At 72.4% G+C, this 56,814-nt stretch carries 51 protein-coding genes (2 of these 51 running past the window's edge); 29 read left to right on the top strand and 22 right to left on the bottom strand.

What is annotated here, in order from left to right:
• Together metF and ACIQWR_RS29055 are read left to right on the top strand one after the other, a co-directional pair.
• A protein-coding gene (gene metF, locus ACIQWR_RS29050) for a methylenetetrahydrofolate reductase [NAD(P)H] (RefSeq protein ID WP_404015422.1) crosses the window boundary here: on the top strand, positions 1 to 13 show its 3' portion. 902 nt of this gene lie to the left of the window's left edge; the window shows 13 of its 915 coding nt (coding positions 903-915); its start codon lies beyond the left edge, outside the window; its stop codon occupies positions 11 to 13.
• A 41-nt stretch (positions 14 to 54) separates the two neighbouring features.
• Entirely contained in the window at positions 55 to 978 is a 924-nt protein-coding gene (locus ACIQWR_RS29055) for a hypothetical protein (protein WP_404015425.1), read from the top strand.
• Between the two features lie 34 nt (positions 979 to 1,012).
• Here the strand turns inward: ACIQWR_RS29055 and ACIQWR_RS29060 are convergent, their stop codons facing one another.
• The 5 genes from ACIQWR_RS29060 to ACIQWR_RS29080 form a co-directional block, all read right to left on the bottom strand.
• Complete coding sequence (locus tag ACIQWR_RS29060; RefSeq protein ID WP_404015428.1) at positions 1,013 to 2,437, bottom strand: phytoene desaturase family protein; 1,425 nt, start codon at positions 2,435 to 2,437, stop codon at positions 1,013 to 1,015.
• 18 nt (positions 2,438 to 2,455) lie between these two features.
• The gene (locus ACIQWR_RS29065; protein ID WP_399266907.1) at positions 2,456 to 3,070 is read right to left on the bottom strand and encodes a DUF4126 domain-containing protein; all 615 of its coding nucleotides are present in this window, start codon (positions 3,068 to 3,070) and stop codon (positions 2,456 to 2,458) included.
• Positions 3,071 to 3,176: 106 nt separating this feature from the next.
• The gene (locus tag ACIQWR_RS29070; protein WP_404015431.1) at positions 3,177 to 3,587 is read right to left on the bottom strand and encodes a DUF3040 domain-containing protein; all 411 of its coding nucleotides are present in this window, start codon (positions 3,585 to 3,587) and stop codon (positions 3,177 to 3,179) included.
• Between the two features lie 262 nt (positions 3,588 to 3,849).
• Positions 3,850 to 4,608 carry a methyltransferase gene (locus ACIQWR_RS29075; protein WP_399266908.1) on the bottom strand — a complete coding sequence of 253 codons (759 nt, stop codon included), beginning with the start codon at positions 4,606 to 4,608 and terminating at the stop codon, positions 3,850 to 3,852.
• 111 nt (positions 4,609 to 4,719) lie between these two features.
• Positions 4,720 to 5,184, bottom strand: a complete 465-nt coding sequence (locus tag ACIQWR_RS29080) for an SAV_6107 family HEPN domain-containing protein (RefSeq protein ID WP_404015434.1) — start codon at positions 5,182 to 5,184, stop codon at positions 4,720 to 4,722.
• 183 nt (positions 5,185 to 5,367) lie between these two features.
• On the opposite strand from ACIQWR_RS29080, the gene ACIQWR_RS29085 reads away from it, so the two are divergent.
• From ACIQWR_RS29085 to ACIQWR_RS29095, 3 genes are read left to right on the top strand one after another with little or no spacing between them, the layout of a single operon-like run.
• The gene (locus ACIQWR_RS29085) at positions 5,368 to 6,249 is read left to right on the top strand and encodes an ATP-binding cassette domain-containing protein (protein ID WP_404015437.1); all 882 of its coding nucleotides are present in this window, start codon (positions 5,368 to 5,370) and stop codon (positions 6,247 to 6,249) included.
• Entirely contained in the window at positions 6,221 to 8,305 is a 2,085-nt protein-coding gene (locus ACIQWR_RS29090) for a YhgE/Pip family protein (protein WP_404015439.1), read from the top strand. Before ACIQWR_RS29085 ends, ACIQWR_RS29090 begins: the two co-directional genes overlap by 29 nt.
• A 29-nt stretch (positions 8,306 to 8,334) precedes the next feature.
• Positions 8,335 to 8,961: a TetR/AcrR family transcriptional regulator gene (locus tag ACIQWR_RS29095; protein WP_404015442.1), complete on the top strand. Its 627-nt coding sequence runs from the start codon at positions 8,335 to 8,337 to the stop codon at positions 8,959 to 8,961.
• Between the two features lie 648 nt (positions 8,962 to 9,609).
• Here ACIQWR_RS29095 and ACIQWR_RS29100 read toward each other — a convergent pair.
• The 4 genes from ACIQWR_RS29100 to ACIQWR_RS29115 form a co-directional block, all read right to left on the bottom strand.
• On the bottom strand, positions 9,610 to 12,006 hold the full coding sequence (locus ACIQWR_RS29100; RefSeq protein WP_404015444.1) for a transglutaminaseTgpA domain-containing protein: 2,397 nt from the start codon (positions 12,004 to 12,006) through the stop codon (positions 9,610 to 9,612).
• On the bottom strand, positions 12,003 to 13,352 hold the full coding sequence (locus ACIQWR_RS29105) for a DUF58 domain-containing protein (protein WP_404015447.1): 1,350 nt from the start codon (positions 13,350 to 13,352) through the stop codon (positions 12,003 to 12,005). The genes ACIQWR_RS29100 and ACIQWR_RS29105 overlap by 4 nt, the downstream gene beginning before the upstream one ends.
• Positions 13,352 to 14,362, bottom strand: a complete 1,011-nt coding sequence (locus ACIQWR_RS29110) for an AAA family ATPase (protein WP_404015450.1) — start codon at positions 14,360 to 14,362, stop codon at positions 13,352 to 13,354. Before ACIQWR_RS29110 ends, ACIQWR_RS29105 begins: the two co-directional genes overlap by 1 nt.
• Positions 14,363 to 14,460: 98 nt before the next feature.
• Complete coding sequence (locus tag ACIQWR_RS29115) at positions 14,461 to 15,012, bottom strand: beta-class carbonic anhydrase (RefSeq protein WP_404015453.1); 552 nt, start codon at positions 15,010 to 15,012, stop codon at positions 14,461 to 14,463.
• Positions 15,013 to 15,398: 386 nt separating this feature from the next.
• On the opposite strand from ACIQWR_RS29115, the gene rsmH reads away from it, so the two are divergent.
• The 16 genes from rsmH (at position 15,399) to ACIQWR_RS29195 (ending at position 33,425) form a co-directional block, all read left to right on the top strand.
• The gene (gene rsmH, locus ACIQWR_RS29120) at positions 15,399 to 16,328 is read left to right on the top strand and encodes a 16S rRNA (cytosine(1402)-N(4))-methyltransferase RsmH (RefSeq protein WP_399266934.1); all 930 of its coding nucleotides are present in this window, start codon (positions 15,399 to 15,401) and stop codon (positions 16,326 to 16,328) included.
• Between the two features lie 37 nt (positions 16,329 to 16,365).
• Positions 16,366 to 16,872 carry a septum formation initiator family protein gene (locus tag ACIQWR_RS29125; protein ID WP_404015456.1) on the top strand — a complete coding sequence of 169 codons (507 nt, stop codon included), beginning with the start codon at positions 16,366 to 16,368 and terminating at the stop codon, positions 16,870 to 16,872.
• A gap of 4 nt (positions 16,873 to 16,876) precedes the next feature.
• On the top strand, positions 16,877 to 18,841 hold the full coding sequence (locus tag ACIQWR_RS29130) for a peptidoglycan D,D-transpeptidase FtsI family protein (RefSeq protein ID WP_404015460.1): 1,965 nt from the start codon (positions 16,877 to 16,879) through the stop codon (positions 18,839 to 18,841).
• A gap of 37 nt (positions 18,842 to 18,878) precedes the next feature.
• On the top strand, positions 18,879 to 20,657 hold the full coding sequence (locus tag ACIQWR_RS29135; RefSeq protein WP_404015463.1) for a UDP-N-acetylmuramoyl-L-alanyl-D-glutamate--2,6-diaminopimelate ligase: 1,779 nt from the start codon (positions 18,879 to 18,881) through the stop codon (positions 20,655 to 20,657).
• Entirely contained in the window at positions 20,654 to 22,078 is a 1,425-nt protein-coding gene (gene murF, locus ACIQWR_RS29140) for a UDP-N-acetylmuramoyl-tripeptide--D-alanyl-D-alanine ligase (protein WP_404015466.1), read from the top strand. Before ACIQWR_RS29135 ends, murF begins: the two co-directional genes overlap by 4 nt.
• Positions 22,075 to 23,145 carry a phospho-N-acetylmuramoyl-pentapeptide-transferase gene (mraY, locus tag ACIQWR_RS29145; protein WP_354383903.1) on the top strand — a complete coding sequence of 357 codons (1,071 nt, stop codon included), beginning with the start codon at positions 22,075 to 22,077 and terminating at the stop codon, positions 23,143 to 23,145. The genes murF and mraY overlap by 4 nt, the downstream gene beginning before the upstream one ends.
• The gene (murD, locus tag ACIQWR_RS29150) at positions 23,127 to 24,566 is read left to right on the top strand and encodes a UDP-N-acetylmuramoyl-L-alanine--D-glutamate ligase (protein WP_404015470.1); all 1,440 of its coding nucleotides are present in this window, start codon (positions 23,127 to 23,129) and stop codon (positions 24,564 to 24,566) included. Before mraY ends, murD begins: the two co-directional genes overlap by 19 nt.
• Positions 24,567 to 24,627: 61 nt before the next feature.
• The gene (gene ftsW / locus ACIQWR_RS29155; protein WP_404015473.1) at positions 24,628 to 25,998 is read left to right on the top strand and encodes a putative lipid II flippase FtsW; all 1,371 of its coding nucleotides are present in this window, start codon (positions 24,628 to 24,630) and stop codon (positions 25,996 to 25,998) included.
• A 6-nt stretch (positions 25,999 to 26,004) separates the two neighbouring features.
• A complete protein-coding gene (gene murG, locus ACIQWR_RS29160; RefSeq protein WP_399266922.1) occupies positions 26,005 to 27,099 on the top strand; it encodes an undecaprenyldiphospho-muramoylpentapeptide beta-N-acetylglucosaminyltransferase in 1,095 nt (364 codons plus the stop codon).
• Between the two features lie 32 nt (positions 27,100 to 27,131).
• Complete coding sequence (locus ACIQWR_RS29165) at positions 27,132 to 27,992, top strand: cell division protein FtsQ/DivIB (protein WP_404015476.1); 861 nt, start codon at positions 27,132 to 27,134, stop codon at positions 27,990 to 27,992.
• Between the two features lie 277 nt (positions 27,993 to 28,269).
• A complete protein-coding gene (ftsZ, locus tag ACIQWR_RS29170; protein WP_404015479.1) occupies positions 28,270 to 29,475 on the top strand; it encodes a cell division protein FtsZ in 1,206 nt (401 codons plus the stop codon).
• Positions 29,476 to 29,492: 17 nt separating this feature from the next.
• A complete protein-coding gene (gene pgeF / locus ACIQWR_RS29175; RefSeq protein ID WP_404015619.1) occupies positions 29,493 to 30,263 on the top strand; it encodes a peptidoglycan editing factor PgeF in 771 nt (256 codons plus the stop codon).
• Positions 30,256 to 30,975 carry a YggS family pyridoxal phosphate-dependent enzyme gene (locus tag ACIQWR_RS29180; RefSeq protein WP_404015482.1) on the top strand — a complete coding sequence of 240 codons (720 nt, stop codon included), beginning with the start codon at positions 30,256 to 30,258 and terminating at the stop codon, positions 30,973 to 30,975. Before pgeF ends, ACIQWR_RS29180 begins: the two co-directional genes overlap by 8 nt.
• Before the next feature lie 163 nt (positions 30,976 to 31,138).
• The gene (locus ACIQWR_RS29185) at positions 31,139 to 31,759 is read left to right on the top strand and encodes a cell division protein SepF (RefSeq protein ID WP_330329964.1); all 621 of its coding nucleotides are present in this window, start codon (positions 31,139 to 31,141) and stop codon (positions 31,757 to 31,759) included.
• A gap of 84 nt (positions 31,760 to 31,843) precedes the next feature.
• Positions 31,844 to 32,140: a YggT family protein gene (locus ACIQWR_RS29190; RefSeq protein ID WP_351038871.1), complete on the top strand. Its 297-nt coding sequence runs from the start codon at positions 31,844 to 31,846 to the stop codon at positions 32,138 to 32,140.
• Positions 32,141 to 32,189: 49 nt separating this feature from the next.
• Positions 32,190 to 33,425, top strand: coding sequence for a DivIVA domain-containing protein (locus tag ACIQWR_RS29195; protein ID WP_404015485.1), 1,236 nt, complete (start codon positions 32,190 to 32,192; stop codon positions 33,423 to 33,425).
• Between the two features lie 484 nt (positions 33,426 to 33,909).
• On the opposite strand, the gene ileS is transcribed toward ACIQWR_RS29195, so the two are convergent.
• Complete coding sequence (gene ileS / locus ACIQWR_RS29200; protein WP_404015488.1) at positions 33,910 to 37,092, bottom strand: isoleucine--tRNA ligase; 3,183 nt, start codon at positions 37,090 to 37,092, stop codon at positions 33,910 to 33,912.
• Between the two features lie 539 nt (positions 37,093 to 37,631).
• Here ileS and ACIQWR_RS29205 point away from each other — a divergent pair.
• The 5 genes from ACIQWR_RS29205 to ACIQWR_RS29225 all read left to right on the top strand — a co-directional run bounded on the left by ACIQWR_RS29205 (position 37,632) and on the right by ACIQWR_RS29225 (position 42,530).
• A complete protein-coding gene (locus ACIQWR_RS29205) occupies positions 37,632 to 38,387 on the top strand; it encodes a TraR/DksA family transcriptional regulator (protein ID WP_404015491.1) in 756 nt (251 codons plus the stop codon).
• Between the two features lie 143 nt (positions 38,388 to 38,530).
• A complete protein-coding gene (gene lspA / locus ACIQWR_RS29210; RefSeq protein ID WP_354383914.1) occupies positions 38,531 to 39,094 on the top strand; it encodes a signal peptidase II in 564 nt (187 codons plus the stop codon).
• A gap of 95 nt (positions 39,095 to 39,189) precedes the next feature.
• The gene (locus ACIQWR_RS29215) at positions 39,190 to 40,131 is read left to right on the top strand and encodes an RluA family pseudouridine synthase (protein ID WP_404015494.1); all 942 of its coding nucleotides are present in this window, start codon (positions 39,190 to 39,192) and stop codon (positions 40,129 to 40,131) included.
• A gap of 2 nt (positions 40,132 to 40,133) precedes the next feature.
• A complete protein-coding gene (locus ACIQWR_RS29220) occupies positions 40,134 to 40,631 on the top strand; it encodes a GNAT family N-acetyltransferase (RefSeq protein WP_404015496.1) in 498 nt (165 codons plus the stop codon).
• Between the two features lie 306 nt (positions 40,632 to 40,937).
• Complete coding sequence (locus ACIQWR_RS29225) at positions 40,938 to 42,530, top strand: Na+/H+ antiporter (protein ID WP_404015499.1); 1,593 nt, start codon at positions 40,938 to 40,940, stop codon at positions 42,528 to 42,530.
• Positions 42,531 to 42,533: 3 nt separating this feature from the next.
• On the opposite strand, the gene ACIQWR_RS29230 is transcribed toward ACIQWR_RS29225, so the two are convergent.
• Together ACIQWR_RS29230 and ACIQWR_RS29235 are read right to left on the bottom strand one after the other, a co-directional pair.
• Positions 42,534 to 43,541 carry an SDR family NAD(P)-dependent oxidoreductase gene (locus tag ACIQWR_RS29230; protein WP_404015502.1) on the bottom strand — a complete coding sequence of 336 codons (1,008 nt, stop codon included), beginning with the start codon at positions 43,539 to 43,541 and terminating at the stop codon, positions 42,534 to 42,536.
• Entirely contained in the window at positions 43,538 to 44,725 is a 1,188-nt protein-coding gene (locus tag ACIQWR_RS29235) for a UDP-N-acetylglucosamine--N-acetylmuramyl-(pentapeptide) pyrophosphoryl-undecaprenol N-acetylglucosamine transferase (protein ID WP_404015505.1), read from the bottom strand. The genes ACIQWR_RS29230 and ACIQWR_RS29235 overlap by 4 nt, the downstream gene beginning before the upstream one ends.
• A 73-nt stretch (positions 44,726 to 44,798) precedes the next feature.
• On the opposite strand from ACIQWR_RS29235, the gene ACIQWR_RS29240 reads away from it, so the two are divergent.
• Entirely contained in the window at positions 44,799 to 45,527 is a 729-nt protein-coding gene (locus tag ACIQWR_RS29240) for a response regulator transcription factor (RefSeq protein ID WP_404015508.1), read from the top strand.
• A gap of 122 nt (positions 45,528 to 45,649) precedes the next feature.
• Positions 45,650 to 47,059, top strand: a complete 1,410-nt coding sequence (locus ACIQWR_RS29245; protein ID WP_404015622.1) for a sensor histidine kinase — start codon at positions 45,650 to 45,652, stop codon at positions 47,057 to 47,059.
• Here ACIQWR_RS29245 and ACIQWR_RS29250 read toward each other — a convergent pair.
• The gene (locus ACIQWR_RS29250) at positions 46,991 to 48,073 is read right to left on the bottom strand and encodes a mechanosensitive ion channel family protein (RefSeq protein WP_404015511.1); all 1,083 of its coding nucleotides are present in this window, start codon (positions 48,071 to 48,073) and stop codon (positions 46,991 to 46,993) included. The genes ACIQWR_RS29245 and ACIQWR_RS29250 overlap by 69 nt on opposite strands.
• A 68-nt stretch (positions 48,074 to 48,141) precedes the next feature.
• Here ACIQWR_RS29250 and ACIQWR_RS29255 point away from each other — a divergent pair, with 68 nt between their 5' ends.
• Positions 48,142 to 48,711: a dienelactone hydrolase family protein gene (locus tag ACIQWR_RS29255; RefSeq protein WP_404015514.1), complete on the top strand. Its 570-nt coding sequence runs from the start codon at positions 48,142 to 48,144 to the stop codon at positions 48,709 to 48,711.
• 10 nt (positions 48,712 to 48,721) lie between these two features.
• On the opposite strand, the gene ACIQWR_RS29260 is transcribed toward ACIQWR_RS29255, so the two are convergent.
• From ACIQWR_RS29260 to ACIQWR_RS29300, 9 genes are all read right to left on the bottom strand, one after another.
• Positions 48,722 to 49,375, bottom strand: coding sequence for a contact-dependent growth inhibition system immunity protein (locus tag ACIQWR_RS29260; RefSeq protein WP_404015517.1), 654 nt, complete (start codon positions 49,373 to 49,375; stop codon positions 48,722 to 48,724).
• A 10-nt stretch (positions 49,376 to 49,385) separates the two neighbouring features.
• Entirely contained in the window at positions 49,386 to 49,721 is a 336-nt protein-coding gene (locus ACIQWR_RS29265) for an RNase A-like domain-containing protein (protein WP_404015520.1), read from the bottom strand.
• A 1-nt stretch (position 49,722) separates the two neighbouring features.
• A complete protein-coding gene (locus ACIQWR_RS29270; protein WP_399259365.1) occupies positions 49,723 to 50,022 on the bottom strand; it encodes a WXG100 family type VII secretion target in 300 nt (99 codons plus the stop codon).
• Between the two features lie 40 nt (positions 50,023 to 50,062).
• Positions 50,063 to 50,455 (bottom strand): WXG100 family type VII secretion target, encoded by a 393-nt coding sequence (locus ACIQWR_RS29275; protein WP_404015523.1) that lies wholly within the window; start codon positions 50,453 to 50,455, stop codon positions 50,063 to 50,065.
• Between the two features lie 33 nt (positions 50,456 to 50,488).
• Positions 50,489 to 51,148 (bottom strand): hypothetical protein, encoded by a 660-nt coding sequence (locus ACIQWR_RS29280; protein ID WP_404015526.1) that lies wholly within the window; start codon positions 51,146 to 51,148, stop codon positions 50,489 to 50,491.
• 10 nt (positions 51,149 to 51,158) lie between these two features.
• On the bottom strand, positions 51,159 to 53,072 hold the full coding sequence (locus ACIQWR_RS29285; RefSeq protein WP_404015528.1) for an RNase A-like domain-containing protein: 1,914 nt from the start codon (positions 53,070 to 53,072) through the stop codon (positions 51,159 to 51,161).
• 211 nt (positions 53,073 to 53,283) lie between these two features.
• Entirely contained in the window at positions 53,284 to 54,264 is a 981-nt protein-coding gene (locus ACIQWR_RS29290; protein ID WP_404015625.1) for a zinc metalloprotease, read from the bottom strand.
• Between the two features lie 220 nt (positions 54,265 to 54,484).
• Positions 54,485 to 56,146 (bottom strand): alkaline phosphatase D family protein, encoded by a 1,662-nt coding sequence (locus tag ACIQWR_RS29295; protein ID WP_404015530.1) that lies wholly within the window; start codon positions 56,144 to 56,146, stop codon positions 54,485 to 54,487.
• A 127-nt stretch (positions 56,147 to 56,273) separates the two neighbouring features.
• A protein-coding gene (locus tag ACIQWR_RS29300) for a DsbA family protein (RefSeq protein WP_404015532.1) crosses the window boundary here: on the bottom strand, positions 56,274 to 56,814 show its 3' portion. Its footprint extends 254 nt past the window's final position; the window shows 541 of its 795 coding nt (coding positions 255-795); the start codon falls outside the window, past its right edge; it ends in the stop codon at positions 56,274 to 56,276.

Genomic DNA, 56,814 nt, shown 5'->3' on the forward strand with positions numbered 1-56,814 from the left:
TCAGCGGGCCTGAACGGCCGTACCCGTGGGCGGCCTACCCGAGAGGGGCCTTGCATGGGAATGACGGTCCTCTACATCGCGTTCGGCTTCGTCGCGCTGTGGCTGCTTGCTGAGGTACTGCTCCAGTACAAGGCCAGGCTGCGCTGGAGGCTGCTCGCCTTCACCGGCTTCGTGGGCGTGGTCGTCGGCGTCGTGCTGCCGTCGGTGCTGGTCATCGCGGCCGGCGCGACCGCCTTCGCGGCCGGACAGACCCTGGTGACGCTCTCCTTCCGCAAGGGCTTCGTGGCCGGTTGGGCACTGCGCCGGGGCGGCGCGCCCGTCAAGGCCGCCAGCAAGCGGCGGCGCGGGGCGAACGGCGCGGACGGCGAGCCGGCGCTGCGGGTGAGCTCCCTGGAGTACGGGGCGCAGGGCGCGGCCGCCGGGCAGGGCGCGGACGGCTCCGCGGACCCGGCTCCCGCGGGCCCGCTCACGGACGAGGTGGGGACGTACGGCGCCGGCGAGGCCCAGCCGACCCAGGCCTTCGCCTCCCCCTTCGCGGCGGCGGAGCAGGACGCGCACCAGTACGCGGCCTACTACGACCCCCAGTTCCCGCAGGCACAGCCGCAGCCCCAGCCGCAGTCCCAGGGCGACGGGTACGACTACAACAGCGGCTATCCGGTGGCGGGGGAGCAGCAGGTGTACGCCGCCTACTCCGACCCGTACATCGGCACGGGCGGGAGCGCCCAGCCCGCGGGGTACGGGGACTACGCGCCGTACGTCGACCCGTACGCGGCCCAGAACCAGGCGGCGCAGCAGCAGTACTCCATGGACACCCCGCCCGGCGGCGTGTGGGTGCCGCAGCAGCGCTACACGGAGCAGGACGCCCAGCAGCAGCAACAACAGCAGCCGCAGCAGGGCGACCCGGCGGACCCGCAGCAGCCCTACCCGTACCCGTACCCGCAGCAGGGCGCGGGCGGCTACGAGCCGTACCGCTACTGACGCGGAACCAGCGGAACCAGCGCTACCGGCGGTACTAGCGGGAGCCGCGGAAGTCGGCGCCCTCCACGATCAGGCCCGCCACCAGGGCCCCCGTCATCCCGGCGTGCGCCAGTCCGCCGCCGGGGTGGGCCCAGCCGCCCGCCAGGTACAGGCCCGGCAGGGCGGTGCCGTTCGCGGGGTAGAGCATCCGGCCGGCCGCGCCCGCGAGGGCGGGCGGCGGCACCGCGCCGTCCACCGCGCCCGTGTCCCGGGCGACGTCCGCCGGGGTGCGGCCCTCCTGCCACAGCAGCCGTTCCCGCAGCCCCGGTACCGCCCGCGCGGCCGCCGCCAGCAGTTCCGCCGCCGGGATCCCTGCGGCGGAACAGGCGACGCTCACGGTGACCGCCTCGTGGTCCGCGTCGGGTCGGGTGGCCGGGTCGTCGGGGCGCAGCACCGTGACGGGCCGGGCGTCCGGGGAGTGCACCACGGTGCGGTGGACGGCGTCGGCGGGCCGGGGGCCGCGCAGCGCGAGGAAGAGGGTGCTCCGGCTGAGGGCGTCGGTGCGCGGGGGCACGGCGTCCGCGGGCCAGGGCAGGGCGCCCGGCAGCAGCGGGGCGAGGAGCCGGCGGGGATCGACCGCGCAGACCACCGTGTCGGCCTCGGCCCGGGTCCCGTCGGCCAGCAGCACCCCGGCCGCCCGGCCGTCCCGCTCCAGCACCTCCTGGACCGGGGTGTCGAAGCAGAAGTCGACCTTCCGCTCGCGGCAGCGCTCGTACACGGCGGTGGCCAGCTCGCGCAGGCCGCCGCGGACGTACCAGCTGCCGAAGGTCTGCTCCATGTACGGGAGCGCCACGGCGGCGGCGGGGGCGGTGCGCGGGTCGATCCCGTGCCCGAGGACCATGGCCTCCAGCAGGGCCGCCAGCGGCCCGCCCAGCTCCCGCCCGGCCATCTCGGCCAGGGTCGGCGGGCGGCGGCGCAGCAGCCCGCTGCCGCGCAGCGCCGGGTAGGGGTCGCGGCCCAGCACCTGCCAGTCGGGCCACAGGGGCTCTTCCAGCAGTGGCCGGCGGGTGGCGTCCCAGGCGTCGCGGGCCCGGCCGAGGACCCCGCTCCAGCGGTCGCCCGAGCCCGCGCCGAAGGTCGCGTCGAGGACGGCGGCGACGCCGCCGCGCGAGGCGTTCGGCAGGGTGAGCGCGGTCCCGTCGGCCAGCAGGTGGCGGGCGGCCGGATCCACCTGGGTCAGCTCGACGCACTCCTCCAGCGGGCGCTTGCCCGTCTTGACGAAGAGGTCACGGTAGACGGCCGGCAGGTGCAGCAGCCCCGGTCCGGTGTCGAAGGAGAAGCCGGCGCGCTCGAAGCGCCCCAGCGCCCCGCCGTAGGTCGCCGAGCGCTCGTACACCGTCACCCGGTGGCCTGCCACGGCCAGCCGGGCGGCCGTCGCCATCGCGCCCATCCCGGCGCCGATCACCGCAATTCGTGCCATGCGTCCGACCCTACCGAGTCACCCCGGCGGTCCCGTCGGCGCCTGTGCCAGCCGCTTCTCCTCGCGGCGCTGGGCCCGGCGGCGCAGGAAGCGGCGGATCCGGGACCACAGGTAGAGCAGCAGCACGAGGCCGATCAGCAGCAGCACCCCCGCGATGACGGCGGCGGCCTGCGGATTGAACATGGCGAAGGTGACGATCCCGCCGACCCCGAGGTCCTCGGCCGTGCTCATCGCGATGTTGGTGAAGGGCTCGGGCGAGGTGTTGATCGCCATGCGCGTGCCGGCCTTGACGAAGTGGCTGGCCAGCGCCGTGGAGCCGCCGACGGCCCCGGCGGCGATGTCGGAGAGCGAACCGCTCTGCCCGGCGAGCAGCGCCCCGACGACCGCCCCGGAGACGGGTCGGATGACGGTGTGCACGGTGTCCCAGAGCGAGTCCACGTACGGGATCTTGTCGGCGACGGACTCGCAGAGGAACAGGATGCCCGCGATCACGAGGACGTCGGTGCGCTGGAGCGATGCGGGCACCTCGTCGGTGAGCCCGGTCGCGCCGAAGATGCCGAGCAGCAGGACCACGGCGTAGGCGTTGATCCCGCTGGCCCAGCCGCTGGTGAAGACCAGGGGGAGGACACTCACCCGGTCATCATGCAGCACGCCGCCCGGTCGGGCGGGGAAACCCGCAGACGAGTGAGGGGACGTGCGCCGGCCGGCGTACGTCCCCTCACCCCAGGTCTTGCGGGACCTACCGGTCCTGCTGGCCCTGCTCGTCGCGGCGGCGCTGCCAGCGCTGCTCGATCCGGTTCATCATGGTGCGGCGCTGCCGGTTCTGGCCGTGGCCACGCTCACCGGCACTGCCGGTCACGGGCTGCTCGCCAGGTTTGGGTGCTTTGCGCCATCCGGTGACCGCGAGAACCGCACAGCCCAGCATGACGAGGAATCCCACCACACTGACCCAGATCAGGTTCTGAGCGACCATTCCGGTCATGAGGAGCGCGATACCCACCAGAAAGCCTGCGACTGCCTGGTAGACCCGTCGCCGGGTGTACGTACGCAGCCCGCTTCCCTCAAGCGCTGTCGCGAACTTGGGATCTTCGGCGTACAGCGCTCGCTCCATCTGCTCGAGCATTCGCTGCTCGTGCTCCGAGAGCGGCACGGGAGTCCTCCTCATCCGTCGGTCGCGCGGGGTAGCGACCGGGGGTCCCCTCCAGGATAGGCAGGGAATCGCCCCCGTGAAACCCGCCCCTCTACGCCATTTCGCCAAACCGTACCGTCGTAAGGCCGGTCGTTGAGGCGCTTATTCCCCAACGGTCCGTCCACCATGCCCGCCGGTGTCCCCCGATCATACGGGGCCGACCGGCTGAACGGGGTGTTCTGGGCGCTACTCCGTATCCGACAGCGCCGCAGATCAGCCCAGATCAGGCCCGCTTCTCGCCCAGGACGTGCAGCTGCGTGGCGACCGCGTGGAAGGCGGGCAGCTCGGCCGCGGCTTCCTCCAGGCGCAGCAGTGCCTCGACCGCTCCCGGCTCGGTGTCCACCAGGACTCCGGGGACGAGGTCGGCGAAGATCCGGACCCCGTGCACGGAGCCGACTTCGAGGCCGGCTCCACCGACCAGCTCGCTGAGCTGTTCGGCGGTGAAGCGGCGCGGCACCGGGTCCCCGGAGCCCCAGCGGCCCGCCGGGTCGGTCAGGGCCGTGCGGGCCTCGGTGAAGTGGCCCGCCAGCGCGCGGGCCAGGACGGCCCCGCCCACGCCGGCGCCGAGCAGGCTGAGGACGCCGCCGGGGCGCAGCGCGGCGACCGCGTTGGCCACGCCCTCGGCCGGGTCGTCGACGTACTCCAGCACGCCGTGGCACAGCACCACGTCGTAGGCGTCGCGGTCGACCACGTCGAGCAGGCCCTGGGCGTCGCCCTGGACCCCGCGCACCAGGTCGGCGACCCCGGCCTCGCCGACCCGGCGCTCCAGCCCGAACAGGGCGTTGGGGCTGGGGTCGACCACGGTGACGCGGTGGCCGAGCCGGGCCACCGGGACGGCGAACTTGCCGGTGCCGCCGCCGGTGTCCAGTACGTCCAGCACGTCCCGCCCGGTCGCCTTGACCCGGCGCTCCAGGGCGTCCTTGAGGACCTCCCACACCACGGCGGTGCGAAGGGAGGCGCGGGGGCGGGAAGTGTCCGACACGGCTGATGGCTCCTCGGCGCGGAAAGGGATGAGCGGTCAGTGACCCACCCTATTGCCTTCGCCGCGCGTTGCCCTCGCCGGTCGGCCGGGTCATCCCAGCTGGGGCGCGTCCTAGGGGCGGTCCGGCCGGGGTGTCGGGAGCAGCGGTTGCAGTCCCAGCATCCGGTCCACCAGGCGCAGGAACATCGCGGTGGCACGCACCAGGTCGTCCGCGTCGCGGTTGCTCGCGGCATCCGCTATGCCCGCCTCGGCCCGGGCCCGGCGGGCTGCGCCCGAGGCGAAGAGGGCGCTCCACTCGGTCAGTTCCGGAGCGACCTGGGGGAGCACCTCCCAGGCGCTGCGTATCCGGGGTCGACGGCGCGGGTGCACGGGCTCGGGCCGCCCGCGCGCGGCCAGCACGGCCGCGGCGGCGCGCAGGGCGGCGAGGTGGGCGGTGGCGTACCGCTCGTTGGGGGCGGGCAGCAGGGCCGCCTCCGCGAGTCCGCGCCGGGCCTTGTCGAGCAGCTCGGCGGCGGCTGGAGGGGCGGTCGATGAGCGCAGGACGGGGTGGACAGGGGACGGGGACGGTGTGGCCATGACGAACCTCCTGTCGTTGCGTGGTGCGTGCTTCTGCTCCCCATCGTGAGGGCACCCACTGACAATCGCCCTGACCAGCAGTTTTCCCGGCAAGCGCGGCATAACACCCCCCAGACGTGCGGGGGATGGGCGGATGCTGCTAGTTTTTGAACTGACCAGTCAGTTCAAAAAAAGGGGGAGGGTGTGGACAGCCCGCACGGAGCGGCCGTCAAGGCCGAGGACTTCGGACTCAAGGGGCCGCGCGGTTGGGTCTTCCGAGGCGTGTCGCTGAACGCCCCGGCCGGCTCGCTGATCGCCGTCGAGGGGCCCTCCGGCAGCGGCCGGACCTGCCTGCTCCTCGCACTGACCGGCCGGATGAAGCCCACCGAGGGATCCGCCGAGATCGCCCGCCACCGGCTGCCGAAGAAGATGGCCGCGGTCCGCCGCATCACCGCCCTCGGCCCGGTCCCCGGGGTCACCGACCTCGACCCCGCGCTCACCGTGGCCGAGCAGCTGCGCGAGGGCGCGCTGCTCCAGCGCCGCTACGACGGCCCGTTCCGCGCCCTGCTGCGCTCCCGCGCCGAGCGTGCCTCGGGCACCCGGGCCCGGATCGACGCCGCGCTGGCCGCCGTCGGGCTCCGCCTGGACACCCTGCCCAAGGGCCCGCGCACTTCGGTCCGCGACCTGGAGCGGCTGGAGGCGCTGCGCCTCTCGGTGGCCATCGCCCTGCTCGGCGGTCCCCGCCTGCTGGCCGTCGACGACACCGACCTCAAGCTCTCCGACGCCGAGCGCGCCGAGGCCTGGACGCTGCTGCGGCACATCGCCGACTCCGGCACCACGGTCATCGCGGTGTGCAGCGAGGCGCCCGCCGACGCGGTGGTCCTGCGCACGGGCGCCAAGAACGCCGCGGTGGAGAGCGGCGCGGTGGAGAACGCCGCGATGGAGAGCGGCGCGGTGGAGAGCGGCGAAGCGGAGAACGACGCCGCGGAGAACGAAGCGAAGAACGACGAAGCGAAGAACGACGACACGAAGAACGACGACACGAAGGGGACGGACGATGCGATCGCCGAAGCTCGCCGCGCTTGAGCTGAAGCGGTTCGGCCGGGGGAAGCTGCCGGCCGCCGCGCTCGTGGCCCTGCTCCTGCTCCCGCTGCTCTACGGCGCCCTGTACCTCTGCTCGTTCTGGGACCCGTACAGCCGCCTCGACAAGATCCCGGTCGCGCTCGTCAACGCCGACAAGGGCGCCGACGCCGCCGGCAAGCACATCGACGCGGGCGCGGAGATCACCAAGAAGCTGCGCGAGAGCAAGACCTTCCAGTGGCACGAGGTCGACTCCGGCGAGGCGGCCAAGGGCCTGGAGAAGGGGAAGTACTACCTCTCCCTCACCATGCCCGCCGACTTCAGCAAGAAGATCGCCTCCAGCTCCGGCGAGGACCCCACCACCAGCGCCCTCCAGGTCCGCACCAACGACGCGAACAACTACATCGTCGGGTCGATCTCGCGCACCGTCTTCGCCGAGGTCCGCTCCGCCGCGTCCACCAACGCCTCCCGCGGGTTCCTCGACAAGATCTTCGTCTCCTTCTCCGACCTGCACGACAAGACGGCCGAGGCCGCCGACGGCGCCGCCAAGCTCAAGGACGGCGCGGGCAAGGCCAAGCAGGGCGCCGAGGACCTCGCCAACGGTCTCGACACCGCCAAGGAGAAGACCGGCGAGCTGGCGGGCGGGATCAAGAAGCTCGACACCGCCGCCGGAAAGCTGGAGACCGGCACGAAGGACATCGCCTCCGGCACCCAGGCCCTCGCCGACAAGGTGCACGGCGCCGCCGACAAGGCGCGCCCGCTGATCAAGGACCCCAAGCAGCTGTCGGACACCGCCGAACTGGTCGCCGACACCGCGCACACGGTCAACAACCACCTGGACGCCTTCGCCAAGAAGGCGCCGGACGCCGCCCGCATCAGCCAGCGGGTCTCCACCGGCGCGGCCTCGGTCTACACCGACGTGTGCACCAAGGCGACCGGCCCGCAGCCGGCCTCCTGCCCGCAGCTCAAGAAGCTCAAGGACGATGCGGCCGAGGCGGCCGAACTGAGCTCCGACGTCAACACCCTGGTCAAGGACGCCAACGGCGACCTCGGCAAGCTCAAGGGCCAGCTGACCACCCTGGAGAAGCAGGCCCGCGACCTGGCCGCCAAGGCCCCGGCGCTCTCCTCCGACCTCGACGCGGCCGTCGCCAAGGTCGACGCCCTCAACACCGGGGCCCACAAGGTCGCCACCGGCACGGCCCAGCTGCACACCGGTCTCGGCACCGCCGCCACCGGCTCCTCCGGCCTGGAGAGCGGCGTCGGCAAGCTCGGCGACGGCGCGCACAGCCTCGACGGCGGCATGTTCAAGCTCGTCGACGGCACGGGCGACCTCGCCACCGGCCTCAGCGACGGCGTGAGCAAGATCCCCGACTACGACCAGCCGCAGCGCGACGCGCGCACCGAGGTCATGGCCGACCCGGTCAAGCTCGCCAACCAGTCCCTGCACAAGGCGCCCAACTACGGCACCGGCTTCGCCCCGTACTTCATCCCGCTCTCCCTCTGGGTCGGCGCGATGGTCGCCTACATGCTGATCGCCCCGCTCAACAAGCGGGCCCTGGCCGCGGGCGCCTCGCCCTGGCGGATCGCCTTCGCGGGCTGGCTGCCGGTGGCCGGGATCGGTGTCCTGCAGGTGGGCGCGCTGATGTCCGTACTGCACTGGGGCCTCGGCCTGGAGATGGCCCGACCGGCCCTCACCCTCGGCTTCCTCGCCGTGGTGACCGCCTGCTTCGCGGCGATCGTGCAGTGGCTGAACGCCAAGTTCGGGGCGGCCGGGCGGATCCTCGTCCTCGTCGTACTGATGCTCCAGCTGACCTCGGCGGGCGGCACCTACCCCGTCCAGACCAGCCCCGGCTTCTTCGGCGCGATCCACCCCTACCTGCCGATGTCCTACGTCGTCGAGGGCCTGCGCCGCCTGATCACCGGCGGTGACCTCGCTCCGGTGTGGACGGGGTTCGCCGTCCTGGCCGCCTTCACCGCCGGAGCCCTCGCCCTCACCGCGCTCGCCGCCCGCGGCAAGCAGGTGTGGACGATGGACCGGCTCCACCCCGACCTGAGCCTTTAGGGAGCCGGAGACCTGTGAGAATCAGCGCCATGGACAGCAGCAGCACCGGTACTGGCACCGGTCGACGCCAGGCCACGCGGCAGAAGCTCTACGAAGCGGCCGTCACCCTCATCGCCGAACAGGGCTTCTCCGCGACCACGGTCGACGAGATCGCCGAGCGGGCCGGGGTGGCGAAGGGCACCGTCTACTACAACTTCGCGAGCAAGACCGACCTCTTCGAGGAGCTCCTCAAGCACGGGGTGGGGCTGCTGACCGTCTCCCTGCGGACCGCCGCCGAGGAGACCGAGGCGCGCGGCGGCACCCGGGTCGAGGCGCTCGACCAGATGATCCGGGCCGGCCTCGTCTTCATCGACCGCTACCCGGCCTTCACCCAGCTGTACGTCGCCGAACTCTGGCGGACCAACCGCGCCTGGCAGTCCACCCTCATGGTGGTCCGCCGGGAGGCGGTGGCCGTGGTCGAGAACGTGCTGCGGGAAGGGGTCGAGCGGGGGGAGCTGAGCGCCGAGATCGACGTGCCGCTGACGGCGGCGGCGCTCGTCGGGATGGTGCTGGTGGCCGCGCTGGACTGGCAGTCCTTCCAGAGCGAGCGGTCGATCGACGACGTGCACTCGGCGCTGTCGTTGCTGCTGCGGGGGCGGGTCAGCGGGAGCCGGTGACCCGGTCGGCGGTGTCCGCCGTGCCGGGTGGTCGCATAGAACTGAGTATCCGTACCTAGGCGTGGAAATGAGTACGCGCACGGATGGGCCCCCACCTGCGGTGACCGCAGAATGGGGGCGACGGACGGGCCTCGGCCCGCACCGCGGACACGGGGCCGCGGAGCGGGCCGGGATGCCTGCCGCCGGGTGCGGGGCGGGGGGCTCAGCAGTCGGAACGGGACGCCGGTGCGTTCCGGCTCGGGGGGATCGAGCCGGAAGGCACCTGCGTTCTGCGTTTCCCTGCCGGGGGCGCGTGGCCAGCCTGCCCGGCGTGTGCGTGCCGGTCGGTGTGCCTCCGGCGGGTCCTCAATCGCCGGACGGGCTGAATTTTCGGCCCGGCTTGGCATGGCTGTGCCTCCGGCGGGTGCCCTCAATCGCCGGGCGGGCTGGATTCAGCCTGCCCGGCGTTTGAGGGCACCTCGCCGGAGGCGTCCCCCGGGGCCGGGTGGGAGTTCAGCCTGCCCGGCGTTTGAGGGCACCTCGCCGGAGGCGTCCCCGGGGCCGGGTGGGAATTCAGCCTGCCCGGCGTTTGAGGGCACCCCCCGGGCGGGGCGGAAATCCAGCCCGCCCGGCGTTTGAGGGCACGCATCCGGAGGCGCCCCCGCGGGGTCAGGTGCGGCGGGGGCGTAGGCGTTGGGTCAGGGTGGTGGCGCGCGCGGTCAGGGTGGACCAGCGGGCCGAGGCCGCCCAGGCCACGCGGGCCGCCGAGCGGGGGGCCAGCAGGGCCCGTAGCCGGGCGGGCCGGGAGAGCGCGGCCAGCAGGGCCCGGCGGACCGCCAGGACGTCCGAGGCCGACCCGCCCCCCGCGGGGGCCACCGCGTCCGGGCGCGCGTACAGCTCCCGCTCCACCGCACCCGCGACCCGCCGCACGGCCTCGGCGGCATCCGCCTCCAGCCGTCCGCCCGCCACGATCCGGGCCGCCGCGGCCCGTGGGGAGAGCGCCTCGTCGGGGGCGATGCCGACGTCCCAGGCCGCGTCCCCGAGCTCCCGCCACGCTTCTAGCGGATCCCCGGAGCGCAGCCGCCGCCCCCGTACCCGGCCCCGCCACAGCAGCGGCACCAGGGGAACGGCCAGCAGCAGGACGGCCAGGGCCGACCAGGCGAGTACCGCGCCGACCGGGACGCCGCCACCGCCGCCGCCCGCGCCCGCGCTCGCCGCCGCGTTCCCGCAGTCGCCGAGCTGCTTCTGCTTCGGCGTGCAGTCCTCGGACTGCGAGGGGGCGGGCGTCGGGGCGGAGGCCGATGCCGAGGGCAGCGCCGCCGAGGCGGACGGCTGCGAGACCGGGGTCTCCGGCCGGGTGTACGCGGGCGCCGTGCCCCGCTGCGGGGTCGGCTCGAAGCGGGTCCAGCCCACGCCCTCGAAGTACAGCTCGGGCCAGGCGTGCGCGTCCCGCATCGTCACGACCACGCTGCCGTCACCCTGCTTGGTGCCGGGCGCGAAGCCCACGGCGACCCGGGCCGGGATCCCGAGGGAGCGGGCCATCGTCGCCATCGAGAAGGAGAAGTGGATGCAGAAGCCGCGCTTGTCCGCGAGGAACTTCGAGATGGCCTGCGAACCGCTGCCCGAGGCGACCTTGGTGTCGTAGGTGAACCCGCCGTTGACGGCGAAGTAGTCCTGGAGCTTCACGGCCTTCGCGTAGTCGCCGCGCGCGCCCTGGGTGACCTTGCGGGCCGTCTCGGAGACCACCGACGGCAGGTTGTCCGGCAGCCGCGTGTTCTCGCCGAGGACCTCGGGCGCGGCGGGCGGGGCCGCCGCGAGCTGCTCGGCCGTCGGCCGCAGCTCGACGCTGCGCACGGTGTACTGCGCGCCCTGGGCGTTCTGGTACTTGTCCTTGCCCAGCTGCTCGCCGACCAGGGTCCGCCCGACCGGTTCGAAGCGCCAGCGGCCGCGGACGTCCACGCCGGTCGCCGGGTAGGGCATCGGCAGGTAGCGCTGCGCGTAGGTGCCCGACGCCGAGATGCTGGTGCGGATCTCGGCGGAGGTGGCCAGGAGGTCCCGGGCCAGCCCCGGCGGGTTCGGCAGCTGCGACGGGAGGTCGCTCAGCGGGCGCGCGGAGGCCTCCCACTTGACGCCGTCGAACTGGTCGAGGGAGAGGATCCGCAGGTATTGGTCGGAGAGCTGCTTGCCGTCCGTGCGGTACTTGAGCACCTCGCGGTTGTCCTGCGTGTTGAGGCTGTCCTGGAGGGCCACCAGCGGGTTGACCGCCTGCCCGACCCCGGTGCCCACGCCTCCGCCGCCCCCGCCGCCCCGCGCGTCCAGCAGTCCGCTGCTGAGCGCGGGCAGGGCCGCCGGGACCGCGAGCGCGAGCCCGAGGGCGAGCGCGCCGATGCGCCGCCCGGTCCGTACGGGGGCGAGCGGGCGGTTCCCGGCGCCCAGGCCGGTCTGCGACGGGCGCCCGCCCGGCGCGGCGCCGCCGAAGACCCGGCCCCACTGGGCCAGCCGGTCCCGGCTCTCGGCCAGCAGCATCAGCAGGTAGCCGCAGCCGGCCAGCACGAACCACAGCCAGGACGCGCCGCCGCCACCGCTCAGCCCGGCGGCCACCGAGTACAGCGCGAGCAGCGGCAGCCCGGCCGCCGCGGCGGCCCGTACGGTCACCGCCAGCATGTCCACGAGCAGCCCGATCACCAGCACGCCGGTGATCAGCAGCAGCCGGATGCCGTCGGTCAGCGGTGCGGGCATCGCGAACTCGCCGACGTCCCGCACCCCCTGCCCGTACAGTCCGCCGAAGTCCGTCACCAGGTACGCCAGCGGGCCCGAGCCGGTGGAGGCTCCCCGTCCGGCGAAGAGCAGCATGAGCAGCAGCAGCGACACCAGCAGCTGCGCGGCCACCGTCAGCGGGCGCGCCAGGGGCACCCGCCGGGCCGCCGCGCCCACCCCGCTCTGCACGGCGGCCAGCGCGGCGGCCTGGAAGATCCAGGTCGCCGGATGCACCAGCGGCAGCAGGGCGCCCGAGGTGAGCAGGGTCGCCAGCAGCGCGAACAGGGTCAGTCTCGCCCGGCCGCTCATGGCCTGCCTCCGGAAGTGTTCGCGTCGTGGCCCTGGCCGGTGGCCGCCTGCCGCCACAGGTCGGCGAAGGCCGTCCCGGGAGGTACGGCGACCGCGGTCCAGCCCGCGTCGCGCAGTTGTCGCAGTCGTTCGGCCAGGGGGGCGGGCGGCCCGGCGGCGGCCGCCGCGGGGTCGGCCCAGGCGTCGGTGTCCACCACGAAGGCGATCGCGCCGCCGGTGCGGCCGCGCATCTTCGCCGCCATCGCGGTCTGTACGTCGTCCAGCTCGCCCAGGAAGGCGATGAGCAGCCCGTCCTGGCCGCCGCGCACCGCGTCGTGGGCGCGCGAGAGCCCGGCGCCGTCGGAGTGCCCGACGATCGCGAGGGTGTCCATCATCAGCCCGGCCGCCGTGGCGGACTCGTGGCCGCCGGAAGAGAAGCCGCCGGCGCCCTCGCTGGGCACCGCGTTCCCGGTGTCGGTCAGCAGCCGCACGGAGAAGCCCCGCTCCAGCAGGTGGACCAGGGTGGAGGCGGCGCCGGAGACGGCCCATTCGAAGGCCGAGTCGGGGCCCGCGCCCTCGTAGGCCAGGCGCCGGGTGTCCAGCAGCACGGTGGCCCGGCTGCGCTGCGGCTGCTCCTCGCGGCGCACCATCAGCTCGCCGTAGCGGGCGGTGGAGCGCCAGTGGACGCGGCGCAGGTCGTCGCCGTGCCGGTAGCCGCGCGGGATCACGTCGTCGTCCCCGGCGAGCGCGAGCGCGCGCAGGCTGCCGTCGCCGTAGCCGGAGGACTCCCCGGCCAGGCGCACGGGCGGCAGCGGCTCGGTGCGCGGGACCACGGTGAGGGTGTCGAAGGTGCTGAACGAGCGGGTCAGCTCGACCAGCCCGAAGGGGTCGGCCAGGCGCAGCTGGAGCGGGCCGAGCGGATAGCGCCCGCGCAGGTCGGAGCGGACCCGGTAGGACACCTCGCGGCGGCCGCCCGGCTCGACCCGGTCCAGCACGAAGCGGGGCCGGGGCCCGAGCACGTACGGCACCCGGTCCTGGAGCATGAGCAGGCCGGTGGGCAGCCGGGAGACGTTGTCCATCCGCAGCTGCACCCGGGCCTCGGCGCCCGCGGGCACCCGCACCGGGGTCAGCCGGCGGCTGCCGGAGACCCGGTAGCGGGTGCGGTGCAGGGCGAAGACGCAGATCAGCGGGAGGACGGCGAGGAGCAGCCCGACGCGCAGCAGCTCGGACTGGCCCAGGACGTAGGCGCATATGGCGGCGGCGACGCCCGCGGCCAGGAAGGACCGGCCGCGCGTGGTGAGGCCGGAGAGCGCCGCGAGCACTCCGGCGCCCTCGCCGCCGGCACCGCCAGGGGTACCGGCGCCCATCAGAAGCCCCGGACGCCCGCGCCGGGCGGCTGCTCGCCGCGTGCGCCGGCGGCCGGGACCGGGGTGCGCTGGATGATCTCGGCGATCACCTGTTCGGAGGTGCGGCGGCTGAGCTGGGCCTGCGCGGTGGGCAGCAGGCGGTGCGCGAGCACCGGGGCGGCCAGGCCCTGGACGTCGTCGGGCAGCACGTAGTCGCGGCCGGTCAGGGCGGCGGAGGCCTTGACCGCGCGGAGCAGGTGCAGGGTGGCCCGGGGCGAGGCGCCCAGGCGCAGCTCGGGGTGGCTGCGGGTCGCGGAGACGAGGTCCACGATGTAGCGCCGGACGGGCGCGGCGACGTACACCTCGCGGACGGCCTCGATCAGCTTGAGGATGTCGTGGGCGTGGGCGACGGCGGTGAGGTCGTCGAGCGGGGAGAGCCCGCCGTGCACGTCGAGCATCTCCAGCTCGGCCTCGGGGCTGGGGTAGCCGACGGAGACGCGGGCCATGAAGCGGTCGCGCTGGGCCTCGGGGAGGGGGTAGGTGCCCTCCATCTCCACCGGGTTCTGGGTGGCGACGACCATGAACGGCGCGGGCAGCCGGTAGGTCTGCCCGTCGCTGGTGACCTGGCGCTCCTCCATGGATTCCAGCAGCGCCGACTGGGTCTTGGGCGAGGCCCGGTTGATCTCGTCGCCGATCACGATCTGGGCGAAGATCGCGCCGGGCTTGAACTCGAACTCGTGGCGCTGCTGGTCGTAGATGCTCACGCCGGTGATGTCGGAGGGCAGCAGGTCCGGAGTGAACTGGATCCGCTGCACCGAGCAGTCGATCGACTTGGCCAGCGTCTTGGCCAGCATGGTCTTGCCGACGCCGGGCACGTCCTCGATGAGGAGGTGCCCTTCGGCGAGCAGGACCGTCAGCGCGAGGCGGACGACCTCGGGCTTGCCCTCGATCACGCTCTCGACCGAGCGGCGGATCCGCTCCGCCGTCGTGGTCAGATCAGCGAGGTTCGCTCGGTCGTCATACGTGGTCACCTGGTTCTCCTGTGCCCTTTCACCGGGCCGACGCCCATTGCGCATGTCCGGCCCACCCCGAAAGACACATTGTTGACGGCGTTACGGCCCGGTGTCACTCAGGAGAGGGGACTGATCTCGCGCAGCAGCCCGGTGTGCACGTCGAAGACGAAGCCGCGCACGTCGTCGCGGTGCGGCAGGAACGGGTTGGTCCGCACGCGCTGCATGGACTGGCGGACGTCCTGGTCCACGTCCCGGAAGGCCTCGACGGCCCAGGCGGGGCGCTGGCCGACCTCGTCCTCCAGCTCGTGCCGGAAGTCCTCGGTCAGGCTCTCCAGGCCGCAGCCGGTGTGGTGGATGAGTATCACGCTGCGGGTGCCGAGCGCCCGCTGGCTGATGGTGAGCGAGCGGATGGTGTCGTCGGTGACCACGCCGCCCGCGTTGCGGATGGTGTGGCAGTCGCCGAGGTGGAGGCCCAGGGCGGCGTGCAGGTCGAGGCGGGCGTCCATGCAGGCCACGACGGCCACCTTCTGGACCGGCCGGGCGTCCATGCCCGGGTCGGTGAACTGCGCGGCGTAGCGGGCGTTCGCGTGCACCAGACGGTCGGTGATCGACTCGCCCTCGGTGTTCTGGGGCGCGGACTCGGCAGGCAGGTGTGCGGAGGTCGTCATGTCTACGACGGTAATGGTCACCGCTGGTGTAGGCAGGGAGAGAGGATGGACAAAGAACGTCAATGGACCTTGTTGTGAGCTAACCCACAAGGGTGGGGCGGGCGCGGCCGTCCGGGTGATTCGCACCATTTGCCGGTTCATCGGGAGAGCGGCGCACGGCGCGCGGGGCGGTTCGTTGACCGCGGCGACCGTTGGACTAAAGTGGCGCGAACCGGCCGGGGCCCGGCCCTCACCGGCCCCCCGGCCCCCGAACGAAACTCCGCGTGCGCGGCGCGTACGCACGGCCCGGCCTCCTCCGGCTCACCGGCCGGCCCGGTGGTGCGTACGCCTGCCGCGCCGTTACCTGAGAGGGCGCTTTGACTAGCGAGTCCCGACACGTCCCGGTGATGCTCCAGCGGTGCCTGGACCTGTTGGCCCCGGCGCTGGAGAGGCCCGGGGCCGTCGTCGTCGACTGCACCCTCGGCCTCGGCGGCCACAGCGAGGCCCTGCTGACCCGGTTCCCCGAAGCGCGCCTGATCGCGCTCGACCGCGACAAGGAAGCACTACGGCTCTCCGGCGAGCGGCTCGCGCCGTTCGGCGACCGCGCGACCCTGGTGCACGCGATCTACGCCGACCTGGCCGAGGTGCTCGACGGCCTCGGCACGCCCACCGTCCAGGGCATCCTCTTCGACCTCGGTGTCTCCTCCATGCAGCTGGACGAGGCCGACCGCGGCTTCGCCTACGCGCAGGACGCGCCGCTGGACATGCGGATGGACCAGACGACGGGCATGAGCGCCGCCGAGGTCCTCAACACCTACCCGCCGGGCGAGCTGGTGCGGATCCTGCGCCAGTACGGCGAGGAGAAGCAGGCCAAGCGGATCGTCTCCGCGGTGGTGCGCGAGCGCGACAAGGAACCCTTCAGCAACAGCGCGCGGCTGGTCGAGCTGATCCGCGACGCGCTGCCCCAGGCCGCCAAGCGGACCGGCGGCAACCCCGCCAAGCGGACCTTCCAGGCCCTGCGCATCGAGGTCAACGGCGAGCTGTCGGGCCTGGAGCGGGCGATCCCGGCGGCCGTGGAGCGCATCGCCGTCGGCGGTCGCATCGCGGTGCTCTCCTACCACTCGCTGGAGGACCGGCTGGTCAAGCAGGTCTTCGCGGCCGGCGCCGCGAACACCGCGCCGCCCGGACTGCCCGTGGTGCCGGAGAAGTACCAGCCGAAGCTGAAGCTGCTCACCCGCGGCGCGGAACTGCCGACGGAGGAGGAGATCGCGGAGAACCGCCGCGCGGCCCCGGCCCGCTGCCGCGGCGTCGAGCGGATCCGGGCGGAACACCTGTGACCGCGGGCGGGCGGCGGGCGCACCGGGAGGAGATCGGGTGAGCAAGGCCGGGCGGACGCCCTTCGTGCTGCTGGTCGTCGTACTGCTCGCGGGCGGGCTGATCAGCCTGCTGCTGCTCAACTCGGCGCTCAACCAGGGTTCCTTCCAGCTGAGCAAGCTGAAGAAGGAGACCACCTCGCTCACCGACGAGCAGCAGGCCCTCCAGCGCGACGTGGACGCCCAGTCGGCGCCCGACGCGCTGGAGCGCCGGGCCCGCGAGCTGGGGCTGGTACCCGGCGGCAGCCCCGTCTTCCTCGGCCCCGACGGCAAGGTCAGCGGCACGCCGACCGCCGCCGAGGTGCCGCCGCCGCCCTCCCCGCCGCCCGCGGCCGCCTCGGGCGCGCCGCAGTCCGCGCCCCCGTCCGGCGCGCCGTCCACCCCGCCGTCCACCCAGCAGTCCGCAGCGCCGGCCGCCGGCGCCTCGGGCGCCCCGCCCGCCGCGGCGCCGGGCGCCGTCCCGCCCCCGCCCTCCACGGGCAAGCCCACCCCGAACCCCGGCAGGTGAACGAGTGAGCCCCAAGGAACCTCCACGGCGCCGGGTCCCCGGGCCGCCCCGGCCCCGTACGACCGCGCGCCCCGCCGGTCGGCCGGCTTCGCGGCCCGCCACCCGCCGCCCGGCCGCGCCCCGCGCGCCGCACACGATCAGGCTCGGCGCCCCCAAGCCGCGGCTGCGGCTGGTCGGCGTCGGGCTGACGCTGGTCATGGTCGCCTTCGTGATCCGGCTGCTCCAGGTCCAGGCGGTCGACGCCTCCTCCTTCTCCGCCGAGGCGTCCAAGAACCGCTTCGCCAGCTACACCCTGGCCGCCGAGCGCGGGAACATCACCGACCGCAAGGGCGTGGCCCTGGCCACCAGCGTCGACGCGCACGACATCACCGCCGACCCCTCGATGTTCACCCCGCAGGAGAGCAAGGCCCCGGACGCGCCCGCGCAGGCGGCGGCCCTCCTCGCCCCGATCCTCGGCAAGGACGTCAAGGAGCTGACCGACCGGCTCGCGACGAAGAACTCCCGCTACGTCGTCCTCGCCCGCCGCCAGACCCCCCAGGTCTGGAACCAGATCAAGGACCTCAAGCGGGTCTTCGCCGAGAAGGCCGCGGCCGACAAGAAGAACAACGGCCCCGGTGCGAACGTCCTCGCGGGCGTCTTCCAGGAGCCCAGCAGCAAGCGGGTGTACCCCAACGGGGACCTGGCCGCCGGGATACTGGGTTACGTCAACGCCGAGGGCAAGGGCGCGGGCGGGCTGGAGTCCTCCCTCGACAAGAAGCTCTCCGGCAAGGACGGCGAACTGACCTACGCCCAGTCCGGCGGGCGCCGCGTCCCCACCGCCGGATCCAGCGAGAAGCCCGCCGTGCCCGGCGAGGACGTCGAGCTGACCATCGACCGCGACATCCAGTGGGCGGCCCAGAGCGCCATCGCCGAGCAGGTCCAGAAGTCCGAGGCCGACCGCGGGTACGTCATCGTCCAGGACACCCGCACCGGCGAGGTGCTGGCCATGGCCAACGCCCCCGGCTTCGACCCCAACGACCTCGGCAAGGCCCGTTCCGCCGCCATGGGCAACGCGGCCCTCCAGGACGTCTACGAGCCCGGATCCACCGCCAAGGTGATCTCGATGGCGGCCGTCCTGGAGGAGAAGAAGGCCACGCCCACCACGCACGTCACGGTCCCCAACCGGCTGCACCGCGGCGACCGGCTCTTCAAGGACGACATCGACCACCCGACCTGGAACCTGACCCTCAACGGGGTCCTCGCCAAGTCCAGCAACATCGGCACCATCCTGGCCACCGGCCAGCTCGGCGCCAACCAGGCCGAGGCCAACAAGGTGCTGTACTCCTACCTCGACAAGTTCGGCATCGGATCGCCCACCGGCCTCGGCTACCCGGGCGAGTCCCGCGGCATCCTGGCCAAGCCCGGGGCCTGGTCCACCTCCCAGCAGTACACGATCCCCTTCGGCCAGGGCCTCTCGCTCAACGCCATGCAGGCGGCCTCCGTGTACTCGACGATCGCCAACGGCGGTGTCCGGATCACGCCCACCCTGGTCCGCGGCACCAAGGGCCCCGACGGCCGGTTCACCCAGGCCGCCGCGCCCGCCAAGGAACGCGTGGTGAGCGCCGAAACCGCCAAGACCCTCGCCGAAATGCTCGAATCGGTCGTCGACGACCAGGAGGGCACCGGCACCAAGGCCCGCATCCCGGGCTACCGGGTCGGCGGCAAGACCGGAACGTCCAACCGGGTGGATCCGGCCACGGGCCGCTACAAGGGCTACACCGCGTCGTTCGCAGGTTTCGCCCCCGCGGACGATCCGCGCATCACCGTGTACTGCGCCATCCAGAACCCCACCAAGGGCAGCTACTTCGGCGGACAGATCTGCGGGCCCATCTACAAGAAGGTCATGGAGTTCGCCCTCAAGACCCTCCAAGTCGCCCCCAGCGGCACCGCCCCCGCCGGGCTGCCGGTCACCTTCGAACCCGGCCAGTGAGCAGACCACCGCGCCACCAGACCGTGAGGCACCATCAGTGACAACGATCACCCCGAAACCCGGGAACCGGCCCGTCGCGAACCCCACGACCGGGCCCTCGCTTCGCAACGGGCCCGCCGCGCCCGGTACGCTCACCGCCGTGCCCCACGCTGATCAGCCCAGAACCACCCAGAAAGACGCCCCGGCAGCGCTGCCCGGCGCGCCCCGGCCGCTGGCCGTCCGACCGACCCCGCTCGGCGATCTGGCCGCGCTGCTCGGCATCGAGACGCCCGTGCCCGCCGAGGCGCCGGAAAGCCCCGGACGTCACGGCCAGCACGGCCGTCCCACGGGCATCACCGGCATCACGCACGATTCGCGTGCGGTGCGCCCCGGCGATGTCTACGCGGCCCTGCCCGGAGCGCGCCTGCACGGCGCCGACTTCGCGCCACAGGCCGCCGATCTGGGCGCGGCCGCGGTCCTGACGGACCCGGCGGGCGCCGCCCGCGCCGCCGCCACCGGACTGCCGGTCCTCCTGGTCGAGAACCCGCGCGACCGGATGGGCGAGCTGGCCTCCGCGATCTACGGACGGCCCGGCGAGGACCTGCTCCAGATCGGCATCACCGGCACCTCCGGCAAGACCACCACCGCCTACCTCATCGAGGGCGGGCTGCGGCGGGCCGGACGGACGACCGGACTCATCGGCACCGTCGAGATGCGGATCGGCGACACGGCGATCAAGTCGGAGCGCACCACCCCCGAGGCCCCCGACCTGCAGGCGCTCTTCGCGGTCATGCGCGAACGCGGTGTCCGGGCCGTGGCCATGGAGGTCTCCAGCCACGCGCTGGTGCTCGGCCGGGTGGACGGCTGCGTCTTCGACGTCGCCGTCTTCAACAACCTGAGCCCCGAGCACATGGAGTTCCACTCCGACATGGAGGACTACTTCCAGGCCAAGGCGAGCCTCTTCACCGAGCGCCGCGCCCGCCTGGGCGTGGTGAACCTCGACGACGAGTACGGCCGCCGCCTCGCGAAGGAGGCGCCGATCCCGCTGCTCACCTTCTCGGCCACGGGCGACGCGGCCGCCGACTGGCGCGCCGAGGACGTGGTCTCGGGCCCCGTCGGCTCCACCCTGACCCTGGTCGGTCCGGACGGGGAGCGGATCTCGGCCACCGCCCCGCTGCCCGGCCCGTTCAACGTGGCCAACACGGTCGCCGCGATCGTCACGCTGGCCGCCGCCGGGATCGACCCGCAGACCGCCGCCGACGGCGTCGCCGCCGTCCCCGGCGTCCCGGGCCGCCTGGAGCGCGTGGACGCGGGCCAGCCGTACCTCGCCGTCGTCGACTACGCGCACAAGACCGACGCCGTCGAATCGGTGCTCCGGGCGCTGCGCGAGGTCACCGAGGGCAAGCTGCACGTCGTCCTCGGCTGCGGCGGCGACCGCGACACCACCAAGCGCGCCCCGATGGGCGCCGCGGCGGCCCGCTACGCCGACACCGCGCTGCTGACCTCCGACAACCCGCGCTCCGAGGACCCGCTCGCGATCCTCGCCGCGATGTTCGACGGGGCGGTCTCCGTGCCGGCCGCCGAGCGCGCCACCGTCCTCGTCGACGCCGACCGGGCGGCGGCCATCGCCGCCGCCGTCGCGCGCGCCGAACCGGGCGACACCGTCCTCGTCGCGGGCAAGGGCCACGAACAGGGCCAGGACACCGGGGGCGTCGTACGGCCCTTCGACGACCGCGCGGTGCTCCGCGCCGCCATCGAGGCGCGCCGCGGCGCACCGCACGGCGCCACCGCGCCGGACCAGAACCCGCCCGCCCGACAGGCCGAGGTGAACCAGTGATCGACCTCTCCCTCGCCGAGATCGCCGGCATCACCGGCGGGCTTGCGCACGACATACCGGATCCGTCCGTACGCATCACCGGGCCGGTGGTCATCGACTCCCGCCAGGTCGAGCCGGGCAGCCTGTTCGCGGCCTTCGACGGCGAGCACGTCGACGGCCACGACTACGCCGAGCGCGCGGTCGCCGCGGGCGCGGCGGCCGTCCTCGCGGCCCGGCCCGTCGGCGTACCCGCGATCGTCGTGCCCGACGTCGAGAAGGCGCTCGGCGCCCTCGCCGGGGCCGTCGTCGAGCGCCTGGGCACCGACGTGGTGGCCCTGACCGGCTCCGCCGGCAAGACCTCCACCAAGGACCTCATCGCCCAGGTGCTCCAGCACCACGCGCCCACCGTGTGGACCCCGGGCTCCCTCAACAACGAGATCGGCCTGCCGCTCACCGCCCTCAAGGCCACCGCCGACACCCGGCACCTGGTCCTGGAGATGGGCGCGCGCGGCATCGGCCACATCGCCTACCTCACCGGCCTCACCCCGCCGCGGATCGGCCTGGTGCTCAACGTCGGCACCGCCCACATCGGCGAGTTCGGCGGCCGCGAGCAGATCGCGCAGGCCAAGGGCGAGCTGGTCGAGTCCCTGCCGGACGAGGCCGCGGGCGGCGTCGCCGTCCTCAACGCCGACGACCCCCTCGTGCGCGCCATGACGGCCCGTACGAAGGCCCGTACGGTCCTCTTCGGCGAGGCCGAGGACGCCGACGTACGCGCCACCGAGGTGCGGATGACGCCGGCGGGACAGCCCTCCTTCACACTCCACACACCCACCGGGTGCGGCGAAGTGACCTTGCGGCTGTACGGTGAGCACCACGTGTCGAACGCGCTCGCCGCGGCCGCCGTCGCCCATGTGCTGGGCATGTCCGTCGCCGAGATCGCCACCGCGCTCTCCGGGGCGGGCACGCTGTCCCGGTGGCGGATGGAGGTCACCGAGCGGGCGGACGGCGTGACAGTCGTCAACGACGCCTACAACGCGAATCCGGAGTCCATGCGGGCCGCCCTGCGCGCACTTGCCGCGATGGGCGGCGGCGCACGGGCGAACGGGGGCCGCACGTGGGCGGTGCTCGGTCCCATGGCCGAGCTGGGCGACGAGTCGCTCGCCGAGCACGACGCGATCGGACGGCTCGCCGTCCGGCTCAACGTGAGCAAGCTCGTCGCAGTCGGGGGCAGGGAAGCGTCCTGGCTGCAATTGGGCGCATATAACGAGGGTTCGTGGGGTGAGGAGTCGGTGCTCGTGTCCGACGCGCAGGCGGCGGTCGACCTGTTGCGCAGTGAACTGCGCCCGGGAGACGTCGTGCTGGTGAAGGCGTCCAGGTCCATCGGACTGGAGCGGGTCGCGCTGGCGCTCCTTGAGCGCGAGGGCGAGGTCACCGGCCGATGAGGCAGATCCTGTTCGCGGGAGTCATCGGACTCTTCCTGACTCTCGTCGGCACTCCGCTGCTGATCAAGGGGCTGGCCCGCAAGGGTTACGGCCAGTTCATCCGCGACGACGGGCCGCGCGGCCACGCCGGGAAGAAGGGCACGCCCACCATGGGCGGCATCTCCTTCATCCTGGCCACGCTGGTCGCGTACGCCCTGACGAAGGTGATCACGTCCAGCCAGCCGACCTTCTCCGGTCTGCTGGTGCTCTTCCTGATGGCGGGAATGGGCGTGGTCGGCTTCCTGGACGACTACATCAAGATCGTCAAGCAGCGTTCGCTGGGTCTGCGGGCCAAGGCCAAGATGGCCGGCCAGCTGATCGTCGGCATCGCCTTCGCGGTGCTCGCCCTCCAGTTCGCGGACGGACGCGGGCTCACCCCCGCCTCCAAGCGGCTCTCCTTCGTGACCGACTTCGGCTGGTCCATCGGGCCGGTGCTGTTCGTGGTCTGGGCGCTGTTCATGATCCTGGCGATGTCCAACGGCGTGAACCTCACCGACGGCCTCGACGGACTGGCCACCGGCGCGGCCGTGATGGTCTTCGGTGCCTACACCTTCATCGGCGTCTGGCAGTACCAGGAGTCCTGCGCCAACGCGCAGACCCTGCCGAACCCGTCCGCCTGCTTCGAGGTCCGTGACCCGCTCGACCTCGCGGTCGTCGCCTCGGCCCTCATGGGCGCCTGCTTCGGCTTCCTGTGGTGGAACACCTCGCCCGCCAAGATCTTCATGGGCGACACCGGTTCGCTGGCGCTGGGCGGCGCGCTCGCCGGCCTCGCGATCTGCTCCCGCACGGAGTTCCTGATCGCCCTGCTCGGCGGCCTCTTCGTCCTGATCACCATGTCCGTGGTCATCCAGGTCGGCTCCTTCAAGATGACCGGCAAGCGGGTCTTCCGGATGGCGCCGCTCCAACACCACTTCGAACTCAAGGGGTGGTCCGAAGTCCTTGTCGTGGTCCGCTTCTGGATCATCCAGGGCGTGTGCGTGATCGTCGGACTCGGACTCTTCTACGCGGGATGGGCAGCGGACAAGTGACCGCCTGGAACGGCAAGAACATCACCGTCGCCGGCCTCGGCGTGAGCGGCATCAGCGCCGCCCGCGCCCTGGCCGGCCTCGGCGCGTCCGTCACCGTGGTGGACGGCGGCGACAGCGAGGGCCACCGGGCCCGCGCGGCGGAGTTGGAGGCGGCGGGCATCTCCGTGCGCCTGGCCGACGCGCAGACCCTCCCCGAGGGCACCGAGCTCGTCGTCACCTCGCCCGGCTGGCAGCCCGGCAGCCCGCTCTTCGCGGCCGCCGCGGCGGCCGGGGTCGAGGTCGTCGGCGACGTCGAGATCGCCTGGCAGCTGCGCGGCGAGAACGCCCCGCCCTGGCTCGCGATCACCGGCACGAACGGCAAGACCACCACCACCCAGATGCTCGCGTCGATCCTGCGCGCCGCCGGTCTGCGGACCGCCGCCGTCGGCAACATCGGCACCCCGATCATCGACGTGGTCACCGGCGCGGACCCGGAGTACCGCGACCTCGACGTGCTCGCCGTCGAGCTCTCCAGCTACCAGCTGCACTGGGCGCCCTCCGTACGGGCCCACTCGGCGGCCGTGCTGAACCTGGCGCCCGACCACCTCGACTGGCACGGCACCATGGAGGCGTACGCCGCCGACAAGGGCCGCATCTACGAGGGCAACACCGTCGCCTGCGTCTACAACGTCGCCGACAAGGCCACCGAGGACCTCGTCGTCGAAGCCGACGTCGAAGAGGGCTGCCGCGCCATCGGCTTCACCCTCGGCGCCCCCGGCCCCTCCATGCTCGGCGTCGTCGACGGCATCCTGATCGACCGCGCCTTCGTCGAGAACCGGCAGAAGAACGCCCAGGAGCTGGCCGAGGTCTCCGACGTGGACCCGCCGGCCCCGCACAACATCGCCAACGCCCTCGCCGCCGCCGCCCTGGCCCGCGCCTTCGGCGTGCCGCCGCGGGCCGTCCGCGACGGCCTGCGCGACTTCCGCCCCGACGCGCACCGGATCGCGCACGTCGACGTCGTCGACGGGGTCACCTACATCGACGACTCCAAGGCGACCAACACGCACGCCGCCGAGGCCTCCCTGGCGGCCTACGAGCCGGTCGTGTGGATCGCGGGCGGCCTCGCCAAGGGCGCCACCTTCGACGAGCTCGTGATCCGCTCCGTGAAGCGGCTGCGCGGCGCCGTCCTGATCGGCGCCGACCGGGCCCTGATCCGCGACGCGCTGGCGCGACACGCCCCCGAGGTCCCGGTCGTCGAGCTGGAACGGACCGACACTGGGGCGATGCTCGCGGCGGTCCGGGAAGCGGCGCGGCTGGCCGAGCCGGGCGACACGGTCCTGCTGGCACCCGCCTGCGCCTCGATGGACATGTTCGCGAACTACAACAAGCGCGGGGACGCGTTCGCCGACGCCGTCCGCGAACTCGCCGCGGCGGGCGCCTAGCGACGCAGGGGTCGGACCCCTCCGGTCGGCTGCTCGTACGAGTGGAGGGGAAGATCACACCATGCCGGCCAAGCAACTGCTCCCCGGGCGGCGGCCGTCCGCCCCGAAGCCGAAGACGCAGGGCCGTAGACGGCCCGTGCCGAGCGCCCCGAAGCGGAGCCCCGGGCGCGGCTCGCTGGACGGGCTGCGGCGCACGCAGCGGCAGGTGCGCCGGGCCTGGGACCGTCCGCTCACCGCGTATTACCTGATCTTCGGCAGCGCCCTGCTGATCACCGTGCTCGGGCTGGTGATGGTCTACTCGGCCTCCATGATCAAGGGCCTCCAGCTCGGCCTGGGCGCCTCGTACTTCTTCAAGAAGCAGTTCCTGGCCGCCTCCATCGGCGCCGTCCTGCTGCTGGCCGCCTCCCGGATGCCCGTCAAGCTGCACCGGGCGCTGTCCTACCCCGTCCTCGCCGGAACGCTCTTCCTGATGGCCCTGGTCCAGGTTCCGGGGATGGGGGTGTCGATCAACGGGAACCAGAATTGGATCTCCATTGGCGGCCCGTTCATGCTCCAGCCCAGTGAGTTCGGCAAGCTGGCACTGATCCTGTGGGGCGCCGACCTGCTGGCCCGCAAGGGCGACAAGGGGCTGCTGAGCCAGTGGAAGCACCTCCTGGTGCCGCTGGTGCCGGTGACCTTCCTGTTGCTCGGGCTGATCATGCTCGGCGGCGACATGGGCACCGCGATGATCCTGGGCGCCATCCTCTTCGGCCTGTTGTGGTTGGCCGGGGCCCCGACCAGGATGTTCGTGGGCGTGCTCGCCTTCGCGGGTGTGATCGTCGCCGTACTGATCCGGACCAGCCCGCACCGGATGGACCGCCTCGCGTGCCTGGGGGCGACAGATCCGGGCAAGAACGACCTCTGCTGGCAAGCCGTGCACGGAATCTATGCCTTGGCGTCCGGCGGATGGTTCGGTTCCGGGCTCGGTGCGAGCGTGGAAAAATGGGGCCAACTGCCAGAAGCCCACACGGACTTCATCTTTGCCATCACCGGTGAGGAACTGGGACTGGCGGGGACGCTGTCGGTACTCGCCCTGTTCGCGGCCCTAGGCTATGCGGGTATCCGCGTGGCCGGACGTACGGAGGACTCCTTCGTCAGGTTTGCCGCGGGAGGCGTGACCACCTGGATCACGGCGCAAGCCGTGATCAACATCGGTGCGGTGCTCGGTCTGCTGCCGATCGCCGGGGTCCCGCTCCCGCTGTTCTCCTACGGGGGGTCCGCCCTGCTGCCGACGATGTTCGCCGTGGGACTGCTCGTCGCGTTCGCGCGGGAGGAGCCCGGGGCGCGCGCGGCGCTCGCGATGCGACAGCCGAAGTTCGGCTGGAAGCGGGCCGGGCTGAGATGGAAATCGATGAGACGGCGCGTCAAGAAGCGTCCGTCCGGAGAGCGGTGAATTTCGGTGCATGTCGTACTCGCCGGTGGGGGGACCGCCGGCCACATCGAGCCGGCGCTCGCCCTCGCGGACGCCCTGCGCAGGCAGGACCCCTCCGTGGGCATCACCGCCCTCGGAACGGAACGGGGCCTTGAGACCCGCCTGGTGCCGGAGCGCGGCTACGAGCTGGGACTGATCCCCGCCGTACCGCTGCCCCGCAAGCCCACCCCGGAGCTGATCACCGTCCCGGGACGGCTGCGCGGGACCATCAAGGCCGCCGAGCAGATCCTGGAGCGCACCAAGGCCGACTGTGTCGTCGGCTTCGGCGGCTACGTGGCCCTGCCCGGCTACCTGGCGGCCAAGCGGCTCGGGGTGCCGATCATCGTCCACGAGGCCAATGCCCGGCCGGGCCTCGCCAACAAGATCGGTTCGCGCTACGCGGCCGCCGTCGCGGTCTCCACGCCCGACAGCAAGCTGCGCGGCGCCCGCTACGTGGGCATCCCGCTGCGGCGCTCCATCTCGACCCTGGACCGCGCCATGGTCCGGCCCGAAGCGCGGGCCGCCTTCGGGCTCGACCCCAACCTGCCGACGCTGCTGGTCTCCGGCGGCTCGCAGGGCGCGCGCCGGCTCAACGAGGTCGTCCAGGCGGTCGCGCCGACCCTCCAGCGCTCCGGCATCCAGATCCTGCACGCGGTCGGCCCGAAGAACGAAGTGCCGCGTGTCGACAACATGCCCGGTATGCCGCCCTACGTGCCGGTACCGTACGTGGACCGGATGGATCTCGCGTACGCCGCCGCCGACATGATGCTGTGCCGCGCGGGTGCGATGACCGTCGCCGAACTGTCCGCCGTCGGGCTGCCCGCCGCCTACGTCCCGTTGCCGATCGGCAACGGTGAACAGCGGCTCAACGCCCAGCCGGTGGTCAAGGCCGGTGGCGGCCTGCTCGTCGACGACGCGGAACTGACGCCCGAGTGGATCCTCAGCCAGGTCCTCCCGGTACTGGCCGATCCGCACCGTCTGTACGAGATGTCGCGCGCCGCGGCGGAGTTCGGCCGCCGGGACGCCGATGATCTGTTGGTCGGCATGGTCTACGAGGCGATCGCCGCACACCGAGCCCGCTGAGCCGGGAAGGCACCGACGCAGGAGGCACCGCAGTGGCCGGAGCGACGACCGCACGCAAGGGCGTCAAGTCCCCGAAGCCGGCCAAGGCGCCCAGGCCTCCCAAACCGCCCAAGCCCGGCAAGACGGCGAAGGCGGCGCGGAGATCGCCCTTCCGGGGCCCCGGCGGCCCCCGGTCCGCACCGGGGCGCCTGCGCCGGGGCCCGGTGCTGCTCGCGGCCGCCCTCGCCGCCGTCCTGCTCGGCGCGGGCGGTACGTGGGTCCTGTACGGGTCCAGCTGGCTGCGGGTCGAGCAGGTCACGGCGGGCGGCACCGAGGTGCTCACTCCCGCACAGGTGCTCGCCGCCGCGGCCGTTCCGGTCGGGGCGCCGCTCGTCGGCGTGGACACCGACGAGATCGAGAGCCGGGTCCGGGCCAAGCTGCCGCGGGTCGACACCGTGACGGCCACCCGGTCGTGGCCGCACGGAATCGGACTGAAAGTGACGGAGCGCAAACCCGTCCTGCTCATCAAAAAGGGCGCGGACTTCGTGGAAGTGGACGCTTCGGGTGTGCGATTCGACACGGTGGCGAAAGCACCCGCGGGCGTTCCGGTCCTCGAACTGTCCGCCGGACAGTCGCCGAGCGCGCGCCGCTTCGACGAGGAACGGCTGCTGCGCGAGGCGGTGGCCGTCGCGGGCGACCTCCCCAAGGCCGTGGCCAGGGAGACCTTGCTGGTCAAGGTCGGATCGTACGATTCGGTCGTCCTGGAGCTGACCCGGGGGCGCGAGGTCGTCTGGGGGAGCGGCGAACAGGGTGAGGCGAAGGGCCGCGCGCTGACCGCGCTGCTCAAGGCCGTGCCCAAGGCTGACCACTTCGACGTGAGCGCGCCCACGGCGCCTGCGGTGTCCGGGAGTTGACGTCGAGTCGAACAGCGACGCACCCTGGTTGGCCAGCGATATGGGTGATCACATAGGGTGAAAAGAAAAACGGGAGGTTCGGCGTGTTCGTTGAACGCGCACCACTTGTCGACTTAGTGTCCTGTTCGGAGAGTCCAGGGAACAGACACACTCTTAACCCTAAACTTCAGGGTTAGGGTTCGGGTCGGCGTGTTGGACCGTCCCACTTTCGGCATCAGTCGTCGCACCGCAGGCCCGCGAGGCGGCGACACGTAACTCGAGGCGAGAGGCCTTCGACGTGGCAGCACCGCAGAACTACCTCGCAGTCATCAAGGTCATCGGTGTCGGCGGCGGTGGTGTCAATGCCATCAACCGAATGATCGAGGTCGGTCTCAAGGGCGTCGAGTTCATCGCCATCAACACCGACGCCCAGGCGCTGTTGATGAGCGACGCCGACGTCAAGCTCGACGTCGGCCGCGAACTCACCCGGGGCCTCGGCGCCGGAGCCAACCCGGCCGTCGGCCGCAAGGCGGCAGAGGACCACCGCGAGGAGATCGAGGAGGTCCTCAAGGGGGCCGACATGGTCTTCGTCACCGCCGGCGAAGGCGGTGGCACCGGTACCGGTGGCGCCCCCGTGGTCGCCAACATCGCGCGCTCGCTGGGCGCGCTGACGATCGGTGTGGTCACCCGGCCCTTCACCTTCGAAGGACGCCGGCGCGCCAACCAGGCGGAGGACGGCATCGCCGAACTCCGCGAAGAGGTCGACACCCTCATCGTCATCCCCAACGACCGGCTGCTGTCCATCTCGGACCGCCAGGTCAGCGTCCTCGACGCCTTCAAGTCGGCGGACCAGGTCCTGCTGTCGGGCGTCCAGGGCATCACCGATCTCATCACCACCCCGGGTCTGATCAACCTCGACTTCGCGGACGTCAAGTCCGTGATGTCCGAGGCGGGCTCGGCCCTCATGGGCATCGGCTCCGCCCGCGGCGACGACCGCGCCGTGGCCGCCGCCGAGATGGCGATCTCCTCGCCGCTGCTGGAAGCGTCCATCGACGGAGCCCGCGGCGTGCTGCTCTCCATCTCCGGTGGATCCGACCTCGGTCTCTTCGAGATCAACGAGGCGGCCCAGCTGGTCAGCGAGGCCGCGCACCCCGAGGCGAACATCATCTTCGGTGCCGTCATCGACGACGCGCTCGGCGACGAGGTGCGGGTCACCGTCATCGCGGCCGGGTTCGACGGTGGACAGCCCCCGGCCCGCCGGGACAACGTCATCGGCGCCGCGTCCACCAAGCGCGAGGAGCCGGCCCCGCCGGTCCGTGCCGCGGAGCCGGTCCGTCCGGCCTTCGGCGGACTCGGTTCGGTCACCTCGCGCGAGGACGTGCAGGTGCCGGTCGAGCCGGCGCCGGTCGAGACCACGATCCCCGTGGCCCCGCAGGTCCCGACGGCCCGTCCGTACCAGGACAGCCCGGCCGAAGAGCTGGACGTCCCGGATTTCTTGAAGTGACGATAGAGCAGCACAACGTGAGCGGCGCCCACTTCGCTTTCACCGACAGGTGGGGCGGGGGGAGCGCCGTTCCGTATGAGGAGCTCAACCTCGGCGGGGCGGTGGGGGACGACCCCGAGGTCGTACGGGCCAACCGGGCGAGCGCCGCGCGGACCCTGGGCCTCGACCCGGACCGGGTGGTCTGGATGAACCAGGTGCACGGGCGGGACGTCGCCGTGGTCGACGGTCCGTGGGCCGGGAACGGTGCCGGTGGCGGTGCCGGTGGCCAGGAGGTTCCGGCCGTGGACGCGGTGGTGACCACCCGTCGGGGGCTCGCCCTCGCGGTCCTCACCGCTGACTGCACCCCCGTCCTGTTGGCCGACCCCGTCGCCGGGGTGGTGGCCGCCGCCCATGCCGGGCGGCCCGGACTGGTCGCCGGGGTGGTGCCCGCCGCGGTGGCGGCGATGGTCTCGCTCGGCGCCGAACCCGGGCGGATGGTGGTCCGTACCGGACCCGCCGTCTGCGGTCGGTGCTACGAAGTGCCCGCCGCCATGCGGGACGAGGTCGCCGCGGTCGTGCCGGCGGCCTTCGCCGAAACCAGCTGGGGGACCCCCGCCGTCGACGTGGTCGCCGGGGTGCACGCCCAGCTCGCCGAGGCGGGGGTGGTGGACGCCCGGCGTTCCCCGGTCTGCACACTGGAGTCCGGGGACCACTTCTCTTACCGCCGCGACCGGGTGACCGGGCGGCTCGCCGGATACGTCTGGTTGGGGTCCCCCCGGACGGAACGTGGGGGATCGACGGATGACTGACCGTGGCGCGGAGCTGGCCGCCAACCTGAAGCAGGTGGAGGAACGCATCTCCACCGCGTGCGCGGCGGCCGGGCGGGAGCGGGACGAGGTGACCCTCATCGTGGTCACCAAGACGTATCCCGCGAGCGACGTACGACTGCTGGCGGACCTGGGGGTCCGTCATGTGGCGGAGAATCGCGACCAGGACGCCGCCCCCAAGGCCGTGGCCTGCGCGGATCTGCCGCTCAACTGGCACTTCGTCGGTCAGTTGCAGACCAACAAAGTCCGTTCGGTGGCGGGATACGCGCACGTCGTGCAGTCCGTCGACCGGGCCCGGCTGGTGCCGGCGCTCTCGGCGGCCGCGGTGAAGACCGGACGCGAACTCGGCTGCCTCGTACAGATCGCGCTCGACGCCGAGTCGGGCGAGCGCGGGGAGCGCGGCGGCGCCGCGCCGGACCTGTTGCCGGAACTGGCGGCGCTCGTCGCGGCGGCGCCCGGACTGCGGATCGACGGCCTCATGACGGTCGCGCCGCTGGCCGGTCCCTACGCGGGCCGCGAACAGGCCGCCTTCGAGCGGTTGCTGGAATTGTCATCCCAGCTGCGCGCGGACCATCCGGCTGCCACGATGGTCTCGGCCGGGATGAGCGCCGACCTGGAACAGGCCGTCATGGCCGGTGCGACACATGTACGCGTCGGCACTGCGGTACTCGGTGCGAGGCCCCGGCTCGGGTAACGTCGCGAAGAAAGTCGGACCACAGCAGAAAATATGGTCATTTCCGCTGATGAGCGGACAGACCACGTGGATCGCAGGCAGTTGGTGACTTTGGTGACAATGCGACACGACACCTGCGACACCTGCGACAGGGCGATCCACCACAGAGCGGAGGACTCAGAGAATGGCCGGCGCGATGCGCAAGATGGCGGTCTACCTCGGCCTCGTGGAGGACGACCGGTACGACAACCCGGGGTACGACCCCGACGACGAGTTCGAACCCGAGCCGGAACCGGAACGAGCCCGCGACAGGGACCGCCGGCAGCAGGCCGTATCGCACCAACCGCCCGTACAGGACGAACCGGTACGAGTCGTACAGCCGCCGGCGCAGCGCGAACCCATCGCAATCCCGGTAGAAAACGGACGATCGCCGCGTATCGCACCCGTGGCATCTATCACACCTGAACGCCCCACCATGGAGAAGAACGCCCCCGTGATCATGCCCAAGGTCGTCTCCGAGCGGGAGCCCTACCGCATCACCACGCTGCACCCCCGGACGTACAACGAGGCCCGTACCATCGGGGAACACTTCCGCGAGGGCACCCCCGTGATCATGAATCTCACGGAGATGGACGACACCGATGCGAAGCGCCTGGTCGACTTCGCGGCCGGTCTCGTGTTCGGTCTGCACGGCAGTATTGAACGCGTGACACAGAAGGTGTTCCTGCTGTCGCCTGCTAACGTCGATGTCACGGCGGAGGACAAGGCCCGCATCGCGGAGGGCGGGTTCTTCAACCAAAGCTAGACCGACGAGTTAAGACACGGGACCGTAGGCGACGACCCGGCCGGCAGGCCGGACAGCGACAGCAAGGGGAGAGGGAAGCGCGGGATGGGCGTGGCTCTGGAGGTTGTCTACATCGCGCTGATGTGCTTCCTCATCGTGCTGATCTTCCGACTGGTCATGGACTACGTCTTCCAGTTCGCCCCTTCATGGGCCCCTGGCAAGGCGATGGTGGTCGTTCTGGAGGCCACCTACACCGTCACCGATCCACCGCTCAAGCTTCTTCGGCGGTTCATCCCGCCGTTGCGTCTCGGGGGCGTGGCACTCGACCTGTCCTTCTTCGTTCTGATGATCATCGTTTACATCCTCATCAGTTTCGTGAGCACCGCTGCGAGAAGCGTGTGAACGATACGGTCTTGCCGACTGCCGACGACTACGTAGAGGTGAAGAAGAGATGCCGCTGACCCCCGAGGACGTGCGGAACAAGCAGTTCACGACCGTTCGCCTCCGAGAAGGCTACGACGAGGACGAGGTTGACGCCTTCCTCGACGAAGTCGAAGGCGAACTGACGCGCCTGCTCCGTGAGAACGAGGATCTGCGCGCCAAGCTGGCGGCCGCGACGCGTGCCGCCGCGCAGAACCAGCAGCAGCAGGGCATGCGCAAGCCGGAGCCGCAGGACCAGCGAGGCCCGGGCGCCCCGGTTCCCGCGGCCATATCCGGCCCGCCGCAGCAGCAGCAGCCCCAGCAGATGGGTCCGCCCCAGCTGCAGGGTGGGCAGCCGCAGCTGCCGGCCGGCCCCGGTGGTCACGGACCGCAGGGTCCGGGCCCGATGGGTGGCCCCATGCAGCAGCACCCCATGGCCGGACAGCAGTCCATGGGCGGCCAGAACCAGCTCGGCCAGCCGATGCAGCAGCAGCAGATGCAGCAGCAGATGGGCCAGCCGATGGGCCAGCAGATGCAGCCCATGCAGCAGCAGCAGATGGGCCAGCCGATGGGGCAGCAGATGCAGCCCATGGGCCAGCAGATGCAGCCGATGCACCAGCAGCAGCCGCAGCTCCCGCAGCAGGGCCCCGGTGGCGACAGCGCCGCCCGCGTCCTGTCCCTGGCGCAGCAGACCGCCGACCAGGCGATCGCGGAGGCCCGTTCCGAGGCCAACAAGATCGTCGGCGAGGCCCGTTCGCGCGCCGAGGGCCTGGAGCGGGACGCCCGTGCCAAGGCCGACGCGCTGGAGCGGGACGCGCAGGAGAAGCACCGCGTCGCGATGGGCTCCCTGGAGTCCGCCCGCGCCACGCTGGAGCGCAAGGTCGAGGACCTGCGGGGCTTCGAGCGCGAGTACCGCACGCGTCTGAAGTCCTACCTGGAGAGCCAGCTGCGTCAGCTGGAGACCCAGGCCGACGACTCCCTCGCGCCGCCGCGCACGCCGGCCACCGCCTCGCTGCCGCCGTCGCCGGCGCCGTCGATGGCCCCGGCCGGAGCGATGGGTCACTCCATGGGTGGTCCGTCCCCCATGGGCGGTCCCTCCCCGATGGGTGGTCCGTCCCCGATGGGCGGCCCCTCCTACGGTGGCCAGCAGCAGATGTCTCCCGCGATGACGCAGCCGATGGCTCCGGTGCGGCCGGTTGCGCCGCAGCCGATGCAGCAGGCGCCGTCGCCGATGCGGGGCTTCCTGATCGACGAGGACGACAACTAGGCGCGCCTCACCCGTCGGCAGACGGTCGGGCCGGGCCCCGGGTTCCTTCTGGAACCCGGGGCCCGGCCCGTTTGCGTTGCCCGATGGGTGGCGCCCGCCGATGGCTCCGGTGCCTCCGGCGGCGCCTCAATCGCCGGCGGGGCTGAGGTTGGCCGGGGCCGGCCGCCCGGGCACATCCAGCCTGGCTCGGTGGCGAGGCCGCCTGTGCACATCCGGTCTGGCTCGGTGGCGAGGCCGCCTGGGCATATCCAGCCCGCCCGGCGTTTGAGGGCCCGCCGGAGGCGTCAGTGGATCGCGCCGGTGGGGGGGGGTGCCTCCGGCGGCGCCTCAAACGCCGGCGGGGCTGGAAGTGGCGGGACGGCCGGCTGGGGAGATTCAGCCTGCCCGGCGTTTGAGGGCCCCCCGGAGGGATGGGTAGCCGGGCCTGGGTACGGGTGTGGCCCGGGCCTCCTGGGTGAAGGGCCGGGCCACGGTGGGGTGGGGGTTATGCCTTGCGGAGGCGGAAGGTCAGGGACAGGGGCTCGTCCTCGAACGGGTCGCCGTACGCGGCGTCCGCCTCGCCGGAGGCGTAGTCCGTCGAGAGGACCTCGTCCGCGATGAGACCGGCGTGGTCCGTCAGGGCCGTCACGACCTCCGGGTCCGTGGAGGACCAGCGCAGGGCGATCCGGTCGGCCACGTCGAGGCCGGAGTTCTTCCGGGCCTCCTGGATCAGCCGGATCGCGTCACGGGCCAGGCCCGCCAACCGCAGCTCCGGCGTGATCTCCAGGTCGAGGGCCACCGTCGCGCCCGAGTCGGAGGCCACCGACCAGCCCTCGCGCGGGGTCTCCGTGATGATGACCTCCTCCGGGGTGAGCGCCACCGTCTCGCCGTTCACCTCGACCTCGGCCGTACCGGACCGCAGCGCCAGCGACAGCGCCGCCGCATCGGCCGCCGCCACCGCCTTCGCGACGTCCTGCACGCCCTTGCCGAAGCGCTTGCCCAGCGCCCGGAAGTTCGCCTTCGCCGTCGTGTCCACCAGGGACCCGCCGACCTCCGACAGGGAGGCCAGCGAGGAGACGTTCAGCTCCTCCGTGATCTGCGAGTGCAGCTCCGGCGAGAGCGCGTCGAAGCCGACGACGCCGACCAGCGCGCGCGACAGCGGCTGGCGGGTCTTGACGCCCGACTCGGCGCGGGTCGCCCGGCCCAGCTCGACGAGCCGGCGCACCAGCAGCATCTGCCGCGAGAGTGAGGCGTCGACCTGCGCGGCGTCCGACTCCGGCCAGCTGGAGAGGTGCACCGACTGCGGGGCGTCCGGGGTCACCGGCACGATCATGTCCTGCCACACCCGCTCCGTGATGAAGGGGGTGAGCGGGGCCATCAGCCGGGTGACCGTCTCGATCACGTCGTGCAGGGTGCGCAGCGCGGCCGCGTCGCCCTGCCAGAACCGGCGGCGCGAGCGGCGCACGTACCAGTTGGAGAGGTCGTCCACGAAGGAGGAGAGCAGCTTGCCCGCCCGCTGCGTGTCGTACGCCTCCAGCGCCTCGGTGACCTCGCGGGTCAGCGTGTGCAGCTCGGAGAGCAGCCAGCGGTCCAGCACCGTGCGGTCGGCCGGGGCCGGGTCCGCGGCGCTGGGCGCCCAGTTCGACGTACGGGCGTACAGGGCCTGGAAGGCCACCGTGTTCCAGTACGTGAGGAGGGTCTTGCGCACGACCTCCTGGATCGTGCCGTGGCCGACGCGGCGCGCCGCCCACGGGGAGCCGCCCGCCGCCATGAACCAGCGCACGGCGTCGGCGCCGTGCTGGTCCATGAGCGGGATGGGCTGGAGGATGTTGCCCAGGTGCTTGGACATCTTGCGGCCGTCCTCGGCCAGGATGTGGCCCAGGCAGACGACGTTCTCGTACGAGGACTTGTCGAAGACCAGGGTGCCGACCGCCATCAGGGTGTAGAACCACCCGCGGGTCTGGTCGATCGCCTCCGAGATGAACTGCGCCGGGTAGCGCTTCTCGAAGATCTCCTTGTTCTTGTACGGGTAGCCCCACTGCGCGAACGGCATCGAACCCGAGTCGTACCAGGCGTCGATGACCTCGGGCACGCGGACGGCGGTGAGGGTGCAGCCCTCCGCGGTGCAGGGGAAGGTGACGTCGTCGATGTACGGGCGGTGCGGGTCCAGGTCGGAGAGGTCCGTGCCCGTCAGCTCGCTCAGCTCCGCGCGGGAGCCGATGCAGGTGAGGTGGTCCTCCTCGCAGCGCCAGATCGGCAGCGGGGTGCCCCAGTAGCGGTTGCGCGAGAGCGCCCAGTCGATGTTGTTGTTCAGCCAGTCGCCGAAGCGGCCCTGCTTGACCGAGTCCGGGTACCAGTTCGTCTTCTCGTTCTCCCGCAGCATCGCGTCCTTGACGGCGGTGGTGCGGACGTACCAGGACGGCTGCGCGTAGTAGAGGAGCGCGGTGTGGCAGCGCCAGCAGTGCGGGTAGCTGTGCTCGTAGGCGATGTGCTTGAAGAGCAGGCCGCGCGCGTCGAGGTCGGCGGTCAGCTTCTCGTCGGCCTTCTTGAAGAAGACGCCGCCGACCAGCGGGACGTCCTCCTCGAAGGTGCCGTCGGGACGGACCGGGTTCACGACCGGCAGGCCGTACGAGCGGCAGACCGCGAGGTCGTCGGCGCCGAAGGCGGGGGACTGGTGGACCAGACCGGTGCCGTCCTCGGTCGTGACGTACTCGGCGTTCACGACGTAGTGGGCGACGGGCCCGGGGCTTCCTCCATCGGTTCCCTCGCTGACGCTCGGGAACTCGACCAGGTCGAAGGGGCGCTGGTAGGTCCAGCGCTCCATCTCCTTGCCGGTGAAGGACTCGCCGGTGGTGACCCAGTCCTCGCCCAGCGCCTTCTCCAGCAGCGGTTCGGCGACGACGAGCCGCTCGTCGCCGTTGGAGGCGACGACGTAGGTGACCTCGGGGTGCGCGGCCACGGCGGTGTTCGACACCAGGGTCCACGGGGTGGTCGTCCACACCAGGAGGGCTGCCTGACCGGCGAGCGGACCGCTGGTCAGCGGGAAGCGGACGAAGACGGAGGGGTCGACGACCGTCTCGTAGCCCTGGGCCAGCTCGTGGTCGGAGAGGCCGGTGCCGCAGCGGGGGCACCAGGGGGCGACCCGGTGGTCCTGGGTCAGCAGGCCCTTGTTGAAGATCTCCTTGAGCGACCACCACACGGACTCGATGTACTCGGGGTCCATGGTCACGTAGGCGTCGTCGAGGTCGACCCAGTAGCCCATGCGGGTCGTGAGCTCGGCGAAGGCGTCGGTGTGGCGGGTCACCGAGTCACGACACTTGTCGTTGAACTCGGCGATGCCGTAGGCCTCGATGTCCTTCTTGCCGTTGAAGCCCAGTTCCTTCTCGACGGCAAGTTCGACGGGCAGGCCGTGGCAGTCCCAGCCCGCCTTGCGCGCCACGTGGTAGCCGCGCATCGTGCGGAAGCGGGGGAAGACGTCTTTGAAGACGCGGGCCTCGATGTGGTGCGCGCCGGGCATGCCGTTGGCGGTGGGCGGGCCCTCGTAGAAGACCCATTCGGGGCGGCCCTCGGACTGCGCCAGGGTCTTGGCGAAGGTGTCGTTCTCGCGCCAGAAGTCCAGGACGGCGTGTTCCAGGGCGGGCAGGTCGACCTGAGCGGGCACCTGGCGGTATTGCGGCGGGGTGGTCATGAGGCGTCTTCCTCCGGCGGCGTGAGATCTCCGTCGGAGGGACGAGAGCAGTGCTCCCGCGGTACCACCCTCCTTGGCCCTCGGACGGATCCGACGACCCCCTCATTGGGGTGCGAGCCGGGTCTAGTCGCCCTGCCGGCGCCCGGGGGCACCTGCGGACTTTCTTCCGGCGGCTCCGGGGTGATCCTTCGCATCGCGCTCGCCCCCGGGCTCTCACCGTCCCCGGGTCGCTCCTGGCTGCGTCCGACGCTACTCGTCCCCATCCATGCCTTTCGCTGGGCTCAGTGTACGGGCCGGGGGGCCGCTCGGCAGACCGGTTTCCGGGGGGCGCGAGGGGGGCGTGGAATTGACCCGAACGGGCTGACGCGCCCGCCCGGGCTCCGGCGCGCCGGTAGGACCGGATTATCGGGCCCGGAGCTGGGCACAACGGATGCAGTCGGCCTCGGCCGACGCGTGCCCCGTTGCCGCGGAGCCGAAGTCGATTTATCGTCCCACCACGATTCGCGTGCAATATCACAGTATGTGAAGGGGTCGCGGCCATGGTGGCGAAGAAGACCGCCGCGAAGAAGACGGCGTCAGTGAACGAGGCGTCCGCGGAACCGGTGCAGCCGATGGATTCGGTGCAGCCGGTGAAGAGGGCCGCGAAGAAGGTCGCGGCCGCCAGGAGCACGGCCGGAACCGGTACGAGCGGGACCAGCACCGCCAAGAAGAGCACCGCCAGGACCAGCACCGCCAGGACGTCCGCGAAGAAGGCCTCGGCCGCACCGGCCGCGGAAGAGACGGGAGCCGGGAAAGTGGTTGCCAAGAAGAGCACGGGCACGGCCAGGAAGACGGCCACGGCCGCGACGAGCGGCCTGCCCAAGACGCGCGCCGCGGCCACCGCGACCGCGACCGAGCCGGGCGGCCTCGCCGTACGGCCGGGCGAGGAACCGTGGACCCCGCAGGAGGCCGCGGAGGCCCGTACGGAGCTGACCTCGGAGGTGCTGCGGTTGCGCGGCGAGCTGGCCGCCTCCGAGCAGGCCATCTCGGGCCTGATGCGGGACTCCGGCGACGGCGCGGGCGACGATCAGGCCGACACGGGGACCAAGAACATCACCCGCGAGTCGGAGATGGCCCTCGCCGCCAACGCGCACGACATGCTGGAGCAGACCGAGCGGGCCCTGGAGCGCCTCGAAGCGGGCACCTACGGGCTCTGCGAGAACTGCGGGAAGGCCATCGGCAAGGCCAGGATGCAGGCGTTCCCGCGGGCCACGCTGTGCGTCGAGTGCAAGCAGAAGCAGGAGCGCCGTCACTAGTGCTGTGACCGGCCCGCGGGCGGCCCTCGTGATCGGGGCGGCCTGGGGCGGCGCGGGAAGGGGAGCCTGACGTACCCTCTTGTTCTGTTCAGGGTCCCCGGGAGCCTGGCAGCTTCCTGGTCGAGCTAGTTCGAGGGACTCACGTGACAGAGGCGGAGCGCATCATCGGTACGCCCGAGGTCGGGGACGACACTCCCCAGCCGGAGTCCGAGCAGCCCAAGGGGCACCGCCGGATCGCGGCGCTGCTCATCGTGGCGGTGTTCGCGTACCTCCTCGACCTCGGCAGCAAGATGCTGGTGGTCGCGAAGCTGGAGCACCAGGCGCCGATCCGGCTGGTCGGCGACCTGCTCAAGCTCGACGCGATCCGCAACCCCGGCGCGGCCTTCGGCTTCGGCGAGGCCTTCACGATCATCTTCACCTGCATCGCGGCCGGTGTGATCGTCGTGATCGTGCGCCTGGCCCGCAAGCTGTACAGCCTGCCCTGGGCCATCGCCCTCGGCCTGCTGCTGGGCGGCGCGCTCGGCAACCTCACCGACCGGATCTTCCGGTCCCCGGGGGTCTTCCGGGGCGCCGTCGTCGACTTCATCGCGCCCGCGCACTTCGCCGTCTTCAACCTCGCCGACTCGGCGATCGTGTGCGGCGGGATCCTGATCGTGCTGCTGTCCTTCAAGGGCCTGGACCCGGACGGCACCGTCCACAAGGACTGACCGGGGACTGACCGGGGGCCGACCGGGGCGTGGCGGGGGCCGCCCCGAGCATGATCGCGGAACGGGTGTGCGGTCTCGTCCGGCATACTCGACGGGTGAGTACGATTCCCGAGATCCGAACCCTGCCCGTGCCCGATGGCCTCGAAGGCGAGCGCATCGACGCCGCCATCGCCCGTATGTTCGGGTTCTCCCGGACGAAGGCGGCCGAGCTTGCCTCGGCCGGGAAGGTGTCGGTCGACGGCAGCGTCGTCGGGAAGTCCGAGCGGGTGCACGGTGGCGCCTGGCTCGAAGTCGAGATGCCCGCCCCGCCGCGCCCGGTCGAGCTGGTGGCCGAGCCCGTCGAGGGCATGGAGATCGTCCACGACGACGACGACATCGTGGTCGTCATGAAGCCCGTGGGCGTCGCCGCCCACCCCAGCCCCGGCTGGACCGGCACCACCGTCATCGGCGGCCTCGCCGCGGCCGGGTACCGGATCTCCACCTCCGGCGCCTCCGAGCGCCAGGGCGTGGTGCACCGCCTCGACGTCGGCACCTCCGGCCTGATGGCCGTCGCCAAGTCCGAGCGCGCCTACACCTCCCTCAAGCAGCAGTTCCGCGAGCGCGTCGTGGACAAGCGCTACCACGCGCTGGTCCAGGGCCACCCGGACCCGATGAGCGGCACCATCGACGCCCCCATCGGCCGGCACCCGTCCTCGGACTGGAAGTGGGCCGTGACCCAGGAGGGCAAGCCCTCGGTCACCCACTACGACCTCATCGAGGCGTTCCGGGCGGCCTCGCTGCTGGACATCAAGCTGGAGACCGGCCGTACGCACCAGATCCGCGTGCACATGTCGGCGCACCGGCACCCCTGCGTGGGCGACCTCACCTACGGCGCCGACCCGACCCTCTCCAAGCGGCTGGGGCTGACCCGGCAGTGGCTGCACGCGGTGCGGCTCGGCTTCGAGCACCCGGCGGACGGCCAGTGGGTCGAGTTCGAGAGCACCTACCCGGCCGACCTGCAGCACGCGCTGGACGTGATCCGCGCCGAGAGCGAGTGAGCGTGGCGGGGGTCGGGTCCGGGGCCGGGTCCGCCGGGGTCGCGGGGTACGAGGTTCGGGTCGTGGCGTCGGAGGCCGATCGCGCGGCCTGCTTCGCGGTGCGGACCGAGGTCTTCGTGATCGAACAGTGCGTGCCGGAGTCGCTGGAGTACGACGCCTACGACGCGGGTGCGGTGCACGTCCTGGCGGTGGGGCCGCAGGGTCCGCTGGGCACCGGGCGGCTGCTGCACGGCGCGGCCGCGGTCGGCAAGACCGGCTCCCCGGACGTGGGCTCGCTCGGCCGGCTGGCCGTGACGAAGGCCGCGCGCGGGCTCGGCGTCGGCGCGGCGCTGGTGCGGGCCATCGAGGCGGAGGCGCTGCGGCTGGGGCTCGGCGCGGTGGATCTCGGGGCGCAGACGCATGCGCTCGGGTTCTACGAGCGGCTCGGGTACGTCGCGTACGGGCCGGAGTTCGACGATGCGGGGATGCCGCACAGGTCGATGCGGCGGGCGCTGCGCTAGCCGTTCCGGTCGTCGCCCTCAATCGCCGGGCGGGCTGGTCTTGCCCCCCGGCGCCGCCGGTCTCGCCTCAAACGCCGGCGGGGCTTGATCGTGCCCTCGAACGCCGGGCGGGCTGAGATCAGCCTCGCCGGGCGGACCGGGCCGACATCCAGCCTCGCCGGCGTTTGAGGCGCCGCCGGAGGCGTGGCGGGCCGGGGTGGAATTCAGCCCCGCCGGCGATTGAGGCGTCGGGGACGTAACCGGGACCACAGGTTCGGGTCCGCATGCCTGAGGGCGTCGCGGGGGGTGATGCGGCAGGGTGAGGGAGTGGACCAGCTCGCCCTTCTCTTCGTGCTCCTGCTCGGGGCCGTCGTCTCCGTGCCGCTCGGCGATCGGCTCGGGCTGCCCGCGCCGGTGCTGATGACCATCGGCGGGGTGGTGCTGGCGCTCGTGCCGGCCGTGCCGAACGTCGACATCCCACCCGAGTACATCCTGCCGCTCGTGTTGCCCCCGCTGCTCTACGCCTCGGTGCAGCGGACCTCCTGGCGGCAGTTCGCGGCCAACATCCGGCCCATCTTCCTGCTCGCGGTGGCGCTGGTCTTCGTGACCACCGCCGCCGTGGCCGCCGTCGCGCACGCCGTCGTGCCCGGGCTGCCGATCGCCGCCGCCGTCGCGCTCGGCGCGCTCGTGGCCCCGCCCGACCCGGTCGCGGCCACCGCCGTCGCCGGCGCGCTGGGGCTGCCCCGCCGGATGGTGTCGATCCTGGAGGGCGAGGGGCTCTTCAACGACGTGACCGCCATCGTGCTCTACCACGTGGCCATCGCCGCGGCCGTCGGCGGCAGTTTCTCCTGGCCGGCCGCGCTCGGCGAGTTCGTGCTGTCCGCGGTCGTCGCCGTCGCCGTCGGGCTGGCGCTGGGCTGGGCCGCCAACCGGCTCATGGGGCGGCTCGGCGACGCCACGCTCCAGATCGGGCTCACCCTGTTGGTGCCGTTCGTCGCCTACGTGGTCGCCGAGGAGTTCCAGGGTTCGGGCGTGCTGGCCGTGCTGACCACCGCGCTGTTCCTGGCCGAGTACGCCACGGACGCCGACGACGTGCTCGGCCGGCTCGCCGGGCACACCTTCTGGGAAGTCGTCGACATGCTGGTCACCGGCGTGGCCTTCGGGCTGATCGGCCTGGAGCTGCACCACGTCTTCGGTACGGCGTCGGGCCGCGAGTGGGCGATGGTCGGCTGGGCGGCGGCCGTCATCGCGGTCGTGGTCGGGGTCCGACTGCTGTGGCTGATGCCCGCGTCCTGGCTGGCGCAGAAGCTGCACGACCGGCGCGACGTCGACGAGGAGATCCCGCTGACCTGGCGGGAGAGCGTGGTCATGTGGTGGGCCGGGATGCGCGGGGTGGCCTCGGTGGCGCTGGCCCTGGCCATCCCGTACAAGACCGACGACGGCGGCCCCTTCCCGGCCCGCGACGAGATCGTCTTCATCGCCTTCGCCGTGATCATGGTGACGTTGGTGCTCCAGGGGCTGACCCTGCCGTGGCTGGTGCGCCGCCTGGGGGTGGAGGCGGACGTGGACGCGGAGCGGGACTACGAGCGCGCCCTCGCCATCCGCGCCGCGAAGGCCGCCAAGCGGCGGCTGAAGGAGATCGAGCAGATGGAGGAGCTGCCGGACGAGCTGGTCGAACAACTGCACCGGCGGGCCTACGACGTCGGCGCCAGGATCAGCCCCGACATGGTCGACGAGGAACGGCGCGAGGCGTACGCGAAGCGGGTGGAGCGGATCCGGGACATCCAGCGCATCCAGCGGGAGATGATGTCCGCCGCCCGCCACGAGGTGCTCGCGGCGCGCAGTGAACCCGGCGCCGATCCGGAGATCGTCGACCGGGTCCTGCGCCACCTGGACGTGCGCAGCCTGCGCAACCCGTGAGGCCTACACCTGGTAGCGGTCCGGGGCGAAGAGGTGCAGGTGGTCCGCGATCCAGTCCGAGGTCAGGGCCAGGCCCTGGGTGAGGGAGACCTGCGGCTGCCACCGCGCCCACTCGCGGGCCCGGGAGTTGTCCGACAGCAGCCGCTGGACCTCGCTGCCCGACGGGCGCAGGCGCGCGGGGTCGACCACGACCTCCGCGTCCCGCCCCGAGGCCGTGATCAGGGCCGCGGCGAGCTCCCCGATGGAGATCTCCTGCCCGGAGCCGAGGTTGACCACCTCGCCCAGCGCCCGGTCGCACTCCGCGACCGCGAGGAACCCCTCGGCCGTGTCCGTCACGTAGGTGAAGTCCCGCGTCGGGGTCAGCGAGCCGAGGCGGACCTCCCGGGAGCCGGAGTGCAGCTGCGCCAGGATCGCCGGGATCACGGCCCGCGCCGACTGCCGTGCGCCGTAGGTGTTGAAGGGGCGCACCACCGTCACGGGCAGTTCGAAGGCGTGGTGGAAGGAGAGCGCCATCATGTCGGCGCCGATCTTCGACGCGGAGTACGGCGACTGCGGCTGGAGCGGGTGGGCCTCGGAGATCGGCGCGGTCAGCGCGGTCCCGTACACCTCGCTGGTCGAGGTGTGCACCAGGCGGCGCACCTCGTGCCGGCGGCAGGCCTCGGCGACGTTCTCGGTGCCGGTCACGTTCGTCTGGACGTAGGCGCCCGGCGAGACGTAGCTGTACGGGATCCCGATCAGGGCGGCCAGGTGGAAGACGGTGTCGCAGCCGGCCACCGCGTCGCTGACCCGTCCCGCGTCGCGGACGTCGCCCGCCCACATCTCCACCGGCCCGTCCGGATCGGCGAGGTAGCGCGCCAGGTGGCCCTTGTCGGCGTACGGCTTGTAGTGGACGAAGGCCCGCACCCGGGCGCCCCGCGCCACCAGCAGGTCCACCAGCGTGGAGCCGATGAAGCCCTCCGCTCCGGTGACCAGTACGGTCCGGCCGGTCCAGTTCATGCGCTCGGTCGTCATGCGTGCTCCAAGGGGGAGTGGGTGGAAGAGGGGGAGGGCAGGGGGAGGCCGGAGACGCGCAGGACCTCGGCGGCCAGGAGTTCGGCGGCCCGGGCGTGCGGACCGGGTGCGGCGGCGCCGGCCATGGCGGCCAGCCGGACCGGATCGCCGAGCAGCGGCCCGACCAGCGAGGCCAGCCGCTCCGCCGTGGTGTCGGCGTCGGCCAGCAGCAGGCCGGCGCCCGCGTCCGACAGCACCCGGGCGTTGTGCGTCTGGTGGTCGCCGGGAGCGTGCGGGTAGGGCACGAGCACGGCCGGCACCCCGGTCGCGGCCAGTTCCGCGACGGTCGCCGAACCGGCCCGGCACACCACCAGGTCCGCCGCCGCGTAGACCAGGTCCATCCGGTCCAGGTACGGAACGGCCCGTGCGATCCGGTGCCCGCCGGTCGCCGCCAGCTCCGCGAGCGTCCCGGGCAGCGTCTTCGGCCCGGTCTTGACCAGCAGCTGCACGTCGTCCCGGTCCTGCCAGAGCCCGGCCAGCGCCGTCGCGGCCCCGGTCAGGCGTACGGCGCCCAGGCTGCCCCCGTTGAAGACCACGAGCCGGCGCCCGGCGGGCACCCGCAGGGCCCGCCGCGCCTCGAACCGCAGCGCGTCGCGCGCCGGGCGGTCCAGCCGCGCCAGGGCGGCCAGCGCCGCGGAGATCGGCATTCCGGTGGTCAGCGCCCGGGCGCCGCCCGACAGGTGGGCGCGGCTGCGGTCGAAGGCGACCGCGATGTGCGGGGTGAGCCGGGCCGCGAACTGGTTGGCCCGGCCCGGCACCGCATTGGATTCGTGGATCACGGCGGGCAGCCCGGCCATCCTGGCCCCCAGCACGGCGGGCGCGCTCGGGTAGCCGCCCATCCCGACGACCACCTGCGCGCCCTGGGCGCGGATGACCGTACGGGCCTGGCCCGCCGAGCGCAGCAGGGCCGCGGGCAGCAGGTAGCGCTTCGCGCCGAGCGAGGGGTCGAAGGGGATCATGTCTACGGTGTGCAGCCGGTAGCCCGCGCCGGGGATCAGCTCGGTCTCCAGACCGCGCTCGGTCCCGATGAACGAGATGACCGCCCCGGGGACGGCGGCGCGCAGCGCCTCGGCGAGCGCGAGCCCCGGGTAGATGTGGCCGCCGGTGCCGCCCGCACCGATCACGACGGAGAGTGGTGTGGTCATGGCCGCACACTCCCGGTGCGCCCTAAGAACGTTCTAAGAGGTTCGCGCCGGCGTCTTTGGCACTCTTTGTCCTATGAGTGGTCAGGCGGGCGGTCAGGTGGGCGGTCAGGCGGGTGGCGTGCAGCGGATCCTGGTGGTGGACGACGAGCCGGAGGTACGGGCCGCCGTCGAGGACGGGCTCGCGGTCGAGGGGTACGAGGTGCGCGGGGCCGCCGACGGGCTGGCCGCGCTGACCGAGGTCGGGAGCTGGCAGCCCGACGCGCTCGTGCTGGACGTGATGATGCCGGTGCTCGACGGGCTCGGGGTGTGCCGTCAGCTGCGGGCCCTGGGCGACCGCACGCCCGTACTCGTACTGACCGCGCTCGGCTCGGTCAGCGAGCGGGTCGACGGGCTGGAGGCGGGAGCGGACGACTACCTGGTCAAGCCCTTCGCCCTGGACGAGCTGGTGGCCCGGGTCCGGGCGCTGCTGCGGCGGGCCGCGCCGGATCCGGGCGGCGGGCCCGCCGAGCTGGGCTTCGCCGACCTCGTCCTCGACCCGGCGACCCGGACCGGGCGCCGGGGCGGGCGGAACGTGGAGTTCAGCCGGACCGAGGCGGCCCTGCTCGAACTGCTGCTGCGCCACCCCGGGCAGGTGCTGCCGCGCGAGCTGATCCTGGAGCTGGTGTGGGGGCGCGACTTCGGCCCCGACTCCAACTCCCTCGCCGTGTACGTCGGATACCTGCGCCGCAAGCTCGAAGCGGCGGGCGAACCCCGGCTGGTCCACACCGTGCACGGGGTCGGCTACCGGTTGGACACGGCGTGAGCGGGCAGCGGTCCGGTCCGGGGGCCGACCCCGACCGCGGGCCCGACCCCTACCGCGGGCCCGGGCAGCGGTCCGGGCGCGGCAGGCGCGGGCGCGTCGCGCCCTGGCGGCGGCGCCGCCCGCTGCGCACCCGCCTCGCGCTCGCCGTCACCGCCGCCGTGGCCCTCGTCGCGCTCGGGGTCTGCGGGGCCGCCTTCGTCGTCGTGCGCGAGGCGCTCTACCACCAGCTCGACCTGACGCTGACCCAGTCGGCCACGCTCGTCCAGCAGGGCGCGCAGGAGAAGAGGCCGGGGAACGTCGCCGGGGAGTGCCGGTTCCTCGCGGCGCCCGCCTGCGCGCAGATCGTGCCGAAGGATCCGGGCCGGGACCCGGCGAAGAGGTACCTGCTGCCGGTCGACCCCGCCACCCGCAAGGTCGCCGCGGGCGCGCGGGCCGGCTACTACACGGACATCTACTTCGCCGGATACCCCATGCGCATGCTGACCACCAGGTTCTCGGACGGGCAGGCGCTCCAAGTGGCCCTGCGCGCCGACACCGTGGAGCGGGGCATCACGGACGCCTCCCACCTGCTGCTCCTGACGGGCGCGGCCGGGGTGGTGCTCGCCGCCGGGCTCGGATACTGGGTCTCGCGCACCGGGCTCGCACCGGTCAGCCGGCTGACCGCGACCGCGGAGCGGATCGCGGCGACCCGGGACGCGCGGCACCGGATCGAACTGCCGCCGCCCGGGCGGGAGGACGAGATCACCCGGCTCGCGCACAGCTTCAACACCATGCTGGGCGAGCTGGAGGATTCCGTCAGTGCCCAGCGCAGGCTGGTCGCCGACGCCTCGCACGAGCTGCGCACCCCGCTCACCGCGCTGCGGACCAACGCCGAACTGCTGGCCCGCGCCGAGCGGCTCACCCCCGAGCAGCGGGCCCGGGCGAGCGGGGCGCTCGGGCGCCAGCTGCGGGAGGTGACCGGGCTGGTCAACGACCTGATCGAGCTGGCCCGGGACGAGGAGCCGCAGCCGCTGGTGGAACAGGTGCGGCTCGCCGCGCTGCTGGAGCACGGGGTGGCGGCGGCCCGTACGCACTGGCCCGCCGTGCCCTTCGCCCTGCGGGTGGCCGCGGACCTGCGCACGGCCGGGGAGGAGGCCGGGGGCACGGTGCCCGGCGTCCCGGCCCGGCTCAGCAGGCTGCTGGCCAACCTGCTCGACAACGCGGCCAAGTTCAGCCCGGCGGGGCTGCCGGTGGAGGTCGAGCTGACCGCTCCCGGCGGGCGTCCGGAGCTGACCGTGCGCGACCACGGCCCGGGCATCGCGGACGAGGACCTCCCGTACGTCTTCGACCGCTTCTACCGCGCCAACGCCTCCCGCGCCCTCCCCGGCTCGGGCCTCGGCCTCGCCATGGCCCGCCAGATCGCGCGGGCGCACGGGGCGGAGCTCACGGCGGAACGGGCCCCGGGGGGCGGGGCGCTGTTCCGGCTAGCCTTCGGTTCCGGTTCCGGTTCCGGTACCGGAACCGGCGGCGGTGGGGGCTTCGGTGGCCGGTGAGGTGGCGATGCGGGGGAGGGCGTAGGGGTGCTCCGCGGCCAGCCAGGCGATCAGCTCCTCCCGGACCGCGCAGCGCAGGGTCCAGATGTCGTCCGCGTTCTTCGCCGTGACCACGGCCCGGACCTGGATGGTGTGCGGGGTGGTGTCCGTGACCACCAGACCGCTGGAGCGGCCGTCCCACTCGGGGTGCTCCTTGAGGACGTCCTGGAGCTTCTCCCGCATCAGGGCGACCGGAGCCCGGTGGTCCAGGTGCAGGAAGACGGTCCCGGTCATCTCCGCACCGCCGCGCGACCAGTTCTCGTACGGCTTCCCGGTGAAGTACGACACCGGCATCGTGATCCGCCGCTCGTCCCAGGTCCGTACGACCAGGAACGTCAGGGTGATCTCCTCGACCTTCCCCCACTCCTTGTCCACGACGACGGTGTCCCCGATCCGGACGGTGTCCCCGAAGGCGATCTGGAGTCCGGCGAAGAGGTTCCCGAGCGTGGACTGCGCGGCGATGCCCGCCACGATGCCGACGACGCCGGCCGAGGCCAGCATCGAGGCGCCGACCGCCTGCATCCGCGGGAAGGTCAGCAGCATCGCGGCCAGGGCCAGCACCACGACCATCGCCGCCACGGCCCGCTGGATGAGGGTGACCTGCGTACGGACGCGGCGGACCCGGGCCTCGTCGGTGGCCCCGGCGGCGTAGCGGGCGTACACCGTCTCCACGGCCGCGGTCGCGATCCGGATCGCCAGCCAGGCCGCCGCCCCGATCAGTACGAGGTCCAGGGCGCGCCCGATGGCCGGCCATTGGTCCTTCAGCACCTTGGCCTGCGGGAACGAGGCCCGCAGCAGGGCCGCGCACAGCAGCAGGAGGAACGGCGGCCGGCAGCGCCGCAGCAGCCCCCACAGCGGGGTCTCGCGGTGCCGGGCGTCGGCCCGGCGCAGCAGGAGGTCGAGCAGCCACCCGGCGAGCAGGGTGAGCACGACCGAGCCGCCGACGACGATCAGCGGGCGCAGTACGGTCTCCATGTCCCGACCGTAGCCCAGGCACCGCGCCCGTCGTGGGCGGGAGCCCGCGGAGCTGGCACGATTGCCCCATGAACATCATGCTTTTCCACTCGACGTACGGACTGCGGCCCGCGGTGCACGCCGCCGCCGAGCGGCTGCGCGCCGCCGGGCACGAGGTGCAGGTCCCCGACCTCTTCGAGGGGCGTACGTTCGAGACGGTCGAGGAGGGCATGGCCCACCAGGAGGAGATCGGCCGCGACGAGCTGCTCAAGCGCGCGGTCCTGGCGGCGGCCCCCTTCTCGGACGGCGGTCTGGTGTACGCGGGCTTCTCCTTCGGCGGCTCGGTCGCCCAGCACCTCGCCTTCGCCGACGACAAGGCGCGCGGCCTGCTCCTGCTGCACGGCACCTCGGACATCGCGGACGACGCGGCGGTCGACGAGCTGCCGGTGCAGCTGCACATCGCGGACCCGGACCCCTTCGAGCCGCACGACTGGCTGACCGCCTGGTACCTGCGGATGCAGCGCGCCGGCGCGGACGTCGAGGTCCACCGCTACCCGGGCGCGGGCCACCTCTTCACGGACGAGGACCTGCCGGACTACGACGCGGAGGCCGCCGAGCAGACCTGGCGGGTGGCCCTGGCCTTCCTCGGCGACCTCTAGTCGGTCCCCGCTAGGCACTCTCCCGCGGTGACCGCAGCCGGGCGGCCAGTGCGGCGAGCCAGGCGCCGCGGGTGTAGGGGGCCGGGGGGTCCACCTCCATGCCGAGCGCGGTGAGGGCGAGCGCGATCCCCTCCTCCTCCAGGGGGAGGGCGAGCAGGTCGTGCAGCTCGCCCGTCAGCTGGGCGATCAGGCCGGGTTCGGTGGTGTCGAGGTAGTCGGCCAGGGCCGAGGCGTGGTCGCCGAACTCGACCGGCATGTCCTGCGAGAACCACCCGCCGAGCAGCTGGGCGAGCTCCGGGAAGCGGGCGTGCCACTCCCAGCGGGTGGCCGGCGGGGCCGGGGGCGGTGCCTGGCCGCTCTCCAGGCTCTCCGCGAGCCGGTCGGCGAGCCCCACCAGCCAGTCGTGCAGCTCTTCGTCGGGCACCCCGAGGTCCGGCGCCGCGTAGAACTCGCCGAGCCGCACGCGTACGCGGCCCGGCGGATTCGCGGCGTACTCCCGCAGCTGCTGTTCCGCGACGGCGATCGCCCACGGGCGGGTGCGCCACGCGTGGCGGAGGTACCCGGTCAGTGCCTGCGGATCGCGCGGGCCGTGCCCGATGTGGGCGCGCAGGACGTGGTCGAGTTCGCCGTACTTCCGGTCGTGCTCGGCGGGCGTCAGGGACACGGGGGAGCCTCTAGAGGTAGATCGGGAAGGTGGCGTGGACGGTGAAGCCGTGCCGGGCCGCCGGGTCCCGGCGCAGTACGACGCGGGCGGCCCGGACGTCGAGGGGTTCCTGACCGGCCAGCATCATCGCCTGGAGCAGGACCTGGCCGACGGGCAGCGGCCGGGACGGCCAGGCCGCCTCGATGGTCAGGCGCCGACGGGTGTCCTGGGCGAGCCAGCGGTGGATCAGCTGCTCGTTGCGCGTCACCACCTGTTGGGTGGCCCATTGCGCGGTCTCCCGGTCCGGGTAGCTCGCGGCCCGGTCGGCCAGGGCGGCCGCGCTGGGGAAGGTGCTCGCGGCGGTCACCTCAGCCTCCGGTCCAGCCGCGGACCGAGGCCCGCTGCGCGGCGGAGTAGTTCGCGTGGCCGGTGCTCACGAGGGAGTGCAGCCACGCCTGGGCGGCCTGGAGGTCCTGCATCTGGCGGTCCCAGGCGTCCAGTTCGTCGAGGAAGGCGCCCCGGGCCTCCCCCTTCCAGGCGAGGACGACCGGTTCGGTGCGGGCGTAGAGGACCTCCAGGCGCTCGTTGAGCTTGTGGAGGATGTCCTCCAGTTCACCCGCGATCTCGCGCAGCCCGCCGAGATCGACGGATATGGATCCGTCCTGCATGGTGCGGCCCTCCTGGTCCGGTGGTGTGTCGGTGCGTCGGCTACATGTCGAGGATCCTGCTGGTGGGACCGGCGCCCGGTGGCGCCTCCTGCGACAGCGCCCGGGCCTCGGCGGCGACGTCCACCGATGCCTGGGCCCTGCGCAGGCGTTGGAGGGTGTCCAGCTCCTGCCGGGTGAAGCCGTCGCGGCTCATCCGGACGGCCTCTCCGAGGACGACGAGGATCTCCCGGATCCGTACGGCGTCCTTGGCCACGTCGCGGTGCAGGGCGCGGTACGCGGTCGCCGCCTCGCTCTTCCACTGGGCCTCGGCCCGGTCGACGAGCGCGTCCATCCGTCGGACCTGGCCGTCCAGGTGCTGCCGCATCGCGTCGAGATCGCCCGCGAGCCGGTCCAGGTCCTCGTCGGACACGTCGAGGTCGGCGCTGGCCACCATGGTGGTTCCCCGTTCTGTCGGTGTGCTTCGGCTTCAGTGCGCTTCGGCGAAGTGCTCCAGGACCGCGTCCAGCAGCGCGCGCAGCCGCGGGTGCGTGACCTCGGGCATGACCCTCGCGAAGGCGGCGTCCAGGTCGTGCGGCCGGGGGAACATGAGGAGCGTGCGCTGGAGTTCCCCGGCCAGGGCCGCGATCCGGCCGTGGCAGTCGGAGGGGTGCTCGCTGGCGGCGGCCTCGCGGGCGGCTCCGACCAGGTCGTCGTGGTCCCCCGATTCGAAGACGTGGGTGAATCCGTCGATCAGGCCGAAGCGGGCGAGGGCTTCCCACTGGGAGAGGGGGAGCGCGTCGAGGCCCGGGGACAGCTCCCGCTCCCGGTCCCTGAGGCGCGCGGCGAGGGAGCGCAGGAAGGCCGGGGCCGGTGCGTCCCCCGCGGCCCCGGCCAGCAGGTCCCGGTGGGCGGCGGGACGGGTCCGGCCCCGGGGTGAGGCGGCGTCCTCGGCGAGCAGTTCCAGCAGGGCGGTGACCGCGGCCAGCGGCACGGCCCAGGCCAGGGTGCCCCCGTCCCGCAGGGTCCGGCAGAACCGGTCCAGTTCGTCCTCCAACGGGGCGCCGCCCGGCCGGCGGGAGGCCGCGGCCAGGTCGAGGAGCCGGGAGACCGCGCTGTTGGTGAAGAGGGCATCGGTGGGTTCGCTCACGGGGTGCATGCTAAGGCGAGGGGTAACAGGTCACGACGAAAACGCTCTTCGAGACCGGCGAGTAGGCGAGGGTGATCTTCACGGAGTGCACCGGGGTCGCCGGGGCGCCGTACCCCAGTGCGTCGTAGTCGGTGCGGCTGACCGAGGTGCCGGTCACCACGTTCGGACCGAAGGGGACGGTGTACGCCTGGGTCGAGTTGGGGTTGAAGGTGCCGTTCGCGACGTCCTGCTCCATCTTCTTGATCCAGTTGTCGATCTCCTGCTGCTTCGGCGGGTAGTTGACCGCGTCCCGGGTGAACTGGTTGGCCGAGTAGAGGTTCTCGAAGGTCGAGGCGTCCCGCGGCATCGACTGATCGCGGAGCCGCGAGGCCAGTTGCTCGGGGGTCAGGCCGATGTGCCGGTCGATGGTGTGGGCCGTCTTGCCGCGCGTATCGCCTGGCGTCCCCGTCTTGTTGTCGACGCCCTCCATTCCGGCGAGGTCGATGCCGAAGCGCTGGTTGGTGGTGATGGAGTCGAGGTCGGTCTGGACGGGGGAGCGGCTGAACTCGAAGAGGGAGCGGGCCGCGAAGGCCTCGGCGCGGGCCATTTCCGACTGGAAGGTGGGGACGGCGCGGAGCGCTTCCTCCAGCGGGGCGCGGAGCCCGGCCAGGGCCGTCTTCTGATTCCTGAGCGTGGTCTCGTAGGCGTCGACGGCGGCGTTCACCTTGGCGACGTCGATGTTGAGGAGGATGTCGGCGAGGACCTTCGCGCCGAGCGTGCCCAGCTTCATGGCGAGGCTCTTGACGTTGTCCCAGATGCTGCGGTCCGGGTCGATGAGCCGCAGGGCGTCCATGATGGCCTTGTGGAGGATGTTCCGCAGGGCCGTGCGGACCAGTTGGGCCGCCTCGGCGTAGAGCCGCAGCGCCTCGGCGGTCTTCTCGGCCGTGGTGCTCAGGACGCCGAAGACGGGATGGTTCATGCCGGGACTGGCCGCCGTGTCGTGGGACCACGTGTAGCCCTCCCGGCTCTGGCCCCAGGCCTTCGTGCCCCAGAGCGAGCTGCAGAACCACAGCATGGCGTCGTACCAGGCGCCGTTCGAGCTGTCCGTGACGGAGTTGACGGTCTGGATCAGCTGTCCCTCCACGATGCCCGCGGCGGGGACGTAGTGGAGCCAGATCTGCGAGACCTCGTTCACGCGCAGGTAGTTCGGCAGCGGAAGGATCTCCAGCGCCCGCCCGGCCCGCAGGGCTTCCTCGACCGCCCAGCGCACGACGTCTCCGGCGATGTTGCCGTCCAGGACGTCGAGGAAGTCCTCGACCGGGTTCTCGTCGCTGCTGCCCAGCGCGGGCACCTGGCCGTACACGGGCTCCGAGAACATGACCGCGGGCTGCGGACGGCGGACGAACGGGGGCTTCGGTCCCGGATGGGTGGCGGATTCCGCCTCGCCGAAGTTGTTGCCGGTCTCGTTGAAGCCGACGGCCGCGCCACCGATGGCCACCACGGACTTGGCGTGCAGGAGCAGGAAGAGCCCGGCCACGAACAGGTACTCCGTGGAGAACTCCGCCGCGGCGCTCCCCTTCCCGCCCACCTTGGCGTACGGGGCCAGCGCGTCCAGCAGCTGCTGGGCCACGGTGTGGAAGGAGTGCTGCTCGAAGGTGAGGGCGTCGGTGACCTCGTAGAGGTGCGTCGGCGTGACGTCGATGACGCCGTTCTGCCCGATGGGGGAGACCTGGGGCGCGGGCCCGGGCAGCGTCTGCGCGGGGTGGGCGGGCGCGGATGGCGGCCCGGCGGGGGAGGTCGGTGGCGCCTGGGAGACCGGTGAGGGGAGCGCGGGGCCGCTGGGCGGCTGGCCCTGGGGCGGCAGCTGGGTGGTGCCCGGGTGGGGGGTTCCGGACGGTTGCGGGGGCTGCGGCGTCGTGGTGGCGCCCGGGGTGGGGGTGCTCATCGGACGGCCACGGGTAACCCGGGCGGTTCGGCGTCCATCGACATGTGCCCCGTCCCCCTGCTGTCCGCGCGGTCCGTGATCCGGAAGAACGTAGCAACTCAGGTACGAGACAAGACAGTTGTTCGAGATGAAGTGGCCGGAAGCAGCCGATCGCGACGAGGGGGACACGGTCCGGCGCCCGCCGGACCGCGCCCCCCTCACCGCTGGTGGACTAGCCGCGGTAGGCGGTCCACATGCTCTTCATGCGGGTCACCTGGCCCGCGGTGAACTGGTACATGCACGCGTCGTACGTGTAGTCCATGAAGTTGTGGATCGGGTCCACACCGCTCGCGGTGCAGGTGTCGCGCCCGGTCGGGCACTCGAACGCGGCGCTGGACTCGGCCGGGGTGTCGGAGACCGAGTCACCGCTGCCGGAACAGCCGCCCTGGAAGGTGTGGTAGAGCCCGAGCCAGTGGCCGACCTCGTGGGTGGCGGTGTCGCCCTGGTTGTAGTTGGTGGCGGAGCCGCCGGGGATGGAGCTGTTGAGGATGACCACGCCGTCCATCTTGGGCTGCGAGGCGTAGGAGCTGGGGAAGGTGGCCCAGCCGAGCAGCCCGCCGCCGAGGTTGGCGGTGTAGAGGTTCAGCGCGTTCTTGCCGCCCTTGCGCAGGGCGTTCTTCATGTTCTTCTCGGCCGAGGTGCCGTCCGAGACGGTGTACCAGGTGGCGTTGTTCGTGGTGTCGGTGCCGGCCAGCGAGAACTGGAAGCCGGAGTTGACGTTGCCGCTGCCCTGGCCCGCGTAGGCGGCGTTCAGGACGTCGATCTGACCCTTGATCTGGGCGGCCGTCAGCTGACCGGCGCTCCCGTTGGTGATCACGTGCACGTAGACCGGGATGGTCGTCGTCGCCGCGGCGGCGGAGGACGAGGCGCGCAGGCCGTCGAGCTGCTGGGCCTTGGCGGTGGCGGCGGCCAGGCCGAGCTTCGACTTCAGGTCGGCGTCCATGGCCTTGACCTGGGAGTCCGACACCTCGTTGGGGTCGGCCGCGTGCTGCGCCTGGGGGCGCGCGACACGGGCGTTGGCCGCGGCGCCGGATCCGGCGCCCTGTTCGGCGCAGACCTCGGCGGGGGTCTTGGCGGCGGAGGCGGCGGCGACCGAGGTGGGGGCGGTCAGCGGCGCGAAGGCCAGGGTTCCGGCGAGGACGGCCGTGCCCATGAGGCGGCGGCGGAGAAGGGGGGATATGCGGGCAGCAGCGCGCACGTTGGCTCCTCGTAGCGTGGTGGGGGCGGAGGTATTTCCTCACGCTGGCGCGAAGCTTATGTGTCCATGTCATCGTCAAGTCAATGCTTGAAAGTAAAAGATTTGTTGCTTCAGGGGAGTGGGGGCCTCCGGAAAGTGGCCGAAAACCCCCACCCGCAATAAATTTGACCGTGCGTCAGCGAACCGGTCGGTCGGCCCGCTCCACCTTCTGGGTACCGCTCAAGGTCCGGTACGAGCGGTCCCACGCCGAGGTCGCGTTCGGCTTGGTCTTGTCCGAGATGACGTAGTAGTCCATCTGCGAACGCTCGGCCGTCACGTCCAGGACCCCGTACCCGTGAGCGTCCATGTCCAGCCACTTCACGTGTCGGTTGGCGGCCTTGATGGCCGTTTCCGCCACCAGCGAGGCCGTGTCGGCCGGCACGTGCAACAGGTCGTCGATGTTGTCCGAGGTCACCGAGGTGACCACGAACTCGACCGCGGCCGACTTCGAGAACGGGTACGTCGCCGCCGTCAGCGGCACGTCGTTGGCCCACGCCATGTGGATGTCACCGGTCAGGAACACCGTGTTCTTGATGTTCTGGCCGCTCAAGTGGCCCAGCAGCTCCGCCCGGTCGTCCGTGTAGCCGTCCCACTGGTCGACGTTGATCGGGATCCCGCCCGTGGGCAGCCCCAGCAGCTTGGTCAGCGGCTCCAGCAGGTGCGCCGGGAGCGCGCCGAAGGCCACCGGCGAGATCATCACCGAGGTGCCGACCAGCTTCCAGGCCGCCTGCGAGGAGGTCAGCCCCGACTTGAGCCAGTCCAGTTGGGTCCGGCCGGTGATGGTGCGTTCCGGGTCGTCGACCTTGCCGCTGCCGATGGTGGCCTGCTGGGAGCGGAAGCTGCGCAGGTCCAGCAGGAGCAGGTCGACGAGGTTGCCGAAGCGCAGCTGCCGGTAGACGGTGCCGGCGGTGGAGGGGCGGACCGGCATCCACTCGAAGTAGGCCTGCTTCGCGGCGGCGGCGCGGTCCGCCCAGTCGCCCTCGGCGCCCGGGGTGTGGTTCTCGGCCCCGCCCGACCAGGCATCGTTGGCGAACTCGTGGTCGTCCCAGATCGCGACCATCGGGTGGACCGCGTGCAGGTGCTGCAGGTCCGCGTCCGTCTTGTACTTGCCGTGCCGGGTGCGGTAGTCGGCGAGGGTGAGGATCTCGTGTGCGGGCGCGTGCTGGCGCACCACGTACTTGGGCTCCGGATAACCGCCCGTCTTGTACTCGTAGATGTAGTCGCCGAGGTGCAGCACCGCGTCCAGGTCCGTGCGGGCGGCGAGGTGGCGGTAGACGGAGAAGTACCCGGCCTCCCAGTTCGCGCAGGAGACCACGCCGAAGCGGACTCCCGGCACCTGGGCCCCGACCACCGGTGCGGTGCGGGTGCGACCGGCCGGGGAGACGGTGGTCCCGGCGGTGAACCGGTACCAGTACGCCGTCTGCGGCCGCAGCCCCCGGACATCGGCCTTGACGGTGTGGTCGGCGGCCGCCGACGTGGTCAGCGAGCCGCTCGCGGTGATCCGGGTGAAGCCCTGGTCCTCGGACACCTCCCACTCCACGCGGGTGGCGGGGCCGAGGCCCGAGCCCGGTACGGCCTCGGCGGTGGGGGTGACGCGGGTCCACAGGAGGACGCCGTCGGGCAGCGGGTCGCCCGAGGCGACCCCGTGCAGGAAGGCGGGTGCGGTCTCGGCTGCGTAGGCGGCGCTTCCCAGGGCGGCCGTCGCGGCGAACGGGGCGAGCGCGGCGACACCGGCGGCGGCCTTGACGACCGTACGGCGACGCGGCTCGGTGGCGGGAGAAGGGAGAAGACTGGTCACGGGCGGTCAGATTACTGGCCAGTAGGGCCGGAAGACAGCCTTGGGCAAGCAAAGGGCGGACGAACTCTGGGAGTCCGCCCGCCCTTTGCTCGCCCGGCCCGCGAACGGGCCCGGATCCGCCGTCGTATCAGCCCTTCAGGGCCGCGTCGATCGCCGTGTTGTACGCCTCGACCGTCTGCGGGGTCTCGATCTTCTTGCCGTCCATCTTCAGCGTCGGGGTGCCCGTCACGCCGGACTTGTCGAAGGCCTTCGACATCTCCAGCGCCCACCGGTCGTAGGTGCCGTCCTCGACCGCCTTCTTGAAGGCCGCGTTGGCCTTCAGGGCCGGGACCTGGTCCGCGATCTTCAGCAGGGCCGCGTCCTTGGCGAAGGCGTCGTCGCGCTCGTCCGGGTGGTTGGTCGTCGAGTACAGCGCCGCCTTGTACTCCAAGAACGCCTCGGGGCTGACGTCCAGCGCCGCGCCCAGGGCGCTGAGCGCGTTCTTCGAGCCCACGCCGGCGGACATGTTGTCGATGAAGGTCGCGCCGAAGTACTGGAGCTTGTACTTGCCCGCGTCGACGTCCTTCTTCACCTGGGCGCCGGAGGCCTGCTCGAACTGGGCGCAGGCCGGGCAGCGCGAGTCCTCGTACAGCTCCAGGGTCTTCTTCGCCTCGGCCTTGCCGATGACC

It is taken from the genome of Streptomyces sp. NPDC098789, from assembly GCF_044759975.1.
Lineage (GTDB): Bacteria > Actinomycetota > Actinomycetes > Streptomycetales > Streptomycetaceae > Streptomyces.

What these genes read in the sequence shown, in the direction of transcription:
- ileS (WP_404015488.1), bottom strand. Translation starts at nt 37,092, where the DNA reads ATGACCACCCCGCCGCAATACCGCCAGGTGCCCGCTCAGGTCGACCTG.
- ACIQWR_RS29250 (WP_404015511.1), bottom strand. Translation starts at nt 48,073, where the DNA reads ATGGAGACCGTACTGCGCCCGCTGATCGTCGTCGGCGGCTCGGTCGTG.
- murD (WP_404015470.1), top strand. Translation starts at nt 23,127, where the DNA reads ATGGGCAGCGGACAAGTGACCGCCTGGAACGGCAAGAACATCACCGTC.
- ACIQWR_RS29190 (WP_351038871.1), top strand. Translation starts at nt 31,844, where the DNA reads ATGGGCGTGGCTCTGGAGGTTGTCTACATCGCGCTGATGTGCTTCCTC.
- mraY (WP_354383903.1), top strand. Translation starts at nt 22,075, where the DNA reads ATGAGGCAGATCCTGTTCGCGGGAGTCATCGGACTCTTCCTGACTCTC.
- ACIQWR_RS29290 (WP_404015625.1), bottom strand. Translation starts at nt 54,264, where the DNA reads ATGGGCACGGCCGTCCTCGCCGGAACCCTGGCCTTCGCGCCGCTGACC.
- ACIQWR_RS29270 (WP_399259365.1), bottom strand. Translation starts at nt 50,022, where the DNA reads ATGCAGGACGGATCCATATCCGTCGATCTCGGCGGGCTGCGCGAGATC.
- ACIQWR_RS29275 (WP_404015523.1), bottom strand. Translation starts at nt 50,455, where the DNA reads ATGGTGGCCAGCGCCGACCTCGACGTGTCCGACGAGGACCTGGACCGG.
- ftsW (WP_404015473.1), top strand. Translation starts at nt 24,628, where the DNA reads ATGCCGGCCAAGCAACTGCTCCCCGGGCGGCGGCCGTCCGCCCCGAAG.
- ACIQWR_RS29100 (WP_404015444.1), bottom strand. Translation starts at nt 12,006, where the DNA reads ATGAGCGGCCGGGCGAGACTGACCCTGTTCGCGCTGCTGGCGACCCTG.
- ACIQWR_RS29195 (WP_404015485.1), top strand. Translation starts at nt 32,190, where the DNA reads ATGCCGCTGACCCCCGAGGACGTGCGGAACAAGCAGTTCACGACCGTT.
- ACIQWR_RS29205 (WP_404015491.1), top strand. Translation starts at nt 37,632, where the DNA reads ATGGTGGCGAAGAAGACCGCCGCGAAGAAGACGGCGTCAGTGAACGAG.
- ACIQWR_RS29095 (WP_404015442.1), top strand. Translation starts at nt 8,335, where the DNA reads ATGGACAGCAGCAGCACCGGTACTGGCACCGGTCGACGCCAGGCCACG.
- rsmH (WP_399266934.1), top strand. Translation starts at nt 15,399, where the DNA reads ATGCTCCAGCGGTGCCTGGACCTGTTGGCCCCGGCGCTGGAGAGGCCC.
- ACIQWR_RS29060 (WP_404015428.1), bottom strand. Translation starts at nt 2,437, where the DNA reads ATGGCACGAATTGCGGTGATCGGCGCCGGGATGGGCGCGATGGCGACG.
- ACIQWR_RS29230 (WP_404015502.1), bottom strand. Translation starts at nt 43,541, where the DNA reads ATGACGACCGAGCGCATGAACTGGACCGGCCGGACCGTACTGGTCACC.
- ACIQWR_RS29235 (WP_404015505.1), bottom strand. Translation starts at nt 44,725, where the DNA reads ATGACCACACCACTCTCCGTCGTGATCGGTGCGGGCGGCACCGGCGGC.
- ACIQWR_RS29115 (WP_404015453.1), bottom strand. Translation starts at nt 15,012, where the DNA reads ATGACGACCTCCGCACACCTGCCTGCCGAGTCCGCGCCCCAGAACACC.
- ACIQWR_RS29185 (WP_330329964.1), top strand. Translation starts at nt 31,139, where the DNA reads ATGGCCGGCGCGATGCGCAAGATGGCGGTCTACCTCGGCCTCGTGGAG.
- ACIQWR_RS29240 (WP_404015508.1), top strand. Translation starts at nt 44,799, where the DNA reads ATGAGTGGTCAGGCGGGCGGTCAGGTGGGCGGTCAGGCGGGTGGCGTG.
- ACIQWR_RS29285 (WP_404015528.1), bottom strand. Translation starts at nt 53,072, where the DNA reads ATGAGCACCCCCACCCCGGGCGCCACCACGACGCCGCAGCCCCCGCAA.
- ACIQWR_RS29105 (WP_404015447.1), bottom strand. Translation starts at nt 13,352, where the DNA reads ATGGGCGCCGGTACCCCTGGCGGTGCCGGCGGCGAGGGCGCCGGAGTG.
- ACIQWR_RS29090 (WP_404015439.1), top strand. Translation starts at nt 6,221, where the DNA reads ATGCGATCGCCGAAGCTCGCCGCGCTTGAGCTGAAGCGGTTCGGCCGG.
- ACIQWR_RS29255 (WP_404015514.1), top strand. Translation starts at nt 48,142, where the DNA reads ATGAACATCATGCTTTTCCACTCGACGTACGGACTGCGGCCCGCGGTG.
- ACIQWR_RS29080 (WP_404015434.1), bottom strand. Translation starts at nt 5,184, where the DNA reads ATGGCCACACCGTCCCCGTCCCCTGTCCACCCCGTCCTGCGCTCATCG.
- ACIQWR_RS29055 (WP_404015425.1), top strand. Translation starts at nt 55, where the DNA reads ATGGGAATGACGGTCCTCTACATCGCGTTCGGCTTCGTCGCGCTGTGG.
- ACIQWR_RS29180 (WP_404015482.1), top strand. Translation starts at nt 30,256, where the DNA reads ATGACTGACCGTGGCGCGGAGCTGGCCGCCAACCTGAAGCAGGTGGAG.